Here is a 57,671-nt window from a genome sequence, read left to right as displayed (position 1 = left end):
CTATAGTAGAAATGGCAGGGGGAACCCCTCAACAATCAGCTGAAGCTTTTGCGATAACGTTAAAAAATATGCTTGGACTTGTTTGTGATCCTGTTGCTGGTCTTGTAGAAGTTCCTTGTGTGAAGCGAAATGCAGCCGGTTCTTCTTTAGCAATCGTTTCTGCTGATTTAGCTTTAGCTAATGTAACGAGTAGAATCCCTTGTGATGAGGTAATTGGCGCGATGTACCGTATTGGAAAGCAAATGCCGTCAAGCTTACGTGAAACTGGTGAAGGTGGTTTAGCTGATACACCTACAGGGCGACTATTAAAAGAAAAAATATTTGGATTGACTGTATAGAAAGAGTGATTTATATGCTAAGTGATGCAGTAATAAATATTAAAGGTATCGGAGAGAAATTTGCAGAAGATTTAAGTGAGATGGGAATCCATACCATTGAAGACCTAATCTTTCATTTTCCCTATCGATATGATGTGTTTGAAATAAAACCCCTTAGCGAATTAATTCATGAAGATAAAGTAACCATTGAGGGAAGGGTATTAAATGCACCTTCTCTCTCCTTTTATGGAAAGAAAAAGTCAAGGTTGATGTTTAATGTGGAAGTAGAGAATGTCGTTGTAAGGGCTGTTATGTTTAATCGAGCTTTTGCAAAAAAACAAATACAAATGGGTGACACGGTTACTATGACAGGAAAATGGGATGCGCATCGTTTACAAATTACCGTTAGCAACTATAAAAAGGGTTCTGCAGAAAATCAGAGTAATATTCAACCCATTTATTCCGTAAAGGGTGACGTTACGAACTATAAATTAAAAAAATCAATTCAAGCGGCAATCAAAGATTTTGGAGAACAAATAACCGAGCTACTTCCTTCGAATTATTTAACTTCCTACAAACTGCCAAATCGTAAAAATGCGATTAAGACAATGCATTTTCCTAAAGATCGTCAAGCATTAAAACATGCGCGGAGAAGGTTTACGTATGAAGAATTTTTACTTTTTCAATTAAAGGTTCAATTATTGAGGAAATTAAATAGAGAAGCTTCAAAAGGAAATACACAGCACTATGATAAAAAGCAAGTAGAGGATTTTATCAGTGATTTTCCATTTAAGTTAACTGGAGCACAAGAGAGCTCTTTAAGTCAAATCCTACAGGATATGAAATCATCATATCGGATGAACCGTTTATTGCAGGGAGATGTTGGTTCAGGAAAAACTGCTGTAGCCGCAATTGCGCTGTATGCTGCGATAACGGCCAACAAACAAGGTGCATTAATGGTACCGACTGAAATTTTAGCAGAGCAACATTTTCAATCGTTAACAGAATTATTTGGGGATCGAGCAAATATCGTATTATTAACTGGTTCTGTAAAAGGAAAGAAACGGAAAGAAATTTTATCCTCGATACATAATCATGATGTACATATTGTTGTTGGTACCCATGCGTTAATTCAAGATGATGTATTTTTTGATGATCTTGGTTTGGTTATTGTTGATGAACAACATCGATTTGGGGTAGAGCAAAGACGAACGCTTAGGGACAAGGGGTTACATCCCGATGTACTATTTATGACGGCTACACCGATCCCTCGAACCTTAGCGATTACTGCATTTGGGGATATGGATGTTTCGGTGATTGATGAAATGCCAGCAGGGAGAAAAGAGATTGAGACCTACTGGACAAAAGCAAATACATTTGATCGTATTCTTCAGTTTATTGAAAAAAGAGTAGAAGCAGGGGAGCAAGCTTACGTTATATGTCCACTTATTGAAGAATCGGATAAGTTGGACATCCAGGATGCAGTGGACCTTTACCATCAATTACAAGATTATTATCAATCTACCGTACAAGTTGGTCTTATGCATGGAAGATTAAGTTCTGAGGAAAAGGATCAGGTCATGCAGCAATTTGCAGGAAATCAAGTCCAAGTATTAGTATCTACCACTGTTGTTGAAGTAGGAGTAAATGTACCGAATGCTACGATTATGGTTATTTATGATGCGGAGCGTTTTGGCCTTTCGCAATTACATCAGCTAAGAGGTAGAGTCGGACGAGGGGATAAGCAAAGTTACTGTATACTAATTGCCGATCCAAAAGGTGAAGTTGGAAAAGAGAGAATGCGTATTATGACAGAAACGAATAATGGTTTTGAGTTAGCTGAACAGGATTTAAAACTACGTGGTCCTGGTGATTTTTTTGGAAAGAAACAAAGTGGTGTTCCTGACTTTAAAGTAGCCGATATGATCCATGACTATCGAGCACTAGAAACGGCTCGACAGGATGCACAAGAAATAATAAGTAATAATTTACTGGAAGAGGATCCATCATATCTACCATTACGATTGTATATCGAAAGTGATGGTGTATATTCACAAAAGTTAGACTAAAATCCACACTTGCATAAATAATCGTGGTATTATATATTACTATTAGGACCTAGTCATAAAACTGATGTACAACATAGCACAAATGAATATTTTAATAATTAAGTGGATGGTGTTTGATGTGAAATTACCAAAGGTAAAACGTCAAGAACTATTAAAAGAAACAATCGAACAAACACCTTTTATTACAGATGAAGAGTTGGCAAAAAAGTTTTCTGTAAGTATTCAAACCGTTCGACTTGATCGAATGGAGTTATCAATTCCCGAATTAAGGGAACGAATAAAAACAGTTGCTACTAGCCAATGGAATGAAACGGTTCGGGCGTTACCGTTAGAAGATGTAATAGGGGAAATAATTGATCTAGAATTGGATCAACGAGCAATATCTATTTTAGACATTGGTCAAGAGCATCTTTTTACAAGAAAGAACATAGCAAGAGGGCACCATTTATTTGCCCAAGCAAATTCTTTAGCAGTTGCAGTTATTAATGACGAGCTGGCATTAACTGCTAAATCGGAAATAAAATTCATGAGACAAGTTAAACTGGGAGAACGAGTGGTTGCAAAGGCAGAAGTAGAAGGAACTAATGAAAAAGGATTAACGATCGTTCACGTTACTAGTACTGTTGAGACTGAAAAAGTTTTCACTGGAATATTTCATATGTATCGTTCAACAGATAACAAAGGAGATCAATAAATGAGATTAGCAATCGATGCAATGGGTGGTGACCATGCACCTGAAGAGATTGTTAAAGGTGCAATGGAAGCTATCGAAGCTATTGAAAATGTACATATTACGTTAGTTGGCGATGAAGATAAGATCAAACCATTTTTAACTAACTCAAAAAATATCGATATTATACATACAACAGATATGATTACGGCTGAGGATGAACCAGTTCGAGCAGTACGTCGCAAGAAAAACGCTTCCTTAGTTTTAATGGCAAAAGAGGTAAAGGAAGGGCGAGCAGAAGCATGTATTTCTGCTGGTAATACTGGTGCTTTAATGAGCGCTGGCCTATTTGTAGTAGGAAGAATACCGGGAATCGATCGACCAGCATTGAGTCCAACGCTTCCAACAATCGATGGGAAGGGATTTTTAATGCTGGATGTTGGAGCGAATGTTGATGCAAAACCAAATCATCTCCTGCAATACGCCATTATGGGTTCCATATATACGGAAAAAGTGAGAGGAATTCACAATCCAACTGTCGGTTTACTAAATGTAGGGACAGAGGATGGTAAGGGTAATGAATTGACTAAAAAAGCTTTTGATCAACTAACAGAAGCACCAATTAACTTTATCGGAAATGTAGAGGCTCGAGACTTATTAGAAGGTGTTGCTGATGTAGTCGTTGCCGATGGATTTACTGGGAATGTCGCTTTAAAAACGATTGAAGGCACTGCTTACGCGATGTTCACCATGATCAAAGAGACCTTTTTGAGTTCGCTTAAAACAAAAATAGCAGCAGCTATGGTTAAATCGGATCTTAAAGGTTTAAAAAATAAATTAGATTACTCGGAGTATGGTGGAGCTGGGTTATTTGGATTAGCAGCACCAGTGATCAAAGCGCATGGATCTTCTAATAGTAGGGCGATCTATAACGCCATAAAACAAGCTTGTCATATGGTAGATTATCAAGTGACAGATAAAATTAAGGAAACAGTAGAAGAGATAAATAAGGAGGGGAATGAATGAAACGAGTAGTTTTTATGTTTCCCGGCCAAGGCTCACAAGCAGTCGGAATGGGAAAAGAGATTTATGAGCAATTTTCAACAGTAAAAGAATTATATAATAAAGCAAACAATGCCCTTGGTATTGACTTAAAAAAACTTATGTTTGAAGGGCCGAAAGAAACACTAACACAAACAGAGAATGCACAACCTGCCCTTTTATTATCAAGTATTGCCATTCATTCTTTACTAGATGCAGAAAACATTCAACCGGTTATGACGATTGGACATAGCTTAGGTGAATATAGTGCACTCGTGGCAGCAGGTGCACTATCTCTTGAAGAGGCACTACCACTAGTTCGAACCCGTGGTCGCTTAATGGAGGATGCTTTTCCTAAGGGGCAAGGGACAATGGCTGCTGTATTAGGAATGTCCGAAGAAGATATCCAAAATGTTTTGGATCAGGTACAAGATGAAATTGTTGATATAGCTAATTTAAATTGTCCTGGACAAATTGTTATATCCGGCTCCCGAAAGGGAATTGAACAGGCAACAGAAATTTTAAAGGAACACGGTGCAAAACGTGTGCTACCATTAAATGTAAGTGGTCCATTCCATTCTAGATTAATGGAACCAGCCAATAATCAATTTGCTAAGTACCTAGACGAAGTAACCATTCATGATGCTAGTATACCAGTAGTTGCGAATGTAACTGCCGAACCAGTGAAAAACAGTAATGAAATAAAAGAACTTTTATTAAAACAGTTATATTCACCAGTAAGATTTGATCAGTCGATCCGAAACATGATGGATGAAAATATTGATGCATTTGTCGAAATAGGGACTGGTAAAGTGTTAAGTGGACTAGTGAAAAAAATAAATCGTAAAGCACAAATCTTTACCGTACAGGATGTAGCATCTTTAGATGAATTTGTGTCTTGGTTTAAGGAGGATGCATAATGTTAAAGGGTAAAAGTGCACTTGTTACTGGTGCATCACGTGGAATTGGTCGTGCCATAGCTTTAGAACTAGCTAGACAAGGAGCAAATGTAGCTGTAAACTATGCTGGAAGCGAAGCGAAAGCACAGGCTGTTGTAGAAGAGATTGAACAGCTTGGAGTAAATGCTTTTAAAATCCAAGCAGATGTGTCCGATGAATCTAGTGTGAAAGCTATGGTTAAGGAAGTTATTGGCCAATTTGGTAGTTTAGATATTTTAGTGAATAATGCTGGCATTACGAGAGATAATTTATTAATGCGCATGAAAGAAGAAGAGTTTGACCAAGTTATAAACACAAATCTTAAAGGCGTTTTTGTATGTACGAAAGCTGTAACGAGACAAATGATGAAACAAAAATCTGGTCGGATCATAAATGTTGCATCTATTGTCGGAGTTAGTGGTAATCCTGGTCAAGCAAATTATGTTGCTGCAAAAGCTGGGGTAATCGGATTAACAAAAACTACAGCTAAAGAATTAGCATCTCGCAATATTCTTGTAAATGCAATTGCACCTGGATTTATTTCTACCGATATGACAGATGAGTTAACTGATGAGCAACGTGAAGGAATGCTAGCTATGATTCCTTTAGCTAAATTAGGTACTCCAGAAGATGTGGCAAGAGTTGTTCGTTTTCTAGCTTCAGAAGATGCTAACTATATTACCGGACAAACTATCCATATTGATGGTGGAATGGTGATGTAAAAATCCAACAACGGCATTTGAAAGGGGGTGAAAGATATGGCAGACGTGTTTGATCGTGTTAAAGACATCATCGTTGATAAGCTTGATGTTGAAGAATCAAAAGTAACAATGGAGGCTTCTTTTAAAGATGATCTAGAAGCAGATTCATTAGATGTTGTTGAACTAGTAATGGAATTAGAGGATGAGTTCGACATGGAAATTGCTGATGAAGAAGCAGAAAAAATAAATACTGTTGGTGATGCTGTTAATTACATAAACAGTTTACAGTCATAATTTAATAGCTAACTCGAGTTTATGCTCGTACAGATAGCCAAATTAACTTTTAGAAAGTCTCGTTTTTACGAGACTTTCAGTATATTTTTTATGTATAGAGGAGCATTGTACATGAATGTTGCACAATTAGAAGAACAACTTCATTTAACATTCAATAACCATACATTACTTAGGCAGGCATTTACGCATTCATCCTATGTGAATGAGCATCGGGATCAAACCTTTTCGGATAACGAGCGTTTGGAATTTTTAGGTGATGCTGTATTAGAGTTGGGAGTATCGCAATACTTATACCGAAAAAATCCTAATATGCCAGAAGGAGAAATGACGAAACTAAGGGCTTCTATTGTTTGTGAACCATCCCTTTATAATTTTGCTAAAGAATTAAAATTTGGTGATCATGTTTTACTTGGTAAAGGAGAGGAACAAACTGGTGGGCGCGATCGTCCAGCTTTATTAGCCGATGTTTTTGAAGCCTTTTTAGGGGCTTTATATTTGGATCAAGGTTTTGATATAGCTTTAGCATTTCTCGAAGAGCATGTTTTTCCAAAAATTGATACAGGTGCTTTTTCGCATGCGATGGATTATAAAAGTCAATTACAGGAATTAGTACAACAAGATAAAAATCAGAAGATTGTTTATCAAATTATTGAGGAAAAAGGTCCTTCACATAATAAAGAATTTGTTGCTGAAGTAGTGATTAAGGAAGGGGTATCTGGTACAGGAGTAGGTAGAACGAAAAAAGAAGCGGAGCAGCGGGCTGCTAAAAAGGTATTAGATACGTTTGCTAAATGATTTTCAAAAGGAGACTGTACGCACAAATGTGGAATACAGTCTCTTTTTTCTATAATATCTATTTTTTTCTTACAGAACGCAACTCTTCGATAAATGCTTGAGTTTCAGAAGCACTTAACTGACCTTTTTGTTTTATGATATCATACATGAACTTTAAATCATCATATTTTTCTAGATCATAATCTTCTGCATCCATAATGGAACGATTAACAACGTCCAATAATTCCGCTAATTCATCTAATATAAATTTCAAGTTTTCTTGTGTTGCATTTTCTAAATTCATTACTACACCTCTTAAGATTAGATTTAGGGGGTAACAAAACCGGTGAATACGTCGAGACGCTTCTTTTGTTACTAAGTTTATGATAAAATAAATGAGTTAAAAAGCCAACTTCTATTTATTGCAGATTAGAAAGTCTATGCCTTCTAATCCTGCATAAGTGCAACTAAGGCTATTGCCATAAAGACTTGGTAAAAGCTAAGTTTTCTAATTTATTTTGGGGGAATCATTGGTACATAAATACAAAAGCCAGTGTTTGATTAGGAGAATGATTATGTTTTTAAAAAGATTAGAAAGTGTTGGGTTTAAATCTTTTGCAGAGCGCATTAATGTTGATTTTGTTCCAGGAGTTACTGCAGTAGTTGGACCTAATGGTAGTGGGAAAAGTAATATTACAGATGCGATCAGGTGGGTGCTGGGTGAGCAATCTGCTAAATCATTACGTGGCTCGAAAATGGAGGATATTATTTTCCAAGGTAGTGATACAAGAAAAGCATTGAATGTGGCAGAGGTTTCATTGGTACTTGATAATTCGGATCAGGCACTTCCATTAGATTATGAAGAAGTAAGTGTGACAAGACGGGTTTATCGCTCTGGTGAAAGTGAATTCTATATTAATAAACAATCCTGTAGATTAAAAGATATTGTGGATTTGTTTATGGACTCAGGACTTGGCCGAGAAGCATTTTCGATTATTAGTCAAGGGAAAGTAGAAGAAATTTTAAGCTCTAAGGCCGAGGAACGTCGAACTATTTTTGAAGAAGCAGCAGGTGTACTAAAATATAAGCAGCGCAAAAAGAAAGCGGAGTACAAACTTGCGGAAACTCAAGAAAATTTGAACCGTGTGGAAGATATTATTCATGAAATAGAACAGCAAATTGATCCTTTAGAGGAGCAAGCGGAAACTGCTAAAGAGTACGTAAAACAGAAGGATTTATTAAAAGAACAGGAAATTTCCCTTCTAATTACTGAAATTGAAAAATTACATGGTGAATGGCAAGAATTATTACAGGATATTGATCAAGAAAAAATGAAAGAAATTGAAGTGAAAACTGCTATTCAACAAAAAGAAGCAAAACTAGAAAATGAACGTCAAGAAATAGAGAAGATAGATGATGCAATAGAGGAATTACAATCAAAATTACTTTCAACCACTCAGCTACTTGAGCAGTATGAAGGGAAAAAGCAAGTTTTTCATGAACGTTCTAAGCATTTTGAAGAGAATAAAGAAAAACTTGAAGCCCAAAAGCATGACACGACTGTACGAATTGAGAAGTTGGAAGAAGAATTAGCAGCAGAGCGGGATAAGCTTAAGGAATTACAAACAGAACGACAACAAACAAAAGAACTTGTACAACAATTAGAAGCAAAATTAACTACTGAACAAGAAAATATAGCGGAACAAATTGAAGAATTGAAGTCAGAGTATATTGAGTTCTTAAATGATCAAGCTGCACTTCGAAATGAACGTCAGTCGATCCAACAACAGCTACAGCAAATTACAACCAAGAAGGATAAGCAAGCTGAAAAGTTCCAGGACCTTATTACGTTACGGGATGAGTATACACAACTTAAGGAAGATAAAGGGAAACAGCTCAAGGAAGTTGAAAAGACTTACCAAGATAAGTCAATGGAACAACAACAATTAAAAAAGGATTTAGAACAAGGGCGTGCTTCCTTCCAAGAGTCCCAGACGAAACTGTATCAAGGCTATCAATATATCGAGAAATTAAAGTCGAAAAAAGAAACACTTGAGGAAATGAAAGAAGATTTCCAAGGTTTTTTCCAAGGTGTAAAAGCCGTATTAAAGGCGCGTGAGGAGAGAGTTTTAGAGGATATCCACGGGGCTGTTATTGAGTTAGTAGATGTTCCGAAAGATTATATTACAGCAATAGAGACCGTACTAGGTGGACAGGCACAACATATCATCGTAGAAAATGACCAGAGTGCTCGGAGTGCTATCAGTTGGTTGAAACAAACCAATAATGGACGTGCTACCTTTTTACCTCTTGCTTCCATTCAACCTAGATTTATTATTCACGATAGTCTAATGAAAATAAAATCTCATCCTGGTTTTATTGGTGTTGCTTCTGAGCTAGTATCTACAACGGACAAATATAAAAGAGCTATTGATCATTTAATGGGACATGTGGTTATCACTAAAACATTAAAAGATGCGAATGAAATTGCTAAGCTTGTTAATAGAAAATATCGTATTGTTACATTGGACGGGGATGTTGTAAACCCTGGAGGATCTATGTCTGGTGGTGCACAAAAGAAAACGAACCAGTCTTTGTTTACAAGAGAAAAAGACTTACAAGAACTAACCAATAAACTAGAGGATTTTCAACAGAAAGCTATTAATTTTGAACAACAAGTTAACGAACAAAAACGGCAAAATGTTGATAAAGAAAATAAATTGGCTACACTTGAACAGGATTTAAACGATAAGCAGATCACCCTTCAACAAGTAAGAACGGCATATAATGAAGTTGAAATGAAATTAAATTCTCTTGATGAGAATCTTTCTATGTATGATCAAGATAAGCAGCAATTTAATCAAGAGCGTGATCAATTAGAAAACAGGGATAGAGATATAACAGAAAAACTAAGTCATATTGAAGCAAAACTATCTACTATTCAAGAAGAGATTAATGTTCTTACTAAGCAGGAAACAGAATTTAAAGAAAATCAAGAGCAACTTCAAAATGAATTGCATCAAAAACAAGTTTCGTTAGCTGAGCAAGAGGAACGAACGAGAAACCAACGTGATAAAACGAATACTCTTCAAGCTCAATTACAAGAACTGGATGAACAGTTAACCATCTATACGAAGGATCTAGATGAATTATTAGCTATGAAACATTCGGATGAAACGGAAGAAGAGATTAACGCAAGCATTCAAGGGACTAAAGCAGAAAAGGAATCCATTACCACTTCTATACAAGATTTAAGGTCTGAGCGAACAAAGCGTACGCAACTCATGCAAGATCAAGAAAGAGAATTAAAGCAAGAATCAAAGCATCATCAAACATTAAGTCAAGCCATCCAGCAAAAAGAAGTGAAAGCAAATCGTCTAGACGTAGAGTTAGAAAACCGTTTATCACTCTTACAAACGGAATATACAATTACGTATGAGAAAGCAAAACAGGTATATAAGCAAGTAGAAGATATCGATGAAGCAAAATCTAAGGTCAAGGAAATTAAATGGTCAATTGAACAATTAGGAACGGTTAACTTAGGTGCAATTGATGAATTTGAACGAATTTCAGAACGCTATTCCTTCTTAACAGAACAAAAAAACGATTTAGTAGATGCGAAAGAAACACTATATTCGGTAATTGCTGAGATGGATGCAGAAATGGAAAAATTATTTGACGAGACGTTCACCCAAATCAAAGAAGAATTTGCCATTGTGTTTAAAGAATTATTTGGTGGCGGACGTGCAGAATTAAAGCTAACAGACCCAAAAAGCTTATTGGATACAGGTGTTGATATAATAGCTCAGCCTCCTGGTAAGAAATTACAAAATCTAGGATTGCTTTCGGGTGGAGAGAGAGCTTTAACTGCAATTGCATTATTGTTTGCTATATTACGAGTTCGGCCAGTACCATTTTGTGTGCTAGACGAGGTAGAAGCAGCACTTGATGAAGCTAATGTTGTTCGTTTTGCTAAATATGTGAAGATGTATAGTGAAAATACACAGTTTATCGTTATCACGCACCGTAAAGGTACAATGGAAGAAGCAGACGTGCTTTATGGAGTAACGATGCAAGAATCAGGTGTTTCGCGACTTGTTTCTGTTCGCTTAGAGGAAACAAAAGAACTAATTGAATCGTAAGGAGTTGTTCGATCATGGGTTTCATGGAGAAATTTAAAAATACATTCAAGCAAAATGATAGGGAAGACGTATCAGCTAAATATAAAGAAGGCATGAAAAAGACGAGAAATTCTTTTTCAGGGAAGATCAATGATTTAATTGCTCGTTATCGAAAGGTTGATGAGGACTTTTTTGAGGAATTAGAGGAAGTACTTATATCGGCTGATGTTGGTGTTATGACAGTAATGGATCTTATTGATGAACTAAAGATGGAAGTAAAACGCCGTAATATTAAAGATTCTTCAGAGGTAAAAGATGTTATATCCGAGCAGCTTGTCGAAATCTACTATGGAGAAGATAATGAAGAGATAGAAGAAATCAATCTACAAGAAAATGATTTATCCATAATCCTAGTAGTTGGTGTAAATGGAGTAGGGAAAACAACCTCTATCGGAAAACTTGCACATCAATTAAAGCAACAGGGTAAAAATGTAGTACTAGCTGCAGGAGATACATTCCGTGCTGGTGCGATTGAACAATTAGAAGTCTGGGGAGAGCGTGCAGGTGTAGATGTCATTAAACAAAATGCAGGGAGTGATCCTGCTGCGGTTATATTTGATGGTATTAAAGCTGCGAAATCCCGTAATGCGGATGTTTTAATTTGTGATACTGCAGGAAGATTGCAAAACAAAGTAAATTTAATGAATGAGCTTGCCAAAGTAAAGCGAGTAATCGAAAGAGAAGTACCTGGTGCACCACATGAGGTTTTACTTGTCTTAGATGCAACAACAGGACAGAATGCCCTGAGTCAAGCAAAGACTTTTTCAGAAGCAACAGATGTTTCTGGTATAGTTTTAACGAAGCTTGACGGAACTGCCAAAGGGGGAATCGTGTTAGCTATTCGCCATGAATTAAATATACCTGTAAAATATGTTGGACTTGGGGAGCAGATTGAGGATTTACAAAAATTTGATGCAAATGCTTTTGTTTACGGCTTATTTGCTGATATGTTAGAAGAGCAAGCAGAATAATGGATAAAGATGAACTTGACAACAAATAAATTCATTCGTTATTATGAAATGTAAAGGTAATTCACTTAACAAGGGGTGTTAATATGCTCGAGAAAACAACTAGAATTAATTATTTATTGGATTTTTACCAAGCATTACTGACACCCAAGCAGCGTAACTATATGGAGATGTACTACTTGGAGGACTATTCCTTAGGTGAAATATCCGAATTGTTTCAAGTATCCAGACAAGCTGTTTATGATAATATCAAACGTACTGAAGCAATGCTAGAATCGTATGAAGAGAAATTATTATTATATGAAAAATTCCAGCGTCGTGCTGAATTAATGGAACAGCTTGAAGCTGAAGCAAAAAACGCTGGAACTGACCAATTGATTACGTTGATAGACCAATTAAAAGAATTAGATTAGGGGGAAGCTTCCATGGCATTTGAAGGATTGGCCGACCGTTTACAGGATACAATTAAGAAGATTACTGGTAAAGGGAAAGTTTCCGAACAAGATGTAAAAGAAATGACACGTGAAGTCCGTCTAGCATTACTAGAAGCGGATGTTAATTTCAAGGTGGTTAAAGATTTAATTAAACGGATTAAAGAGCGTGCTGTTGGACAGGAAGTAATGGAAAGCTTAACACCAGGACAACAGGTCATTAAAGTAGTTAAAGAAGAATTAACCGAATTAATGGGTGGAGTGCAAAGTAAAATTGCCGTTGCAGATCGTTCACCGACAGTAATTATGATGGTTGGTTTACAGGGTGCGGGTAAAACGACCACAACCGGTAAGCTTGCTAATCACTTGCGTAAAAAACACAATCGTTCACCACTTTTAGTTGCGTGTGATGTCTATCGTCCAGCTGCTATAAAGCAATTAGAAACACTTGGGGAGCAACTAAGTATGCCTGTTTTTTCTATGGGGACAGAGGCAAACCCAGTTGATATTGCTCAAAAAGCGATGGAGCAAGCAAAGGAAGAACATAATGACTATGTCATTATTGACACTGCTGGACGTTTGCACGTAGATTCTGATTTGATGGAAGAACTCGAACAAATTAAGGCAACTGTTAAACCCGATGAAATTTTCCTTGTGGTTGATGCAATGACTGGTCAAGATGCAGTAAATGTTGCAGAAAGCTTCAATGAGCAACTTGATATTTCAGGGGTTGTGTTAACGAAACTTGACGGTGATACACGTGGTGGTGCTGCATTATCAATTAAAGCAGTTACAGATAAACCAATTAAATTTGCTGGGATGGGTGAAAAGCTTGACCAATTAGAACCCTTTCATCCAGAACGTATGGCTTCCCGTATATTGGGGATGGGTGATGTTTTATCCTTAATTGAAAAAGCTCAAACGAATGTGGATGAAAAGCAAGCCAAGGAATTAGAAGAGAAAATGCGGACTATGTCCTTTACATTTGATGACTTTTTAGAACAGATGGGTCAAGTAAAGAATATGGGACCATTAGAAGATTTAATGGCCATGATCCCTGGTGCGAATAAAATGAAGGGATTAAAAAATGCGCAAATCGATGAAAAGCAGCTTTCTCATGTTGAGGCTATTATTCAATCGATGACAAAACAAGAGCGCAAGGATCCTAGTTTGATGAATGCAAGCCGTAAAAAACGTATTGCTAAGGGGTCTGGTACCTCAGTTTCACAGGTTAACCGCTTATTAAAACAGTTTGATGAAATGAAAAAAATGATGAAACAAATGACGAATATGCAAAAAGGTAAAAAAGGAAAAGGTATGAAATTTCCTTTTATGTAAGCAATAATAGACGAAAAGAGTAAGGAAAAATCAAGTTTTTTATGTTGTAATGTAAAAACACTTTACAGACGAACAAGTTTCTGATAGAATCTAAACTTGTGATGAACATTTTATGATAAATATAATTTTTGGAGGTGCAATAAACATGGCAGTAAAAATTCGTTTAAAACGTATGGGATCTAAAAGAAATCCTTTTTATCGTATCGTTGTAGCTGATTCACGTTCTCCTCGTGATGGACGTTCTATTGAGCAAATTGGAACATATAACCCTGTAGTTAATCCAGTTGAAGTTAAAATAGATGAAGAAAAAGCGCTAGATTGGATGACTAAAGGTGCAAAACCAAGTGATACAGTACGCAATCTTTTCTCACAAGAAGGCATCATGAAAAAATTCCACGAACAGAAAAATCAATAGTAAAGTAGTGTGATAATCATGAAAGCCCTAATTGAATCTATCGTTACACCACTTGTTGATCACCCAGAAGATGTCGTAGTGACAGAAACAGAAGAAGAAACGAAAATCGTTTACCATCTTACTGTGAATCAAGAAGATGTAGGGAAAGTTATTGGAAAAAATGGGCGTATTGCAAAAGCTATCCGTACGGTTGTTTATGCAGCGAAGTCGGATGCTAACAAAAAAATCTATTTGGATATTATGTAAAGGGAAAGGGGATACCTTTCCCTTTTTACACATCTCTGGATAAACTAAACTGATTATGTTTAGTGAGGGTGAGGGAATAGTGAAGATAATTAAAAAGGTCCTAATCAAGCAAATTATTACAGAGAAAAGTAAAGATAAATTAAAAGCAAAATTTATGGAGACGAAAATGCGACTTGAGCAAGAGTGTCAACAGTTACTTTTCGAGCAGCGAAAGCTACAGAACAAGCCTGGGGTATCTAAACAGGATATTTCCGCGCGCTTTCAACAAGAGATTAAAAATCGCAAAGAAAAAGTAAAACTAATCGATTTTAAAATGGACCAATTGGATATGCTAGCTATTGGTAGTGAAATTGTAGAAAAAGAAGTTGAAGCTCTTGTTGAAGTGAGTGTTGGTTCACATTGGAATGAAATAATGGAACAAACAGCAATCGTCATTAAAGATGATGTTGTTGTAAGGATCGATAATAGCAGGTGATAAGTATGACAAGTAAAATGTACAATGTCGGAAAAATTGTAAATACACATGGTATCCGTGGAGATGTGAAGGTATTACGAATTAGTGATTTTGATGAACGTTTTCATATTGGAGAAACATTATATATTGAATTAGGAACCAATGATATGCATTCTTTGATCATTGATGGACATCGCATACATAAAGGCTTTGATCTATTACATTTCAAAGGCTATGACAATATAAATGATGTGGAGCATTTCAAAGGCTCCTTTTTAAAAATTTCGGAAGACCAACAAGATGAATTAGAAGAGAATGAGTATTACTACCATGAAATTATCGGTTGTCAGGTACAAACGACAGACCAAAGAGAACTTGGTGTTATTAAAGAGATCTTATCACCTGGCGCTAATGATGTGTGGGTAGTTAAACAGAAAAAAGGAAAAGATATCTTAATTCCTTACATTGAAGAGGTTGTAAAAGAGATTGATGTGGAAGCGAAGCATGTCGTGATAGAACCAATGGAAGGACTGCTAGACTAATGCATATCGATATTTTAACATTGTTTCCAGAAATGATTGAAGGAGTTTTTAACACATCTATCTTAAAGAAGGCACGTGAAAAAGAAAAATTTAGTTATAATCTAGTTAACTTCCGTGATTATACAGAAAACAAGCATAAAAAAGTAGATGATTACCCATATGGTGGTGGAGCGGGTATGGTATTAACACCGCAACCTGTATTTGACGCGGTAGAAGCAGTAACTAACGAAACAAAAACAAAACCAAGAGTTATTTTAATGTGTCCACAAGGGGAAAAATACACCCAAAAAAAAGCAGAAGAATTTGCACAAGAAGAACATCTAGTTTTTATTTGTGGTCATTACGAAGGCTATGATGAGCGAATTCGTGAGCATTTAGTTACAGATGAGATTTCTATAGGTGATTATGTGTTAACTGGGGGAGAATTAGGTGCTATGGTTGTCGTAGATAGTGTAGTTCGATTATTACCGGATGTTTTAGGTAATGAAGAATCAGCACCACAGGATTCATTCTCAACAGGTTTACTGGAACACCCTCACTATACAAGACCAGCAGAATTTAGAGGAATGAAAGTACCAGATACATTACTATCAGGTGATCATGCTAAAATTGAAGAATGGCGTAAACGGGAATCATTAAAGCGAACCTATGAACGCCGAAAGGAACTATTGGAAAGCCATTCATTATCTGATGAGGAAATAAAAATACTAGAAGAACTGAGAAAAAGGAAAGATAAAAATCTGTAAAAAACTTTTATTGATAGTTGAACTAACCTCTCTGTTATGATATATTTATTATTGTGCTTAAGTTCGATTAAGTGCGTATAAACGATGTTCCGCTGTCACCTAGTGAGATAAGAGCATTGGTTTGGAAGGAGTGAAGCAGGATGCAAAAATTGATCGAAGACATTACAAAAGATCAACTTCGTACTGATCATCCTGATTTCCGCCCGGGTGACACTGTAAAAGTTCACGTTAAAGTTGTAGAAGGAACTCGTGAGCGTATTCAGGTATTCGAAGGTGTTGTAATTAAACGCCAAAACGGTGGAATCAGCGAGACATTTACAGTAAGAAAAATTTCTTACGGTGTAGGTGTTGAACGTACTTTCCCAGTACATTCACCTCGCATTGATAAAATCGAAGTTACACGTCGTGGTATTGTTCGCCGTGCGAAACTATACTATCTTCGTAACCTACGTGGAAAAGCAGCACGTATTAAAGAACGTCGATAATTACAATGAATGGTTCGAAAAGGAGCTTTGCTACAGTGCACAGGCTCCTTTTTACATATTAAATATTAGCTATTTTGCATAGCAAAAGTTACCTAGATTCATAATAAAACATACATATGTGTAGGGTCGGAGGTTTGTGCATGGCTAAACGGAATAGTGAATGGTTTGATTGGGTGAAAGCATTATTGATAGCCTTTGCGTTAGCTTTCATTGTTCGAACATTCTTTTTTACTCCAATTATAGTAGATGGTCCATCTATGCTACCAACACTACATGATCGTGACCAAATGATTGTCAATAAATTTAAGTATCAAATTAATGATCCAGAACGTTTTGACATTGTAGTTTTTCATGCTTCCGATCAAAAAGACTTTATTAAACGGGTTATAGGATTACCTGGTGAACATGTTGCATATGAAGATAATGTACTCTATATAAATGGAGAAGCGGTGGAGGAGCCTTTTTATACGGAAGAACAAGATGATGTTCTTCCATATCCAGGACCGACTAATGATTTTACTCTTGAAGATCTTCCTGGGAATTATGAGGTGATTCCTGAGGGACATGTTCTAGTACTTGGTGATAATCGTAATAATTCAACAGATAGTAGGGTGTTGGGAGTCATTTCAATGGAGCAAATTGTCGGCACTACGAGTTTAATTTATTGGCCATTTGATCGTATGCAAATGGTAGGAAAGTAGGGTTAACATGACGATACAATGGTTTCCTGGCCATATGGCTAAGGCAAGAAGAGAAGTTGAGGAAAAGCTAAAGTTGGTGGATTTCGTGATCGAGTTAGTTGACGCACGAGCACCTTTATCCTCACAAAACCCAATGCTACATCAAGTTTTACAAAACAAGTCAAAAATGATTGTTTTAATGAAAAAAGATTTAGCTGACATGAAGGAAACTGATAAATGGATTGCTTATTTTAAGGAGCGTAATATTACAGCAATTGCAGTAAATGTAAATGATAAAGCAGACATAAAACGAGTTATTCAATTAGCAAAAGAACTTGGACAGGAAAAAATGGAAAAACTGAAAAAGAAGGGGATCCAGCCAAGAGCATCGAGAGCAATGATTGTTGGAATTCCTAATGTCGGTAAGTCAACTTTAATTAATCGACTTGCAAACAAAAAAATAGCAAAAACTGGTGATCGTCCCGGTGTTACAAAACATCAACTGTGGATAAAAGTGAAGAAAGACTTTGAATTATTGGATACTCCAGGAATACTCTGGCCAAAATTTGAAGACGAATTGGTAGGATATCGATTAGCGGCAATTGGAACGATAAAGGATCAATTGCTTTCTTTACAGGATATCGTTGCGTTCGTCATTAAATATATGCAGGAGCATTATCCAAGGCTTATTGAGGAACGGTATCATATTGATCAGGATATGCAGGATATGTGGGATATCTTTGTTAAGATTGGAAAACAACATGGTGCCTTAGAAAGCGGAGGTAATGTTAATTTTGATAAAGTATCCGATATAGTAATCCGTGATCTACGGACAGGACGATTAGGTAATATCACGCTAGAAACTCCAGATGAAAACTAATTTGAGGCTGGCAAAAATAAAGCTCCATTCTAAAGACGCAACGCTAACTTAAAATATCCCAAAAGAAATCCGAACTAATTAGTTCGGATTTTCCATTGATTAATACAACTTTTCCTCAGCTTCATCCTTTTTTAGCTGATAGGTTTTGAATCTGATTTACCAGTCGTATTACTAGCTAATATAATTTAAAATGTATCCGATATATAGATAAAGAGATAGGGGTATTAGTATGATGAGAAAATCAATTGCAACGTTAAAAACACTTTTTCATGAAGGTAACATAGATGATCATTTATTAAATGAATTAAAAAAAGATGAACGAAAAGGTGTGCAACAATTAATTAAAAACTATGAAAAGCAAAAACTTAAGAAATTAGCATTGGAAAAAACGTATGAAGAAATGCGTACATTTGAAAAGAAAAATTATGCTAGAGGTTGCAAAAATATTGCAGGGATTGATGAAGCAGGGCGAGGTCCATTAGCAGGTCCGGTTGTAGCAGCAGCGGTGATCTTACCGCCAAACTTTAAACTATTGGGTTTAAATGATTCCAAGTTATTAAATGAAACCGAGCGGAATGAATTCTTTGACATTATAAAGAAGGAAGCGGTAAGTTATGCTATTTCTATCATAAGCAATGAAGAGATTGATAAAATTAATATTCTTGAAGCTACGAAATTAGCAATGCGAAATGCTATTTCTGAAATGTCTCCACAACCAGATCATGTATTAATTGATGCTGTCGAACTTAATGGGATATCTTGCACCACTGAAGCAATTATTAAAGGGGATGCTAAAAGTATTTCCATTGCAGCTGCGAGTATTTTAGCTAAGGTAACTCGAGATCGATTGATGAAGGATATACATAATGAGTACCCAATGTATGAATTTCGGACTAACATGGGTTATGGTACGAAGCATCATATGGAAAACTTAAAAAAGCATGGTATATCTCCATATCATCGTAAATCATTTGCACCTGTACGTAGTGTCATTAACGAATAAAAAGGTGGTGTCCTAATTGGGTATTCAACAAATCATTGGAAATAAACAACCGGGAATAATAGAGTCAGTACAAACCTTACGAACTGGCCAGGTTGTTCAAGGAAAAATACTGAAGCTTTTCCCAAATAATAAGGCACAAATTCAACTTGGCTCCCAACAGCTTATTGCGCAGTTAGAGGCATCTTTGACGATCGGTGCTAACTATCATTTTCAAGTAAAAGCATCGAATTCACTTCTGCATTTACAAGTAATAGGGCATCAATTACAAAGCAAGGATCGTTTAAATACAATGAATCTATTGGAACAATTAGGATTAAAAGCCACAAAAATGAACATTACCTTTGTACAGATGCTTCTTAGTGAGAAGATTCCATTTGATCAAGAACAACTAGGAGGTGCATTACAGCTTTTAAGTAAAACGGGCGATAAAGTTGAAATGCAGCAAATTGTAAAAGAAATGATTAGGAATAAATTACCGATGACGGATTCTATATTTCAAGCCTTACTCACAAGGCAGGCGACTAGTTTCACTGATGGAGTAAATGCACTACTACAACAATTAATGAATAGCACAAATAAAACAGAGCTTCAACAACATTTAATGAATCGTCTTAGCCAAATAGTAGACCAACCTATAAATGGAAGAACTCCTTTTATCAATCAAGTAATAACAGAATCATCCATGAACAACCCATCTCTGTTAAATTTATTACAAGCAGTTGGAGTGATGGATCGAAATGTGAATTTACTTCAATGGACAAATAACTGGGAAGATTTTATGAAACAGAATACCTCCCATTCATTTCAACCTGAAAATTTGCCGTTTCAACTAAATGAATCGAGTGTCATGAAACGATTCGAAATGATAGTCGAAAACCGAACGATGTTTAAAATGATTGCGAGTGAAATGTTACATAAATGGGGAAGTACGATCGAACAAGCCCTAGCAAAAAACGCACCATTACCAAACAATCTTTTTCACCAATTGAGCAATGAAATAATACAAAAACTATTACCCATGTTATCAAAAGAACAGAATGTTGCATTTCAAAATAATGTACAATCAATTAGTCAAATTCTGTCACAATTGCAACTTTTGTCGAGTGAACAGACATTTTTAAAATTAGAACAATTACTTACTTTGGAAAATAATCCAAAGCAGCAGTTTTTATCACAGTTAAACCAGATGTTGTCAACTACAGGTTTGAACTATGAACACAGCATAAGTAATGAAATATCTGAAAAGCAGCTTAATACGATCAAGTCGATGTTAATCCAATTAGTCCAGCAGCCAGATGTTGGATCACAAGAAGCTTCTAACAAATTATTGCACTTTATTAATGGTATGCAGTTACAATCGGTTCATGAATCAAACAACTTTTTACAAGCAAATCTATTAATTCCAGCTGAGAAGCTAGGACTAGGAAATGATATGCAACTAGAATTCGAAGGAAAGAAAACGGAGTCAGGGGAAATTAATCCTGACTATTGTCGAATTTTATTTTATTTAGAGCTAGCAAACCTAAAAGATACAGTAATTGATATGAACATACAAAATCGTACGGTATCAATTACTGTAGTAAATGATCATGAAGACATAAGTAAGCAAGCTAACGCATTAAAGCCACTCTTGAAAAAGGGGCTAGAGGAATTAGAATATAAGCTTTCAACCATTACATTTAAATCATTTCAGCATATGAAAGATGAACCAAAAAGACTAGCTAATACCCAATCACAGTTATCATCTTATCAAGGAGTTGATTTTCGAATATGATCGAAAAAAGACAAAAAGCAGCAGCACTTCAATATGATCAGGACAGAAATGATGCTCCTAAGGTAACGGCCAATGGAAAAGGTTTAATTGCTGAAAATATTATTGAAAAAGCAAAAGCCAATGACGTACCGATTATCGAAGATGCGTCTTTGGTAGAATTATTAGCAGAGTTAAATATTAATGAAAAAATTCCAGATGAACTGTATCAAGCAGTTGCTGAAGTATTTGCATTTATCTATCGAACAGATCAACATGTAAATCAAAAAGAAAAAAACTAACAATTTTACGACAATATTTGCACTACAATTCTTGTGATATTTTGGTTTTTTTAATACAATGGATATGCAGTGAATTTTGATGGGAGGACAAAGCATGAACATTCATGAATATCAAGGCAAAGAAATTTTGCGTAACTATGGTGTAAAGGTTCCGAATGGAAATGTAGCATATACTGTGGATGAAGCTGTAGAAGCCGCAAAAAAATTGGGTTCAACAGTATCCGTAGTTAAAGCACAGATCCATGCAGGTGGCCGTGGTAAAGCAGGTGGGGTAAAAGTTGCAAAAAATCTAGATGAAGTTCGTACATATGCAGATGAGATTCTAGGTAAAACCCTTATTACACATCAAACGGGACCTGAGGGGAAAGAAGTTAAACGCTTACTTATTGAAGAAGGTTGCGACATTCAGAAGGAATATTATGTCGGATTAGTTTTAGATCGAGCAACTTCACGTGTTGTAATGATGGCATCTGAAGAAGGCGGTACTGAAATTGAAGAAGTGGCAGAAAAAACCCCTGAAAAAATCTTTAAAGAAGTTATAGATCCAGTTGTAGGATTATCTGGATATCAAGCTCGTAGACTAGCATTTAATATAAATATCCCTGATGAGTTAATCGGGAAAGCTGTTAAATTTATGACTGGTCTTTACCAAGCTTTTGTAGAAAAGGATTGCTCTATTGCAGAAATTAATCCACTTGTAACTACAGGTGATGGTGAAGTGCTAGCTTTAGATGCTAAATTAAACTTTGATGATAACGCTTTATACCGTCATAAAGATGTACTTGAATTACGTGATTTAGATGAAGAAGATGAAAAAGAAATTGAAGCATCAAAATATGACCTTAGCTATATTTCACTAGATGGAAATATTGGTTGTATGGTTAATGGTGCGGGGCTTGCGATGTCTACGATGGACATTATTAAGCATTATGGTGGCGACCCAGCGAACTTCCTTGATGTTGGGGGCGGTGCAACAGCAGAAAAAGTAACAGAAGCATTTAAAATCATTTTGTCCGATTCCAATGTAAAAGGGATATTTGTTAACATTTTCGGTGGAATCATGAAATGTGATGTCATCGCTGAAGGTGTTGTAGAAGCAACCAAACAAGTAGGTCTAGATATTCCGCTTGTTGTACGTTTAGAAGGAACAAATGTCGATTTAGGTAAGAAGATTCTTGATGAATCAGGCCTAAATATTACTTCAGCAGGTTCTATGGCTGATGGTGCAGAAAAAATTGTTTCTCTAGTAAAATAAGTAAAAAACGGAAATAGATTGCATTGAAAGGACGGACGAAAATGAGTGTATTTATTAATAAAGATACAAAAGTAATTGTTCAAGGAATTACTGGTGGTACAGCTAAATTCCATACGAAACAAATGCTTGAATATGGTACAAAAATCGTTGGTGGTGTAACACCTAAAAAAGGTGGAACAGAAGTAGAAGGTGTTCCAGTATTTAATACTGTACAAGATGCAGTTGACGCAACTGGTGCAAACGCATCTGTTATTTATGTTCCTGCACCATTTGCTGCTGATGCTATATTGGAAGCAGTAGATGCTGAATTAGATCTTGTTATCTGTATTACGGAACATATTCCAGTTATGGACATGGTAAAAGTAAAACGATATATGGAAGGCAAGAAGACTCGCTTAGTAGGTCCAAACTGTCCAGGAGTTATTACTCCAGAAGAATGTAAAATTGGAATTATGCCAGGATATATTCATAAAAAAGGACATATCGGTGTTGTTTCACGTTCTGGAACATTAACATATGAAGCTGTGCATCAATTATCTGAAGCTGGCTTTGGTCAGTCTACTGCTGTAGGTATTGGTGGAGACCCAGTTAATGGCACAGATTTCATTGACGTACTGAAAGCATTTAATGAAGACCCTGAAACAGAAGCTGTTATCATGATTGGTGAGATCGGTGGTACTGCTGAAGAAGAGGCTGCAGAATGGGTGAAAGCTAATATGAAAAAACCTGTTGTAGGTTTCATTGGCGGAGCAACTGCACCTCCAGGAAAACGTATGGGTCATGCAGGAGCAATCATCTCCGGTGGTAAAGGTACTGCTGATGAAAAAATCCGTGTGATGAATGAATGTGGAATCCAAGTTGCTGAAACACCAGCAGTTATGGGTGAAACAATGATTAAAGTGTTAGAAGAAAATGGTTTAGTTGAAAAATGTAAAACACATTAATTGTTACATGCATGGAACCTAAAGGTTTTGACCTTTAGGTTCCAAAAATTTAATGAAGGAAGTGATAGTATTGAAAGACTTACGTACAAGGCTTATACATATTCACAGGTGTCGAGGTATAACTCGTCGTTCAATTCGAAGATTGCTCCAGGTTGACCCCACGTTAAAAAGCATCTATTATTATTCTCCAACTCAGTTTAGTAAACTTCTAAATATTCCTCAGAAAAACGCTACTATTTTTTATCAAGATCTCCACAATGATAGAATTTTTAATCAATTATTACTTGATCAAAACCATTATTCTATTATTTCATTAGTTGACGAAAACTACCCTTTTATGTTAAAAACAATTAAAGATGCACCGATCGTGTTATATGCGTTAGGTAATGTCTCTATTTTAGATAAAACACCTTCATTAAGTGTCATAGGGACTAGAAAACCATCCAAGGAGGCAATGGCTAAAATAGAATATATTGTAGCTCCTCTTATAAAGGATGATTGGATCGTAATAAGTGGGATGGCAAGAGGAATAGACAGTTTTGCCCATCGATTAACACTTAACTATCATGGGGAAACAATCGCAGTATTAGGTGGGGGATTTCAACACATATACCCAAAAGAAAATGTCGGACTATTCCAACAAATAACTCAAAAAGGTTTAGTCTTATCCGAATATCCTCCAGATACTTCACCCAAGCCTTATTATTTTCCTGAAAGAAACCGAGTAATTAGTGGGTTAAGTTTTGGAACACTTGTAATTGAAGCAACTGAAAAAAGTGGTACATTAATTACAGTCGATCAAGCACTTGATCAAGGGAAAGAGGTATATGCAGTTCCTGGTTCACCATTAATCCCACAAACAAGAGGCTGTCACCAAATGATTCGTGATGGTGCTAAACTAGTTGCAACTTCACAGGATATAATAGAAGATTGGGAAAATATTGGTGAAAACTGGAAGAAAATTAAAACATAAGTAACCGAAATAAAGAAGAACAGGAAAAAATTTGCAACAGTATGTTTGACAAAAGCTTTGTAAATATTTAATATTAGTGAAGATTTCTATATTAGAATACAAGAAGTATTTATGATACATGAAAGTGTATAAATCTACATAAAGTTATTATTACAATAATTAGAAGATAGTAGGAAGAATTTGAGGAAGTAAACATCAACAAATGCAACCTCAGGTTGGAGGAGAATATATGGCAGATTATTTAGTGATTGTTGAATCACCTGCAAAGGCAAAAACAATTGAACGATATTTAGGAAAAAAATATAAAGTAAAAGCATCCATGGGACATGTTATAGATTTACCTAAAAGTCAAATGGGTGTTGATGTAGACGAGGGCTACAAGTTGAAGTATATCACGATTCGTGGTAAAGGCGATGTACTTAAAGAGTTAAGGAAAGAAGCAAAAAAAGCCAAGAAAGTATATTTAGCAGCCGACCCGGATCGTGAAGGGGAAGCAATTGCTTGGCATTTAGCTCATGCCTTGAAGGTTGACGAAGATTCTAAATGCCGGGTTGTGTTTAATGAAATAACAAAAGATGCGATTAAGGATTCCTTTAAAAATCCTCGTACCATCGATTTAGATCTGGTAGATGCACAACAGGCTAGAAGAGTTCTTGACCGTCTAGTTGGTTATAACATTAGTCCATTATTATGGAAAAAAGTGAAAAAAGGCTTAAGTGCTGGTCGGGTACAATCTGTTGCTCTTAAAATGATCATAGATCGTGAAAAAGAAATAGAAAACTTTAAACCTGAAGAATATTGGACGATTGAAGCTAATTTCCAAAAAGATAAGGAAGCATTTCAAGGTTCTTTCTATGGGATCGAGGGAAAGAAACAGGAGTTGAAATCAGAGGAAGAAGTAAATTCTATCTTAAAGAAATTAGAGGATAAGAAATTTACTGCGGAAAAGGTAAATAAGCGAGAACGTAAGCGGAATCCAGCGAAGCCTTTTACTACTTCTTCCTTACAACAAGAAGCAGCTCGAAAATTAAATTTTCGAGCTAAGAAGACAATGATGGTTGCCCAACAATTATATGAAGGAATTGATTTAGGAAAAAAAGCTGGTGGTATTACCGGTTTAATCACTTATATGCGAACAGATTCAACTCGTATTTCTAATACCGCTAAAGAAGAGGCAAAAGGTTATATAGAAGAGCAATTCGGAAAAGAGTATTTAGGCGCCGGAAAAAATGACAAGCAAAAAGAAGGTGCACAAGATGCACACGAAGCAATCCGTCCGACATCGGTTATGCGTGATCCTAAATCGCTCAAAGATATTTTGTCTCGAGATCAATTGAGATTATATAAATTAATTTGGGAAAGATTTTTGGCGAGCCAAATGGCACCAGCTGTACTTGATACGATGACCGTACATTTAATCAATAATCATGTTGAATTTCGTGCTACTGGATCAAAAATCAAATTCAAAGGGTTTATGAAGGTTTATGTAGAAGGTAATGATGATAATAAAAAAGATGAAGATAAAATTCTTCCAGACATTGAAGAGGGTATGACTGTACAAGCGGAAGATATTATTCCAAACCAACATTTCACGCAACCACCACCACGTTATACGGAAGCTAGACTAGTTCGAACAATGGAAGAACAAGGCATTGGTCGTCCATCAACATATGCTCCAACGTTAGATACGATCCAACGAAGAGGATATGTAACGATTGATCATAAGCGATTTGTTCCAACCGAGCTAGGAATTATTGTGGTTGACATGTTAAAAGAATTCTTTCCGGAAATCATTGATGTCGATTTTACTGTGAAAATGGAAAGCGACTTAGATGCCATTGAAGAAGGTAAGGTTGAATGGATTAAACTGATTGATAATTTTTATAAGGATTTTGATATACGGTTAAAAAAAGCTGAAAAAGAAATGGAAAAAATAGAAATTAAAGACGAACCGGCGGGAATTGATTGTGAAAACTGTGGACATGAAATGGTATATAAAATGGGTAGGTATGGAAAGTTTTTAGCTTGTTCAAACTTTCCAGAGTGTAGAAATACAAAGCCGATTTTAAAGGAAATTGGAGTGAAGTGCCCAAATTGTAAAGAAGGAAACGTAGTGGAACGAAAGTCTAAGAAACGAAGAGTTTTTTATGGCTGTGATCAATTTCCAGAATGTGATTTTGTGTCATGGGATAAACCAATATCTAGACCATGTCCCAAGTGCGAATCCCTGTTGGTTGAAAAGAGAAGTAAAAAAGAAGTTCAAATACAATGTACAAACTGTGATTATAAAGAAAAGGTACAATAATTCTAAAACTCGTCTGGGTGACAGGCGGGTTTTATTATGTTTAGCGTGTTTTACTTATAGCTTAATAGGGAAGAAACTAAATTAGGAATAAAAATTTCGATAAAAATGTATATCTAAATATTTTAAAGGGTATACAATATTTTATAATGAATATATTTTGCTAATTGTTGACTATTCATTTATAAACAGATATAATTACGTCTTGGTAAGATGAATTACTTGACAGTATTCCTCTATGAATACCACTTACACAATATTATATTTTGATCCATTTCAAAAGTCTTGAATCCAATTCAGAATTTTGTTACAATTTTGTTAAGTTCATTGCGTTTGTATATAATTAATGTTATGCTAATATTCGCTGTTCAATGAGGTGGGAACTTGGCTAGTTTTTCTGATTACAGTAAGGACTTTATGGAATACTTACAAATAGAAAAGAACGCTTCACCATATACGATAAAATACTATCGAGAAGATATAGAAACGTTTTTTTTATTTTTACAGCAAGAAGGTATTCATGATCTTAGCAATATTGATCAACGAATTGTCCGTGTGTACTTAACCAGTTTATATAATCAACAATTATCAAGAAGAAGTGTTTCAAGAAAAATATCAAGCTTACGCAGTTTTTATCGGTTTATGGAAAGAGATTCTATCGTTACAACCAATCCGTTTATCAATGTAAGTTTGCCAAAGACAACGAAGCCAATACCTGGTTTTTTATATAAGGAAGAGATTGAAAAGTTATTTGATGTTAGCGATGAAACGGATCCACTAGGACAAAGAGATCAAGCTTTACTTGAAACGCTCTATGCAACAGGAATAAGGGTGAGTGAATGTCAGCAATTAACCTTAATCAATATTGATTTTTCCATTGGGACAATTCTTGTTTCTGGAAAGGGAAGAAAAGAAAGATATATACCATTTGGAAGCTTTGCAGAAAAGGCATTACAAACGTACATACAAGATGGCAGACAAAAGCTCTTAAACAAAGCAAAAGCAAATTCCGATTATATTTTTCTTAATTCGCGTGGCAACCCATTAACAGATCGAGGAATTCGTTTAATATTGAAAAAAATGGTAGAAAAAGCGGCACTAACTGTACATGTGCATCCACACAAATTAAGGCATACTTTCGCTACACATATGTTAAACGAAGGTGCAGATTTGCGAACCGTTCAAGAACTATTAGGACATGAAAATCTGTCATCAACACAAGTTTATACACACGTAACTAAGGATCATCTGCGAAACATTTATTTGAACAGCCACCCGAGAGCTAGAGAATAATAAGAAGGCAATGAGGTGATTAGATTGACGCATGAGATGCATGCTACTACTATTTTTGCAGTTATGCATAAAGGTCAATGTGCAATGAGTGGGGACGGTCAAGTAACCCTAGGAAATGCAGTGGTAATGAAGCATAAAGCGAAAAAAGTTCGCAGGTTGTATAATGGGAAGGTGTTAGCGGGGTTTGCTGGCTCTGTAGCAGATGCCTTCACTTTATTTGAAAAATTTGAAGGTAAGCTTGAAGCTTATAATGGAAATTTAACAAGAGCTGCAGTTGAACTAGCTAAGGAATGGCGTAGTGATAAAGTGCTACGTAAATTAGAGGCAATGTTAATAGTTATGAACAAGGATAGTATGCTACTCGTATCAGGTACTGGTGAAGTAATTGAGCCTGATGATGGAATACTAGCCATTGGCTCTGGCGGTAATTATGCATTAAGTGCTGGAAGAGCACTTGTTAACTACTCAGAACAATTATCTGCAAAGGAAATCGCAGAAGCTGCAATGAAAATTGCGGGCGAAATTTGTGTGTATACAAACAATCACATCACTTTGGAAGTACTTGACTAATGAGGAGGCCATGTAATCATGGGGATTAATTTTACTCCAAGGCAAATTGTGAACCAATTGGACCAATATATTATTGGGCAGCAGAACGCTAAAAAATCAGTAGCTGTAGCACTTAGAAACAGATATCGACGTACTCAATTAGAAGAAAAGATAAAGGATGAGATCGTTCCTAAAAACATATTAATGATTGGTCCGACGGGTGTTGGGAAAACGGAAATTGCAAGAAGGCTAGCTAGACTAGTCGGTGCTCCGTTTGTAAAAGTGGAGGCAACGAAGTTTACTGAGGTTGGTTATGTAGGGCGAGATGTTGAATCGATGGTTCGTGACTTAGTAGAAATGTCCATGCGGATGGTTAAAGAAGAAAAAATGAGCCAGGTAAAGGAAAAGGCAAGAGTTGAAGCAAATAAACAGCTTGTTAAACTTTTAGTACCACAGGCTAAAAAACAGTCAACTATGACCAATCCTTTTGAAATGCTTTTTTCTGGTCAAGGAAATGCAAATGATGATGAACATGAGACAGAAAAAAATGATGAAGTCAGAAATAAACGTCAACGAATTGAGCATCAATTAGCTCTAGGTGAATTAGAGGACCATACAGTGACCGTTGAAATAGAGGAAATGCCACCATCTATGTTTGATATGTTACAGGGGTCAGGTATGGAGCAAATGGGAATGAATATGCAGGATGCATTCGGACAGTTTATGCCGAAGAAGAAAAAGAAGCGTAAGCTCCCAGTGTCAGAGGCACGAGAAGTATTGACTCAGCAAGAGGCTCAAAAAATGGTTGATATGGAAGAAGTGGCACAAGAGGCAATCGATCGAGCCGAGCAATCTGGTATCATATTTATTGACGAAATTGATAAGGTTGCTGGCAAACAAGACAATTCACCGAATGTATCAAGAGAAGGTGTTCAGCGGGATATTTTACCGATTGTAGAAGGTTCTACTGTTGTTACCAAGCATGGACCAGTTAAAACAGACCATATGTTATTTATTGCGGCTGGTGCTTTTCACATGGCTAAACCTTCCGATCTTATTCCAGAATTACAAGGAAGATTTCCTATTCGAGTTGAGTTAGAAAAACTGTCTGTGGAAGATTTTAAACGTATTTTAAATGAACCTTCCAATGCATTATTAAAACAATACCAAGCTTTATTAAAAACAGAAGGTATAAATGTTGTATTTACAGACAAAGCTGTTAATAGATTAGCGGAAATCGCTTATCAAGTTAATCAAGATACCGATAATATTGGAGCTAGAAGATTACATACGATCCTAGAAAAACTATTAGAAGATTTATCTTTTGAAGCACCCGATATTAATATGGAGAAAATTGAAATTACTCCTGATTATGTTGATGAAAAATTAAGTTCAATTGTTAAAAACAAAGACTTAAGTCAGTTTATTCTATAAAAAACAAAAACCAATAATTTAGTTTAAATGGAGGATTATTATGGAACTTTTAAATCGAGCAAGAAGAATTAATGCAATGTTGCAAAAGGCGACAGGAAAATCAGTAAACTTTAATGACATGGCTGCATCATTAACAGATGTGATTAAAGGGAATGTATTCATTTTAAGCAGAAGAGGGAAATTGTTAGGTTTCGCTATTAATCAAGAAATTGAGAACGAGCGTATGAAAGGTATGCTTGAAGAACGTCAATTCCCTGAAGAGTATACAGAAGGGTTATTTCACATTCACGAAACAACCGCTAACCTAGATATTGACAGTCCTTATACTGTATTCCCAGTTGAGAACCGTGACCTATTTAAAAATGGTTTAACAACGATTGTCCCTATTATTGGAGGAGGGGAAAGATTAGGAACTCTAATTATAGGAAGATTAACAGAAAGCTTCAATGATGATGACCTTTTACTTGCAGAGTATGGTGCAACAGTAGTTGGTATGGAAATTCTGCATGAAAAAACGGAAGAAATTGAGTTGGAAGCTAGAAGTAAAGCTGTTGTACAAATGGCTATTAGCTCTCTATCGTATAGTGAGCTGGAAGCAATCGATCATATTTTTGAAGAATTAAATGGTCATGAAGGACTATTAGTAGCAAGTAAAATAGCGGATCGTGTGGGAATTACTCGTTCTGTAATTGTAAATGCACTTAGAAAATTAGAAAGTGCGGGTGTAATTGAATCTCGTTCACTTGGTATGAAAGGGACATATATTAAAGTTCTTAATGATAAATTCTTGGTAGAACTAGAAAAATTACGTTCAAGATAATATACGTGATAAAAAATAAGTAAAAAGTAGTTAGCAGATTAATTCTGCTAACTTCTTTTTTGGTAGAGCATGAACTTTCCTATCTGCATAAGTGTAACTCAGGCATTTACCATAAAGGCAAGGCATTTGGTTTATGGACTTGGTAAATGTCATGGTTCTAATCATATCATTTGGGATGGAAGGTTATAGGATCGAATAAGGAGCGTATTTACTATCTACTACTAATAGTAGTGATCTAAAAGCATGTTAGTTAGTTCATCCTAGTAAATTATAACTATTTTACCCCCATGCAGAAGAAATATGTCGAAATTTGATAGACTTTAACCGGTAAATAAATTACAATATTCGTAGGGAATTAACAGTTTGTGTCGGTTCTTGTAAAAATATTTTCAAAAACTTTTACAGATGATCTTTTTGTAAACGGAAGGGTGAGAAAATGAATATTTTTGGTGGTACGATCCAATCATTAGAAAAATCACTTGATTATGCATCTGCGAAAAACCAAACAATTTCTACTAATTTAGCGAATGTTGATACGCCTAATTACAAAACTCAAGATGTTGTTTTTAAAAATGTATTAAATGATGCTTTATCCTCTAATATATCAGCTAAACAGACAAACGAAAAACATATGCCGTTTGGTGATAATCCGCATTCTTCATTTAAAGTTGTGACAAATAATAATACGAATTATAACCATAATGGAAACAATGTCGATGTTGATAAAGAGATGTCTGAGTTAGCAAAAAACCAAATCTATTATCAAGCTTTAGTAGATCGCATTAATGGCAAATTTGGTAGCTTGCAAACCGTAATTAGAGGAGGAAGATAATTATGTCGATTTTTAATTCCATGAATTCCAGTTCTAGTGCATTAACAGCGCAAAGACTTCGCATGGATGTTATCTCTTCTAATATTTCTAATGCTACCACTACGAGAGCAACGGTAAATGAAAATGGGGAGTATGAGCCATATCGGAGAAAAATGGTAAACTTAGCACCTTCTGATAATACGTTTAAATCGTTTCTATCGAAGGCTGCAAATAACTCCTCCAACGCTGGAAATGGTGTTAAGGTTACAGGAATAGTTGAGGATGAGGAGCCGTTTAAGATGGAATATAACCCATCCCATCCAGATGCGGATGAAGCAGGGTATGTTCAACTGCCAAATGTTGATCCGTTAAAGGAAATGGTAGATTTAATGAGTGCAACTAGATCGTATGAGGCGAATGTTACAGCGTTGAATGCTAGTAAAGGTATGTTAATGAAAGCATTAGAAATAGGAAAATAATAGAGGGGATTTGTGAACATGAGTCTTTCGGTAAATAATTTGCAAAAACCATTAGCTATAGAACCTAACCTAGCTTCACCATCTGTTAAACCTGGTGAAGCACAAAAAAACTTTGCTAATGTATTAAAAAGTGCGATTGAAGAGGTTAATGATGCACAAGTGATTTCTGATAAAAAGACAGAGGCACTTGCGCGAGGAGAAATTGATGATTTACATGATGTAATGATTACTGCACAAAAAGCAAGTATTACGCTAGAAACCACTGTGCAAGTACAGCGGAAGGTTATTGATGCATATAACGAAATCATGCGTATGCAAGTATAATTTTTTCTCTTTTATTTTTATATCGGCAACATTTTGAAATGTTTAAACAAAAAATATAATTTTTTATTTGTTTGATATTTGGCGGGGGAATATATGAAGGAAAAAATAATGAAAACCAGAGAATCAGTAAATGCCTTTTGGTCTAAACGATCAAAAAGTCAAAAAGGAATCTTTATAGGATCAATCGTAATTATAATTGCCCTTATTGCAGCTATTTCATTATTTGCGACTAATTCTAATTATGTTCCTTTATACAATAATTTATCCTTGCAGGAAGTCGGTCAGATAAAAAATGAGTTGGATGCTAGAGGTGTTCCTTATGAAATACAAAGTGGAGGGACAACCGTTTTAGTACCTGAAGAACAGGTTAATTCGTTACTAGTTGACTTAGCAGGTCAAGGTATACCGAACAGCGGAAACATTGACTACTCATTTTTTAGCGAGAATAGCTCCTGGGGTGTTACGGATAACGAATTCGATATGATGAAGCTCGATGCTATGCAAACGGAGTTAAGTAACTTAATCAAAGGAATAGATGGAATTCAAGATGCGCAAGTCATGATTAATATGCCTAAGGATCCAGTATTTGCAAGTGAGTCTCTTCAACCAGCTTCTGCATCTATTGTGTTGAGTACTCAACCGGGTTATCAATTCCAAGGAAATCAAATAAATTCACTCTATCATTTAGTTTCTAGAGCTGTACCTAATCTAACACCAGAGAACATCGTGATCATGAATCAATATTTTGAGTACTTTGATCAAAATACACAGGATGGATCTGGCACACAAGATACGTACACTTACCAACAGACAGTGAAGAAGGACATTGAAAGAGATATTCAGAGAAGAGTTCAACAGATGCTTGGGACTATGGTTGGCATGGATAATGTAATCGTTTCTGTTACAGCAGATGTGGACTTTACACAGGAAAATAGAGTGGAAGAATTAGTTGAACCGATTGATCCAGAAAACATGGAAGGTCTTCCGGTAAGTATTGAATCCATTCATGAGACATACTCAGGCCTGGATGGTGTAGGAGGACTTGCTGGTTTAGGTGATGATGATACGATAGATAATTATGCTGAATTAGATGGTGAAGGTGGAGAGTATGAGCTTGTAAAAGAAACGATTAACAATGAGTTTAACCGAATTCGTAGAGACATTGTAGAAAGTCCGTTTAAAGTTCGTGATTTAGGAATCCAAGTCGCAGTTGATAATGTAAGGCAACGAGATGGCGATGAAATTGAATATTTAACACAACAAGATATGAATGTGGTTGAGCAGGGGATTGGAGATATTTTGAATTCAATTATTACCACATCTATTGATAAGGAATATGGAAACATTACTACAGATGAAAAGATCTCTATTGTTTTCCAGGAATTTAGCGAAACTACCTCTGTACCTAGTGGTACAACACCAGCTATTCCTGTTTGGATGTATGTTGTTGGTGGTTTATTGTTAGTAGTTATAATCATTTTACTAGTGATGTTACTCCGAAACAGAAACAGTACCGAAGAAGAAATAGTCGAAACGGAAGTATCTGCTGGAACACAAGCTGAAGTTCCTGAAATTAACGAAGATGAATCTGAATCAGTCATCCGTAAAAAACAACTAGAGAAGATGGCAAAAGACAAACCAGAAGACTTTGCAAAGTTATTAAGAAGTTGGATTGGGGAAGAGTAGGAGGATTAATAAATGGCAAGACAACAATTAACCGGAAAACAAAAAGCTGCGATTCTATTAATCTCCCTTGGTCCAGATGTATCAGCTGAAGTATATAAACATTTAACAGAAGAAGAGATCGAAAAATTGAGTTTGGAGATCTCTTCTGTTAAAAAGGTTGAAAGTCAATTGAAGGAAGATGTGTTAGAGCAATTTCATCAAATTGCTCTAGCTCAAGACTATATCTCTCAGGGTGGAATCGGTTACGCTAAAACGGTATTGGAAAAAGCTTTTGGTCAGAACGAAGCATCTAATATTATCAGTAGGTTAACATCGTCTTTACAGGTTCGACCGTTTGACTTTGCTCGAAAAGCGGATGCTCAACAGGTTTTAAACTTTATACAAAGTGAACATCCACAAACCATCGCTCTTGTGTTATCGTATTTGGATTCTGACCAAGCTGGACAAATCTTATCTGAATTACCACAAGAAATGCAGGCGGATGTAGCAAAGCGAATTGCGACGATGGATTCGACTTCCCCAGAAATTATCAGTCAAGTGGAGGAAGTGTTAGAGCGTAAAATATCATCATCGTTATCAGAGGACTATACGCAAACTGGTGGAATCCAAGCTGTTGTAGAGGTGTTAAATGGTGTTGACCGAAGTACGGAACGAACGATTTTAGATGCTCTTGAAATTCAAGATCCAGAGCTAGCAGATGAAATCAAAAAACGGATGTTTGTATTCGAGGATATTGTTATTCTGGATAATCGTGCAATTCAGCGTGTTATTCGCGAAGTTGAAAATGACGATTTACGACTAGCGCTTAAAGTATCAAGTGATGAAGTGAAAGATATTGTATTTAAGAATATGTCTCAACGGATGGCTGAAACCTTTAAAGAAGAGATGGAATACATGGGACCTGTACGCTTGAGGGATGTTGAAGAAGCACAAACTCGAATCGTTGCGATAATAAGAAGATTAGAAGATATTGGTGAGATTGTTATTGCGCGTGGTGGAGGAGACGATATCATTGTCTGATTCACAGAAAAGGCTAATTCAAATAAGACAGATTCAGGTAAAGAAGGAGCAACAAGAACAGTTAGAGGCTACAGTAGAAAATACAGTCGTTGAAGAGGAGAAAACATTACAAGCAATTCGTAATGAAGTAGAGGAACTTCTGATTCAAAAAGATACCATTATCCAAGAAACTAAAGAAGAAGTTGAACAAGAAAAGATTAACTGGGAGCAAGAAAAACAGCAGTATATCGAACTTGCTAAACAAGAAGGCTATCAAGCAGGTTTTAATCTAGGTAAAGACGAAGGACTAGCAGAGTACCAAGGGTTAATTGCACAAGCTAACTCTATTATTCAATCAGCTACTAATGACTATCATACAACAATTGAAAAAAGCGAAGATTCTATTGTTGAAATGGCTGTATTTGTAGCAGAAAAAATCCTTAAACAACAAATAACTGAGAAACCAGAGACATTTTTACACATTGTAAGAGAGGCAATTGATTCATTAAAGGATAAATCTTCTATTTCGATTTATTTACATCCTAATAACTATGAAGCTGTCTTACAGCAAAAAAATGAATTGAAACAGATCGTAACTAATAAAGCTGAACTTTCCCTTTATGTAGATGAAAAGGCTACGGAAGGAAGTTGTGTTATCGAACATCCATTTGGAAAAATCGATGCGAGTATAGACACACAGCTATTACAAATTCGCGACGTATTACATGTAGTCGTTATGGAGAATAAACAATGAATGTAACTCATTACTTTTCTGCAATTGAACAAGCCGACACGTATAAACGTTATGGGAAGGTACAACAGGTGGTTGGAATTATGATCGAATCACAGGGGCCTGATGCCAATATCGGTGAAGTATGTTATATCCATCCTGCTTCTTCTAGTAAACGTAAAATTCTATCTGAAGTAGTTGGGTTTAATAATGAAAAAATTATTCTCATGCCGTATTCGGAGTTAACGGATATCGGTCCTGGTTGTTTAGTAGAATCGACTGGTAAATCTCTAGCGATTAAAGTAGGTAGGGGGTTGATCGGTAAGGTCATTAACTCTTTAGGAGAAAGCTTAGATGACACTGCTTTACCAAAAGGGTTAGCATCCTTTCCAACCGATCAATCCCCACCTAACCCGATGGCAAGAGCACCTATTTCTGAACCTATCCAGGTTGGAGTTAAAGCAATTGATTCAATGCTAACTGTAGGGAAAGGTCAACGTATCGGTATATTTGCGGGAAGTGGTGTTGGAAAAAGTACACTGCTAGGTATGATTGCTAGGAATAGTGAAGCTGACATCAATGTAATTGCCTTAATTGGTGAACGTGGTCGTGAAGTGCGAGAGTTTATTGAGAAAGACCTTGGTGAAGAAGGGTTGAAAAAATCAATAGTTGTCGTAGCGACATCTGATCAGCCTGCTTTAATGAGAATTAAAGGTGCATATACGGCAACAGCAATTAGTGAATTTTTTCGCGATCTAGGTTATAAGGTAAACCTTATGATGGATTCTGTTACAAGGATAGCGATGGCACAAAGAGAGATTGGATTAGCCACTGGTGAACCACCAACAACGAAAGGTTATACACCATCCGTTTTCGCAACACTACCTAAACTTCTTGAACGGACTGGCACAAATGAATTTGGCGCAATTACTGCTTTCTACACTGTCTTAGTTGATGGTGATGATATGAATGAGCCGATAGCAGATACAGTTCGTGGTATTTTAGACGGTCATTTTGTTATGGATCGTAAGTTAGCAGAACAAGGTCAATTTCCTGCAATAAACATCCTTAAGTCTGTTAGTAGAGTAATGAATCAAATTGCTTCAGATGAACATAAAAGCACCGCTCAGCAGGTCCGTTCACTATTGTCAACTTATGAGCAAAATAGTGAATTAATTCAGATCGGAGCCTACAAGCGTGGTACCGATCAGATGATAGATAAAGCCATTACCTATTATCCTAAAATCCAGACATTCTTGAAGCAAGACATATTTGAACATAAGACGCTTGAGGAATCAATTGACATGATGAAACAGTTGATTAATGGAGGAATGTAACGTGGTTAATACGCTAGCAATCGATAAAATACTGAACGTCCGTGAAAAGGAAAAGAAAGATGCACAACAAGCATATCAACAATCGGTTGATTATTTTGAACGCATAGCTACTGCGATGTACACATTACTTCAAAAAAAAGAGAGGGCAGAATTGGCCTATGAAGAGTCTATTCAAGAACCAACTCAAATTGAATCAATAATTGAACAACTAAACTATATTGAAACATTATCTAAACAAATTGAAAATCTTCAGCGAGATGTACAGCTTGCAAGATCCGAGATGGAGACAAAACAATCCGAGTTAACCAATGCTCACGTTGAAGTGAAGAAATTTGAGAAAATCATAGAATTTCGAAAAAGAGATTATGAAAAAGAAGAAAAAAGATTAGAAAATACAATGATGGATGAAGTATCAATCCAACAATTTCTAAGCTGCAAAAATAGGTGAATAGCATGTCAAACGAACTAAAAAAAGAAGAAAAAAAGAAAATGAATCCGATTCTATGGTTTTTATTTGCCATTGTAATACCAGTCATCATTGCCATTTCGATTACGGTTATAGCATTTGCAATTGCTGGGGTAAATGTACTTGATTGGGCGAAAGAAAAGGGAAACAATCTACCTGTTGTAAATACCTTTATTACTACCGAAGAAGAGGCTGAAGCGGAACAAAACGAAGAAAAAGTGCAGTCAATGATTGCTGAAAAGGATAGCGAAATAGAAGGTTTAATGAGTGAAGTAGCTACCCTAGAAGGGGTTATCGACCAATTAGAGCAAGAAATACTTAAGTTGGAAAATACTTTAGAACAAAACTCTTTAGAACAAGAAGATGAACAGATGCTTGAAGAAGACTTGGATACTGTACATGAAATGGCTAATTCATTTAAGGAAATGAATAGTAAACGAGCAGCAAGGCTTGTTGAACAACTAGAGCAAAATATTGCGGTATCTATTTTTAAAGAATTAGCAAGTGAAGACAGAGGCGCTATTTTAGCTGAGATGGATCCTGAAATAGCTGCTGAAATTACGGAATTATTTATGCAGGATTCAAATTAATTCTCCATTTCTTTGAAAGGGGGTGAAAAAGTGAATACGGTTGGATTACTTTTTTCAAAACTAGTTGGGCAAACCTTATCAGGCAGCACAAAACAGCAGGATTCCAACAAATCAGGTGATCTATTTCAAGATATTATACTGAGTAAAATTAATACCTCAGATGAAAATTTGCTAAATATTGATTTAGAGTCTCTACCATTAAAAGGTAATGAATTATCTTTACCAATCGAACTAATGATGAATGTTGAACAACTAGAGGAATTTAATTGGAAGACAGGTCTATCCATAAAAACTAGTGATTCAGTAGAGTTTGAACTAACGCAAGACAATATGGAAGAGATTTTGTTAACCGGCTTGAATAGTAAAGATCTCGATCTAGAACAGCTATCTATTCTACAAGGTGCATTTAATGAAATTTTTTCTAAGTTTGTAGAATTAATTCAAGGTATGGTAACAGAACAAGACATGAAGAAAGCTGCACCAAAGATACTAGATCTACTCCAGCAGTGGACTAGTTTAGAAAAAAATCTTGGCAGTGAACAAAATAGTGCAAAGTTGTTTATCCAAGAAGGTCCAAAGGAACAAGCTGTTTGGAAGGAATTATTACAAGCGTTTCAAAAGCGAAACCAGTTTGCCACAAACTCACAATATAACTCGAATGCTAAGGTTACCACTAGTGATGTTGTTAAATGGATGAGTCATGCATTGGAGAAACATTCACAATCGGAAATGCTTACTACTCAGAATTCAAGCACTGTTACAATGTCATCTATGCCTATGTCAAAGGTTGAGCAATTTGTGATATATGTAAATCAAACACAAGAAGCACAACCAGTCGATAAGCAATTGATTGATCAATTTCAAAAGGTAATGAAGACAAGTAAGTTTTTACAAATGCCGAATGGAACGAATCAATTATCGATTACATTACGTCCAGATAATCTAGGAGAAATGATGGTTAAGTTAACACAGGTAAATGGTGAAATGACGGTTAAAATCTTAGTATCTTCTCAAGCAGCAAAAGAAATGCTTGAATCCAATATCAATCAACTTAAAACTATGTTTTCGCCACATCAGGTCCAAATAGAGAGACAGGATGTTAATGCACAGCAACAAGGACAAAATATGCAAAAAGATCAGGATGGACAAGCATATAAAGAACAGAACGAGAATCAGTCTAAACAGTCATCTTCTGATCAAAATAATCAACAAGGTAACGAATCAGATTTCGAAGCAACATTTCAAGAGTTAATGTTAAATGAAAAAGTGTAGGTGAAAAAAATGACAGTGATTGATCCATCTTTATACTTAAAGAATCAACCAACAACTAGAACACCAAGTCCAGATCTAGGTAAGGATGAATTCTTAAAAATCTTAATGACCCAATTACAAAATCAGGATCCAACAAGTCCAATGGACGATCGAGAATTCATCTCACAAATGACGACATTCTCCACATTGGAACAAACGATGAATATGGCTAAGTCAATTGATAATTTAGTTCAAAGTCAAATGATTTCTCCAGTAGTTCAATATAGTCATATGATTGGGAAAGAAGTAACATACGAAGTTAAAGATAAAGAAACAGGTAAAAAACTTGAAAATAAAACTAGTGAAGTAATTGCTGTAAGTCAAAAAGATGGCTGGGCGATATTAGAACTAGCGGACGGGGAAAAAGTTTATGCGGATGCTATTTTACAGGTTAGCAGCATAACTGAAAATAGTGGAGATACAAACGAAGGAAGTGATTAGCATGGATCATCGTGTACATCAAGTGCCGCATCATGCATTACAATTTCCGAATGTAAAAAAATCTGTATCCAACCAACCGAATGTAAGTTTTAAAGATGTTCTAGCAGAACAACAAGAGTTGAAGCTTAGTAAACACGCGACAGAACGTTTATCAGAGCGCAATATACAGTTTAATGATGAACAATGGAAAATGATCTCGGAAAAAGTAATGGAAGCAAAGGAAAAGGGCGTTACCGATTCCTTAGTTGTTACTAGTGATGCTGCTTTAGTTGTTAGTGCCAAAAATAATGTAGTCGTAACTGCACTAGGACGAGAAGAAGCATCAAGCAAAATTTTTACAAATATTAACGGAACGATTTTAATAAATGATTAGGCTGGACCCTAATGGGAGGCCTACCTAGCTGTTGAATGATCGATACGGCTAATTAATATAAACCAAAAGGGGAGAAAATAATATGCTACGTTCAATGTATGCAGGTATTTCTGGAATGAAAAACTTTCAAACAAAATTAGATGTAATTGGTAACAATATTTCAAATGTAAACACATCTGGATTTAAGAAAGGTCGCGTTACCTTTCAGGATATGATGAGTCAGATGACTTCTGGTGCTCAGGGACCTACTGCTACACGTGGTGGGGTGAATGCAGCACAAGTAGGATTAGGTTCTCAATTAGGCTCCATAGATAACATTCATACGCAAGGATTCCGCCAAACAACCAATAACCCACTAGACTTTGCATTAGAGGGAGATGGAATGTTTGTCGTACAAGATGGTGATTCAGTAGCGTATACACGTGCTGGTAACTTCTATCTCGATGAAGATGGAAGTATTGTGAATCCACAAGGGTTGTATTTGATGGGATTTCAAGTTGACACCGACGGGGACTTGGTTGTTGAAGATAATGGTAACTATTATTCCCAAGATGAAAACGGTGATTGGTTTGAACTACAGGTAAATAATAATACTTTTGTAAAAGAACAACAAGCAAATAATCCACCAGCAAATACAGGAGCATTTGTTGTCGGAAATATGCAGATCCCTGATAACGCTCAAAGCTTCAGTGTTCAAACAAATGGGATTGTGAACTTTATTGATCAAGATGGAAACACACAGGTTGCTGGGCAAGTAGCAATAGCAAATTTCTCAAACCCAGCTGGACTAGAGAAAGCAGGGAGTAACTTATTCTTAAACTCAGTGAATGCTGGCTATACTGGTTTAGCAATACCTGAATCTGAAGGAACAGCTTCTATCGTGAGTGGTTCATTAGAAATGTCTAACGTTGATTTATCTGAAGAATTTACGGAAATGATTACAGCTCAACGTGGTTTCCAGGCTAATACAAGAATAATAACTACATCTGATGAAATCCTACAAGAACTTGTTAATCTAAAACGATAATAAGGAGGTAGGGAGTGCCTGATCATTAGATTAGTGCACTCCTGCCATTATATGATTCCAGTTACACGATTAAATGGTGAAGCTTTTGTATTAAATGGAGTAATGATTGAACAAGTACAAGCATTACCAGATACAACGATTACGTTACAAAATGGAAAGAAGATTGTTGTTAGAGAACCAGTCCAAGAAGTGGTTGACTTAATTACAACGTATTATCAAAAGGTTGGGATCCAGCAATCACTTAAAGAGGTGAGTGAGGCAAGTGAGTAAAATAGTAAAAGTAATGTTAACCTCATTATTAATCATTTTATTAATAGGTGGGATTACTACTGCAATCGTATTATATATGGTTAACGATAAAAATAATGATGAGGAACAAACAATAGATGATATCATTGAATATTCGTACACTACACCTGAAATCACAACGGATTTAAATGATGGAAGCTTTGTTCGAATTCAGTTTCAGATTGTGACGGATAATAAGAAAGCAAAAGAAGAAATAGAAAAACGAGATTTTCAAGTTAAAAATATCTTAATTAAAGAATTAGCAAAATTGAATGAGGAAGACTTCAAAACAGGGCTTCCAGAGCTTGAAAGCATTGTAATGAATAAATTAAATGAAGTTATGACAGAGGGAACTATTGCAGACGTTTATACCGTACAGAAAATATTACAATAGTAAACTACTCCGAAATGGAGGTGAGTATATTTGGTAGATGAAGTGCTTTCGCAAAATGAAATAGATTCACTCTTATCCGCATTAACTACTGGTGAAATGGATGCAGAGGAATTAAAAAAAGAAGAAAAAGAGAAAAAGGTACGCGTATATGATTTTAAACGAGCTTTGCGATTTTCTAAAGATCAGATTCGAGGAATTACTAGAATTCACGAAAATTATGCTCGGTTACTAACTACATTTTTCTCATCCCAATTACGATCATACGTAAACATATCGGTTGCTTCCGTTGATCAGATTCCTTATGAGGAATTCATCCGCTCGATACCGAATATCACCGTATTAAACGTATTTAGCGTTTCCCCTTTAGAGGGAAGAGTTATTATGGAAGTTAATCCCAATATCGCATATGGAATGCTAGATCGAGTGCTTGGTGGTAAAGGCGACAGCGTGAATAAAATTGAGAACTTAACTGAAATTGAGACTATCTTAATCTCGCAATTACTAGAAAAGGGATTTTCTAGTTTGAAAGAAGCATGGTCTTCCTTGCTCGATATTGACCCAGTACTAGAAGAGTTTGAAGTTAATCCTCAATTCCTGCAACTTGTATCACCTAACGAAACGGTTGTAGTCGTATCATTAAACACGACAATCGGTGAGACAAGCGGAATGATCAATATATGTATCCCACATATTGTACTTGAACCAATTATATCCAAACTTTCGGTGCAATATTGGATGCAAACTGCTACGAAGAAAAGAGATCCGGAAGCGTATGAGAAACTATCTACCAGCATACAGAAAGCAAACGTGGTAGCAAAAGCATTATTGGGGGAAACAACAATAAATATTCAACAATTTTTAGACTTAAATAAAGAGGATGTTATCGCGTTAAATCAGCAGATTGATCAACCTCTTACATTGAAAATAAATGATGAACCTAAATTCTATGTCCAGCCAGGTAAGTATAAAAACAAACTTTCCGTACAAGTGTTGGAAGAAATCAAGGAGGGGAATGAAAATGATGAATGATGGTATGCTTTCCCAAGACGAAATCGATGCATTATTAAATGTTGGGGGAAATGATGAGGAGGATAATGAATCAAACCAAACAGCGGAAAAAGAAACTCTCTCTAGCATAGAAGAAGATACTTTAGGAGAGATTGGGAATATTTCATTCGGAAGTTCAGCTACAACTCTTTCAACACTCCTCAACCAAAAAGTTGAAATTACAACTCCAATGGTTTCTGTGATTAGCCGTCAAGAGTTAAACAATGAGTTTCAATATCCACATGTGGGCATTGAAGTAAATTACGTTGAAGGATTTACAGGAGTAAATGTATTTGTAATTAAAACAGAGGATGCAGCGGTTATTTCCGATATCATGCTAGGCGGTGATGGCACTGGTGCAAGTGAGGAGTTAAATGATATTCACTTGAGTGCCGTACAGGAAGCTATGAATCAAATGATGGGTGCAGCTGCAACTAGTATGTCAACGGTATTCGAAAAGAAAGTGGACATTTCTCCACCTTCGATTTCGGTTAATCAAGTGGAAGAATCATTAAGTGCAGATAGTGATGAAGAATTATTTGTTAAAGTATCTTTTCAACTTAAAGTTGGAACATTAATAGATTCCAATATCATGCAAGTGATTCCTATTGACTTCGCCAAGCATTTAGTTGAAAGCTTAAGCAAAGAATCAGAAGAGGAAGTAGCTGCGGCGGTGGAACAATTAGACAAGCCACTAGATGTGAAGGTAGACCAGGAACAGAAAGTATCTGTGAAACAGGATCAAAAAGAAGAAGAGAGTAACCCACAATTTATCGGTAATTCAGTAGCAAATGATCCAACAAATATACAGCAAGCAGATTTTTCAAACTTTAATCAGGTGGAATTAAACCAAAACGAGCAACGTAATTTAGATATGCTACTTGATATTCCTTTGAAAGTAACGGTTGAGCTAGGTAGAACCAATCGTTCGATTCGTGACATATTAGATCTTTCAGCAGGATCAATAATAGAGCTGGATAAACTAGCAGGTGAACCAGTTGATATTTTGGTTAATGAAAAACTAATTGCCAAAGGTGAAGTTGTTGTTATAGATGAAAACTTTGGTGTACGTGTAACAGATATTATTAGTCAATCTGATAGATTATTGAAGTTGAAATAGGGGGAAGTAACATGAATAAGCGTATTTTAATAGTAGATGATGCAGCATTTATGCGAATGATGATTAAAGATATTCTAAGTAAAAATGGATTCGAGGTTGTTGGAGAGGCACAGGACGGTGCGCAAGCAGTTGAAATGTATAACGAATTAAAGCCTGACCTAGTAACAATGGATATAACGATGCCAGAAATGGATGGTATTACAGCATTAAAGGAAATTAAATCTGCTAGTCCTGAAGCTAAGATTATTATGTGTTCAGCAATGGGACAGCAAGCGATGGTAATTGATGCAATCCAAGCTGGAGCGAAAGATTTTATTGTTAAACCTTTCCAAGCTGACAGGGTAATCGAAGCGATTCAGAAAGCGCTAGCCTAGAAACGAGTGACTAAAGTGATAAATAAAGTTGGTTTTAGTTTTGTGTTTATACTAGTCTTACTCATGACTAATTTTTCATTACAGGCTGTAGCCGAAGAAGATCATGATAATGGAACAGTTGAAGAGATGTTTGGTGAAAATGAAGAAAATGAAAGTAATGCAAATGAATCGGACAGTGAAGACGGTGAGGTAGATTCTATACCTGGTGATTCAGGAAGTAATTCAATTAATAATGATGAATCAACTTCAACTAGTTCACTAGTATTTGATGTAATAAAAATGTTCTTTGCATTACTTTTAGTACTAGCACTTATTTACTTTTTACTCAAATTTTTAAATAAGCGCAATAAGTTGTTTAGTCGTGTAAAGGCGTTAGAAAACGTAGGTGGAATAAATTTAGGACCTAGTAAATCGATCCAAATCATTCGGGTTGGAAGTAAGCTTTATTTAGTAGGTGTTGGTGATAATGTAGAGCTGCTTCAAGAGATTACAGATCCAGAAATGATAAATGAAATAATATCTAGTCATGAAGAACAATCTAGTTTTTCTGCTAACAACTTATGGTCTACTGTTCTTCAGAAAACTAACCATACAAACCGTGCAACGAACGATAAAGATAAGAAGGAATTTAAGAATATGTTTTCTACTGAACTAGATAAGCTAAAACAAAATCGCAATACACTTAGAAATATGAATGAACAGAAGGATGAGCGACATGAATGAATTTATAGATATGTTTTCTAGTTCAGATCCTTCTAATGTTGCGACATCTGTAAAGTTAATTCTTTTATTAACTGTTTTATCATTGGCACCAGGTATCTTAATCTTGATGACTAGTTTTACAAGAATAATTATCGTACTATCCTTCGTTCGTACGTCATTGGCGACACAACAGATGCCACCTAATCAGGTGTTGATAGGACTTGCTCTATTTCTCACATTTTTCATTATGGCACCAACATTTAGTGAGGTATATGATGATGCATTACAACCATTATTTGATGAAGAAATAACGCTAGATGAAGCATATGACCGTGCAAGTACTCCAATAAAAAACTTTATGGCCAAGCATACGAGACAAAAAGACCTTGAGCTATTTATTAGTTATACAGATATGGAGAAGCCAGAAAGCATTCAAGATGTACCACTTACAACCCTTGTACCTGCATTTGCCATTAGCGAATTAAAAACTGCATTTCAAATGGGATTCATGATTTTTGTTCCATTCTTAATTATTGATATGGCTGTTGCAAGTGTATTGATGTCAATGGGGATGATGATGCTACCGCCGGTAATGATCTCATTACCATTTAAGATTCTGTTATTTGTGTTAGTTGATGGATGGTATTTGATTACTCATTCATTATTAAGTGGATTTTAATGAATTGCTATATTGGAAAAGGAAGGGTGGGTTTCGTTGAGTAGTGAATTTGTATTATCTTTAGCAGAAAAAGGAATATATACTATTTTATTAGTTACGGGTCCTTTATTAATCTTGGCGCTTGCAGTTGGTTTGCTTGTTAGTATCTTTCAAGCAACAACTCAAATACAAGAGCAAACTCTAGCCTTTATTCCAAAAATCGTAGCAGTTTTAGTTGGTTTGATTTTCTTTGGACCATGGATGCTGTCCAAAATGGTAGAGTTCACAGTAGATGTATTCCAAAACTTAAATAGGTTTGTAGGCTAAATTATGCTAGAACTGATAAATATTAATAGTTTTCCAGTTTTCTTACTAGTCTTAGTACGAGTAGCGGCATTTTTTGTAACCTTACCATTTTTTTCTTATCGAACGATTCCGCTACCATTTAAGATTGGCTTTAGTTTCTTTTTAGCATTTATTATGTTTTATACCATTGATGCTTCTGCAATTGTTATAGACGAAATGTATATTTTCTTAATTGTAAAAGAAATTCTTATTGGCTTATTAATTGGTTTAATTGGCTACATTATTATTTCAGCTGTGCAAATTGCGGGTGGGTTTATTGACTTTCAAATGGGTTTTGCAATCGCAAACGTTGTCGATCCCCAAACTGGTGCACAGAGTCCCTTAACAGGTCAATATTTTTATATTATTGCTTTATTATTTCTATTATCGGTTGATGGTCATCATTTATTAATAGACGGAATCGTAAATAGTTATAAATTTATTCCGGTTGATACATTTATACCATTTCAAAATGGCAATATTGCAGAATTTGTCATTCAAGCTTTCAGTAAAATGTTTTTAATCGCTTTTCAAATTGCGATACCTATTGTTGGCTGTCTATTCCTAGTTGATGTTGCGTTGGGGATCATTGCTAGGACGGTTCCACAATTAAACGTTTTTGTTGTTGGATTACCACTAAAAATATTAGTGAGCTTTGTAGCTATCTTTGTTTTCTTAAGTCTTTACATGGTACTGGTAAAAAATTTATTCGGACTTATGTTTGAAACAATGCGTGGTCTTATGCAATTATTCGGAGGTGCTTAGGTTGAAGCAATTACAACTTGACCTACAATTCTTTGCAGGTGAAAAAACAGAAAAAGCTACCCCGAAGAAAAGACAAGATGAGCGTAAAAAAGGGAAAGTTGCCAAAAGCCAAGATGTGAATACAGCCATTTTATTATTATTTTCCTTTATTATATTGTTTGTTTTTGGTGGCTTCATGAAAAATGGTATGACTACGTTATATCAACAATCCTTTACAGAATATATTCACTGGGATCTTACACCGAATACGGTACACCAAATATTTGTAGAAGGTTCTATCGAAACAGCTAAAATACTCGCACCTATTATGTTGATTGCACTAATTGCTGGATTGGCCTCGAATTTAACACAAATAGGCTTTCTATTTACAACCGAGCCATTAAAATTTGATTTAAAGAAGATAGATCCTATCCAAGGTGCAAAACGTATATTTTCTATCCGGGCACTAGTAGAATTACTAAAATCTTTCTTTAAAATCGGATTTATTGGAGCAATTACGTTTGCGATTATTTGGATCTATAAAGATGAAATGATGATGACGGCCTTTAAGGATGTAAATAGTTCATTAGCGTTTTTCGGGAATGTAACGATGATCATGGGGATCGCTGCTACAATTGCTTTACTGTTTTTATCTGTTTTTGATTATGCTTATCAGCGTTATGATTTTGAAAAAAATATGCGTATGTCAAAACAAGATGTAAAGGACGAGTATAAAAACATCGAAGGGGACCCTTTAATTAAGTCGAAAATTAAAGAAAGACAACGACAAATGGCAATGCGTCGGATGATGAGTGAAGTTCCAAATGCCGATGTTGTTATTACAAACCCAACCCACTTTGCCATCGCTATTAAATACGATGAAGATAAGGCGGGTGCGCCATATGTTGTGGCAAAAGGGGTCGACCACCTTGCATTTCGTATAAGGGAAATTGCAAAAGCACACGATGTTGTTACCGTAGAGAATAGACCACTCGCCAGGTCTTTATATGACAAGGTTGAAATTGGCGATATTATACCAGAAGAATTTTACCAAGCTGTAGCGGAAGTTTTAGCATATGTTTACCGTTTGGACAAAAAAGTTAGGTAATTAAGGAGAGAGACATTCATGAAGGCACGTGATTTTTCCGTACTTTTAGGCGTTATTTTAATAATCGTTATGTTAGTTATTCCTTTACCGGGCTGGCTATTAAGTATTCTCATTTTATTTAATATTACTCTTGCGTTAATTGTCATTCTTGTGTCTATGAATACTCAAGATGCATTACAATTTTCTATTTTTCCTTCTCTCCTATTACTATTAACCTTATTCCGATTAGGGCTAAATGTTTCGACGACGAGATCTATTTTGTCTGAGGCTGATGCTGGTGGTGTAGTTGATACGTTTGGTTCATTTGTTATTGGAGATAGTGCACTAGTCGGATTTGTAGTATTTGTTATTTTAGTTATTATCAATTTCCTCGTAATTACCAAAGGTTCCGAGCGTGTTTCCGAAGTTGCTGCTCGTTTCTCATTAGATGCTATGCCAGGGAAACAAATGAGTATCGATGCTGATTTAAATGCAGGTCTAATATCTGAACAAGAAGCCAAAGAAAGAAGAAAAACCGTTGAAGATGAAGCTGATTTTCATGGAGCAATGGATGGTGCTAGTAAGTTTGTAAAAGGAGACGCCATTGCAGGTATCATTATTGTTTTAATTAATATTTTATTTGGTTTAATTATTGGTATGGTTCAGATGGAAATGTCTTTTGGAGAAGCCATTAATACGTTTATGCGATTAACAGTTGGGGATGGATTAGTAAGTCAAATTCCTGCGCTACTCATATCTACGGCAACTGGTATTGTTGTAACTCGTACCTCGTCATCTGGAAATAATTTAGGTAGTGATGTATCTGAACAGCTACTAAGATACCCTAAGTTATTGTTTATTGCAGCTGGAACCATCTTCTTATTAGGTTTAACACCAATAAACTTTTTCCTCACAACCATGATTGCTGCATTTTTAGCTTTAGGTGGCTACTTATTGCTACAACAAACAAAGGAGCCAGAAATCAAAGATGTAGAACAGGAAGATGAAACAGAAAGTTCTGAAATGAAAACACAAGAAAACGTAGTCAACTTAATCAATATGGATCCAATTGAATTTGAATTTGGTTATTCATTAATCCCATTGGTTGATGCCAAGCAGGGTGGGGATTTATTAGATCGTGTGATTATGATTCGTAGACAGCTTGCTATTGAACTTGGGATTGTTATACCCGTCGTAAGAATACGTGATAATATTCAGCTTAATCCAAATGAGTATCGATTAAAAATAAAAGGAAATGAAGTAGCTCAAGGTGAATTACTGCTCGATCATTTCCTAGCTATGACACCTGAGATGGATGATGACATGATTGAAGGTATAGATACGCAAGAACCAGCATTTGGATTACCAGCAAAGTGGATTAGTGAAGAGCATAAGGATGAAGCGGAGCTCTCCGGCTACACGGTAGTAGATCCTCCTTCTGTTGTTTCTACGCATATTACAGAAGTAATAAAACAGCATGCACACACACTATTAGGAAGACAAGAAACAAAAGAATTAATTGATCATTTAAAAGAAAGTTATCCAATTTTAGTAGAGGAAGTTACACCAGAGCCTTTAGCAATTGGTGATATTCAAAAAGTATTAAGCAAACTACTAAGAGAAAATATTTCCATACGAAACTTACCTATTATCTTTGAAACGTTAGCTGACTTTGCAAAATTGACGAATGATCCAGAATTGTTAGGGGAGTATGTAAGACAGGCATTATCTTCACAAATAACGAAACAATATGTTAATGATGATATGTCATTAAGAGTCATTACTGTTTCTGGAAAAGTAGAAAAAATAATCGCAGAAAATATTCAACAAACAGAGCATGGAAATTATTTGGCATTAGATCCTGATTCACAACAGGCAATAATTAAAACCATTCACGAAGAGGTAGAGAAACTAACATTGCAAGAGGAGAATGCGATTGTTTTATGCTCACCGGCAATACGCATGTATTTAAAACAGTTACTTGACCGATTCTTACCGCAAGTTATTGTTTTATCCTATAATGAATTAGAACCAAATGTACAAGTTCAAAGCGTTGGAGTGGTGAATGTAGCATGAAGGTAAAAAAATTCGTAGCGCCAACGATGCCAGAGGTAATGAGCATCGTACGAAAAGAACTAGGTCCAGATGCAGTAATCTTGAATTCAAAGGAGATTCAAGACGGAGGGTTTTTGGGGTTATTTAAAAAGAAGAAAATAGAAGTTGTTGCTGCACTTGATAAACAACCGCTACCAGAAAAACCAAGAAAACAACCAGTTATACCCAAACCTCAAACAAGCATATCAAAGGAAACAGTTTCATCAGATAAACGTAATACAGATATATTGGATGAAATCAAATATTTGAAAAAGATTATGCAGCAACAGGCTGAACAGAAAAATTATCAATTTGATGTGGACTATCAAGTCGTTTATCAGTTTTTAATAGATCAAGAAATAGACCAAGACATTGCTAAAAAAATTGTTCAAGCGGTTGTTCAGCAGCATAAGGCAGCTTCAAATCCTATTAGTGCTCCATCAATTATACAGGATGTACGTTTAGAAATTGAAAATCAATTACGTTCATTATCGTTTGAAGGGATTACGTATAATAAAAAAATTGTACAATTTGTCGGTCCAACGGGTGTAGGGAAAACAACAACTTTAGCTAAAGTAGCAGCACACAGTATGCTAAAGGATAAGAAAAGGGTTGCCTTTATCACAATGGACACGTATCGTATTGCTGCAATTGAACAATTAAAAACATATGCAAAAATCTTAGACGTTCCAATCGAGGTTGCATATTCGATTGATGAATATAAAGAAAAAGTACAGCAATTCAATGATTATGATTTGATTTTGGTTGATACTGCGGGAAGAAATTTCCGTGATGAAAAGTATGTTAGGGAGCTAAGAGAGAATATCAATATTACGGAAGATGTCGAGACATTTTTAGTTCTTTCATTAACCGCAAAGCCTAAGGATTTAATTGATATCTACAATAGTTTCTATCATATACCGATAAAAGAAATAATCTTTACTAAAATTGATGAAACAAGACAGTATGGGAGTATGTTAAATATAGCAATTGAAAAACAAGTAGGAGTTGCTTATCTAGCGAATGGACAAGATGTTCCAGATGATCTTATCCAACCAACACCTAAAAAAATTAGCGACTTTATAGTAGGTGAATTTAGTGAAGCATGATCAAGCTGAAAGTCTTCGACGACAATTTGAAATTTTACAAAACCCTAAACAAGCAAAAACGATCTCGTTTGTAAGTGGAAAGGGTGGAGTTGGGAAATCTAACACTGCTTTAAACTTTTCATTAGAATTATGTAGAAATGACAAAAAAGTACTATTAATTGATTTGGATATAGGAATGGGGAATATTGAGATACTACTTGGCTTACATTCTCAATACACAATAGTAGATATGTTACAGGAACAATTACCCATTTATGACATTATTGAGACAGGTCCCAATAATTTATCTTATATTTCTGGTGGAACAGGCTTAAATGATATTTTCTCGTTGGATCAAACTGAGTTAGATTACTTCTTTGTTCAGTATCATAAGATTTCTAAAATGTATGACTTTATTGTATTTGATATGGGAGCTGGAGCAACTCCAACTAGTATGGCATTTGTACTCGCTGCTGATGAGTGTATAGTTGTTACTACACCTGAGCCAACCTCGATCACAGATGCTTATAGCATGATTAAACATATTGTGAAAGAACAGCCCGGATTATCTATGTATGTACTCATGAATCGCTCTCAGTCACAAAAAAGTGGTACAAAGGCTCTAGAAAGATTTCAGCGAGTGGTTAAACAGTTTTTAAAAAAAGACATACAGCTTTTAGGAATTCTACCAGATGATCAAGTTGTTTCAACTGCAGTAATTCGCCAAGTTCCTTATAGTATTTTTAATAAAAAGGCAGCAGTTTCAAAAGCGCTGAAATTGTTAATTAAAAACTATATTTCAGATTCCGCAACACAAACTGCGAATGAACCGGTATCATTTATACAGAAATTCAAACGACTAATTAGAGAGAGGTAACCGTTGTGAAACCTATTCGTGTTATTGTAGTGGATGATTCGGCATTTATGCGCAAAATGATAACAGACATTTTAGAAAGTGATAATCGAATAAATGTGATTGCTACAGCTCGAAATGGTGAAGAGGGCATACAGAAGATAAAGAGATGGAAGCCGGATGTTGTAACGTTAGATGTAGAAATGCCTAAAATGGATGGCATTACTGCTTTAGCAACGATCATGAAGGAAAATCCGTTACCTATCGTTATGCTTTCAAGCGTAACTGCTGAAGGAGCTTCGAAAACTGTTCAAGCAATTTCAAATGGTGCGGTTGACTTCATTACCAAGCCGTCTGGTTCTATTTCTTTAGACATAAATACGATTAAACAAGAAATAATTGATAAGGTGTTAGCAGCTTCACAAGCTCAATTAACAACACAAACAAGGCATGTGAAGCCACACCCTAAACTACAACAAGCTCAACAGCCACATAAGAAATCAATCATTGCCATTGGATCTTCTACAGGTGGACCTAGGGCATTGCAAACAGTTCTAACTAGTTTACCAGTGGAATTTGATACACCGATATTAATTGCCCAACATATGCCTCGGGGGTTTACGAAGTCACTTGCTGAACGACTGAATATTAAAACCCATATCCATGTAAAAGAAGCAACGCATGGAGAAATCATCAAGGACCGAACAGCATATATTGCACCGGGAAGCTTTCATATGAAAATTCGAAATGTTGGTACAGCGTATGCAATTGAATTATCTGAAGAAAGCCAAGGTTATTTACATAAGCCTTCGGTAGATGTTCTATTTGAATCACTTACTAATATGAAGCGAGTAAATAAAATAGCAGTTGTATTAACTGGAATGGGTAGTGATGGTTCCGTTGGGGTCAAACGGTTAAAGGATGTAGATCCTAATACGATTGTTATTGCTGAATCTGAAGAATCTTCCGTTGTCTATGGTATGCCAAAATCAGCCATCAAAACAAACGTGGTTAATTATATACTACATATTCAACAGGTTGGACAAATGATAGATTCTATAACAAAGCGTTTAGTTTAGGGGGGAATTAGGATGGATACAGCACAATATATGGATGTGTTTATTGATGAGAGTACAGAGCATTTAGAAGTTCTATATAAAAAATTGCTAGATTTAGAGAAGAACCCTAATGAAAAATCGATTATTGATGAAATTTTTAGGGCGGCACATACCTTAAAGGGGATGTCTGCTACAATGGGGTTTCAGGATATAGCAAATCTCACACATAAGTTAGAGAATATTTTTGATGGTATTCGGTATGAAAAAATAGCTGTTAACCCAAACATGATCGACACCTTATTTGAAACAGTAGACAGCTTAAATGCAATGGTAGAGAATATTTCTAATGGTAGTAATGGTGCAAGAGAGGTTGGTCCAATTTCTGCTAAATTGGAAGCGATTGAAAATGGTGATTCATTACCTCCTGCAGTAGCTACTACCGAAGTTGAAGAACAAGTAATATCAAGTAATTTACAAACCATACCATCACTTGATGAATTCGAACTTTCGATATTAAATGAGTCATCAGAACGCGGTTTCTCAAACTATGAAATAACCGTTACATTAAGAGAAGATTGTCTACTTAAAGGTGCCCGTGTTTTTATGGTTTTCGAAGTTTTAGAAAAGATAGGAGAAGTCATTCGATCGGAGCCGTCTGTAAGTGATTTAGAGGAAGAGAATTTTGACGTTTCATTTAGCTTAATTCTAGTTTCCGAGCAACCTGAAGCTGAGATCAAGGAAAAAATATTAAAAGTATCTGAAATAGAGCAAGTATCCATTAACCATTTCTCAGTAGCTAAATTTATAGAGAATAAACAGCAAAAAGAAACCGTGCCAGCTGTTGAACAATCAGAATTGAAACAGGTAGAAAAAGAAAAACAAACAGGTAAAGCTACTAATTCAACTTCTAAAACGATTAGAGTTAATATCGATCGTTTGGATGTGTTAATGAACTTATTCGAAGAGCTTGTAATTGATCGAGGAAGATTAGAACAAATTGCTGGTGAGCTACAACATCATGACTTGCAAGAGACAGTTGAACGTATGTCACGAGTTTCTGGCAATTTACAAAATATAATATTAACGATGCGTATGGTACCAATTGACCAAGTGTTTAGTAGATTCCCAAGAATGATTCGAAATTTAGCACGTGAATTACAGAAGGATATCGAACTTGAAATCATTGGAGCAGATACAGAATTAGATCGAACGGTAATTGATGAAATCGGAGACCCATTGGTACATTTACTACGTAATGCGATTGACCATGGCATTGAAACACCTCAGGTAAGAAGAGAAAAAGGAAAGCCTGAACAAGGGACAATTAAACTAGAAGCTTATCATAGCGGTAATCATGTGTTTATAGAAATATCAGATGATGGTGCTGGTATTAATAAAGAGAAAGTATTATCTAAAGCTCTAACGAATGGAATTATAACCGAGTCTGAGATTGATACCTTAACCGACCAACAGATTTATGAACTTATAATGTCAAGTGGTTTTTCTACTGCGGAGAAAATTTCGGATATATCTGGCCGAGGTGTAGGATTGGATGTTGTAAAAAATACGATTGAATCATTGGGTGGAAGCATTTCTATTGATTCAAGTCTTAATGAAGGATCGATATTTTCTATTCAACTTCCTTTAACCTTATCGATTATTTCTGTCTTATTAGTAGAATTAGATAATGAAAAATATGCGATTCCATTATCATCAATTATCGAAACTGCCATTATGCATAAAGATCAAATTCTTTCAGCACACAACAAACATGTTATAGATTTCAGAGGGGAAGTGGTACCTTTAGCATACTTGAAAGACATTTTCTCTGTTTTAGACTCCAGTCAGAATAATAGTGATTATGTATCCGTCGTTATTGTTAAAAAAGGGGATAAAATGGCAGGTTTGGTTGTAGATTCCTTTATAGGTCAACAGGAAGTCGTATTAAAGTCGCTAGGAAACTACTTAACAAATGCTTTTGCAATTTCAGGTGCGACAATTTTAGGAGATGGGGAAGTAGCATTAATTATTGACAGTAATGCACTTATTAAATAGGGGGTAATAATTATGGAAAATGAGACAATGTTGGAACAAAAGGTTATTGTATTTCAATTAAAAGATGAAGAGTTCGCGGTACCAGTGAAACAAGTTGGATCCATCGAGAGATTAATGAAAATTACAAGGGTTCCACAAACTGCTGATTTTGTAAAAGGTGTTGTTAATTTACGTGGTGTTGTAACTCCAATTATTGATTTAAGAGTACGTTTCGGTATTGAAGCTACAGATTATAATGAATCAACACGTATTATTATTGTATCTCTTGATGATATGGAGGTAGGGTTAATTGTTGATGCAGCAAATGATGTTATCGATATCCCTGTAAACGTAATTGAACCTGCACCGGAGGTAGTTGGAGCAGTTGACGTTGATTATATCGAAGGTGTTGCTAAATTAGAAAACCGTTTATTAATATTACTTGATTTGCAAAAAGTATTAACAACCGAAGAAATGAAAGAGTTAAAAACAGTAGAAGGTTAAGCTAATGAACTATAATCACTTATCCACTATTCAATTAGACGCTTTACGAGAAATTGGCAATATTGGTGCTGGTAATGCAGCTACTTCCATGTCAAAATTAATCAATGAAAAAATTGATATGCAAGTACCAAATGTTAGCATCATTGAATTTGATGAAGTAATGGATATGATTGGTGGAGCAGAATCCTTAGTAGTAGCTATATTATTTCAAATACAGGGAGAAGCACCTGGGATGGTTTACCTTTTATTTACGGTAGATGAAGCAGAATCTTTAGTGAAACATATCACATCAAATTCAAAGCAAAGGCTATTTCATGAAGATGGCACTTGTAACGACTTTGCTATCTCTGCTTTGAAGGAAACAGGGAATATATTAGCAGGATCTTATTTATCAGCGCTTTCTGACTTTACAAACCTTAATATGAATACCTCGATACCACACTTCAGTGTTGATATGGCAGGTGCTATTCTTTCTGTAGGATTATTAGAAATATCTCACGCGACCGACTATGCCATTATTATTGATACAAAAATAAATGATGCAAATTTGAAAAATGGTATTAATGGTCAATTTTTATTTCTTCCAGGACCAGAATCCTTCGAAAAAATTTTTCGTGCGCTAGGAATTAATGAAAATGAATGAGATAAAATCAATCGTAAAAGTAGGAATAGCTGATGTTAATATTGTTACGGCACCTAATACCATTCGAACAACCGGATTAGGTTCCTGTGTTGGAATTGTTATTTATGATTTACCTAAAAAAACAGCTGGACTAGCTCATATTATGTTACCAGATTCAAATTTAGCTAAACAGACAAATTTTAATGCATTTAAATATGCGGATACGGCAATAGATAATATGATGGAGAAATTGTTAGAAAACGGTGTAAGGAAATTTGCTTTAAAGGCTAAAATCGCTGGTGGAGCACAAATGTTTCAATTTTCTTCCAATGATACGATCCGAATTGGAAGGCGGAATGTAGAAGCGGTTTTAAAAAGGCTCAGTAAATATCATATTCCAGTTGTAGCATCTGATGTTGGCGGCAATTGTGGTCGCACAATAGATTTTGATCCAGATACTGGTGAATTGAAGATACGAACTGTTTCTAAAGGTGAAGCGATTATTTAATTATCATTTATGGTAATACGAAAAACGCAAAAAACTAGGGAGGAGTAGATGAAAATTGAAAAAAACTAGATCTCCTCTAGAGCAAGGATTATGGAATAAATGGTTAGAAGAGAAAGATAATGAAGCAGCAAATGAACTAATAAAAAATTACATGTATTTAGTAAACTTTCACGTCGACAGAACGGCTAGTCATCTACCAAGTAGTGTTCAAAAAGATGACTTAAAAAGCCTCGGTTTAATGGGTTTATATGATGCATTAAAAAAATTCGAGATTGATCGGGATTTGAAATTTGAGACGTACGCCTCGTTTCGAATTCGTGGTGCCATTATGGATGGATTGCGTAAGGAAGATTGGCTACCTAGGTCTATTAGAGACAAAGCAAAGAAGGTTGATCAAATCTCTCAACAATTAGAGCAATCCAACCAAAGAGAACCAACTTTACAAGAAATTGCTACGGCTGCAGAACTCCCGGTTAAAGAAGTAGAAACATTGATCCGTGATTCCTTATTTGCAAACGTTCTTTCTATTGAAGAAAAACCCAAGGATGGTTCATTTGATCATAAAGAAGGTATAGGGTATTCCATACCAGATAGATCTGCATCCTCTCCAGATGAAAATATAGTAAAATCTGAGTTAAATAAGGATCTTGCTATGGGGATCAAATCATTAAATGAAAACGAACAAATGATCATTAGTTTATTTTATAATGAAGAATTAACGTTTACAGAAATAGGACACGTATTAGGATTAACAACATCTAGAATTTCTCAAATTCATAAGA

The 57,671-nt window shown here is 35.7% G+C and carries 64 protein-coding genes (2 of these 64 cut by a window edge); 63 read left to right on the top strand and 1 reads right to left on the bottom strand.

Annotated features, from left to right (window positions below):
• The 8 genes from sdaAA to rnc form a co-directional block, all read left to right on the top strand.
• Positions 1-338, top strand: the end of a protein-coding gene (gene sdaAA, locus GMD78_RS16505) for an L-serine ammonia-lyase, iron-sulfur-dependent, subunit alpha (RefSeq protein WP_155670274.1). 538 nt of this gene lie to the left of the window's left edge; the window shows 338 of its 876 coding nt (coding positions 539-876); the start codon falls outside the window, past its left edge; the stop codon is at positions 336-338.
• A gap of 14 nt (positions 339-352) precedes the next feature.
• Positions 353-2,386 (top strand): ATP-dependent DNA helicase RecG, encoded by a 2,034-nt coding sequence (recG, locus tag GMD78_RS16500; protein WP_155670272.1) that lies wholly within the window; start codon positions 353-355, stop codon positions 2,384-2,386.
• Positions 2,387-2,504: 118 nt separating this feature from the next.
• A complete protein-coding gene (gene fapR / locus GMD78_RS16495; protein ID WP_343042398.1) occupies positions 2,505-3,080 on the top strand; it encodes a transcription factor FapR in 576 nt (191 codons plus the stop codon).
• Positions 3,081-4,082 (top strand): phosphate acyltransferase PlsX, encoded by a 1,002-nt coding sequence (gene plsX / locus GMD78_RS16490; protein WP_155670269.1) that lies wholly within the window; start codon positions 3,081-3,083, stop codon positions 4,080-4,082.
• The gene (gene fabD / locus GMD78_RS16485; RefSeq protein ID WP_155670267.1) at positions 4,079-5,017 is read left to right on the top strand and encodes an ACP S-malonyltransferase; all 939 of its coding nucleotides are present in this window, start codon (positions 4,079-4,081) and stop codon (positions 5,015-5,017) included. The genes plsX and fabD overlap by 4 nt, the downstream gene beginning before the upstream one ends.
• Positions 5,017-5,757, top strand: a complete 741-nt coding sequence (gene fabG / locus GMD78_RS16480; protein WP_155670264.1) for a 3-oxoacyl-[acyl-carrier-protein] reductase — start codon at positions 5,017-5,019, stop codon at positions 5,755-5,757. Before fabD ends, fabG begins: the two co-directional genes overlap by 1 nt.
• Before the next feature lie 36 nt (positions 5,758-5,793).
• On the top strand, positions 5,794-6,030 hold the full coding sequence (acpP, locus tag GMD78_RS16475; RefSeq protein WP_155670262.1) for an acyl carrier protein: 237 nt from the start codon (positions 5,794-5,796) through the stop codon (positions 6,028-6,030).
• 111 nt (positions 6,031-6,141) lie between these two features.
• Complete coding sequence (gene rnc, locus GMD78_RS16470; protein WP_155670260.1) at positions 6,142-6,825, top strand: ribonuclease III; 684 nt, start codon at positions 6,142-6,144, stop codon at positions 6,823-6,825.
• A gap of 58 nt (positions 6,826-6,883) precedes the next feature.
• On the opposite strand, the gene GMD78_RS16465 is transcribed toward rnc, so the two are convergent.
• Positions 6,884-7,108: a DUF1128 domain-containing protein gene (locus tag GMD78_RS16465; protein WP_155670258.1), complete on the bottom strand. Its 225-nt coding sequence runs from the start codon at positions 7,106-7,108 to the stop codon at positions 6,884-6,886.
• A 271-nt stretch (positions 7,109-7,379) separates the two neighbouring features.
• Between GMD78_RS16465 and smc the strand changes: the two genes are divergently transcribed.
• From smc to GMD78_RS16190, 55 genes are all read left to right on the top strand, one after another.
• Positions 7,380-10,946 carry a chromosome segregation protein SMC gene (gene smc / locus GMD78_RS16460; RefSeq protein ID WP_155670256.1) on the top strand — a complete coding sequence of 1,189 codons (3,567 nt, stop codon included), beginning with the start codon at positions 7,380-7,382 and terminating at the stop codon, positions 10,944-10,946.
• Between the two features lie 14 nt (positions 10,947-10,960).
• Complete coding sequence (gene ftsY, locus GMD78_RS16455; protein ID WP_155670254.1) at positions 10,961-11,956, top strand: signal recognition particle-docking protein FtsY; 996 nt, start codon at positions 10,961-10,963, stop codon at positions 11,954-11,956.
• A gap of 83 nt (positions 11,957-12,039) precedes the next feature.
• Entirely contained in the window at positions 12,040-12,366 is a 327-nt protein-coding gene (locus tag GMD78_RS16450; RefSeq protein WP_155670252.1) for a putative DNA-binding protein, read from the top strand.
• 12 nt (positions 12,367-12,378) lie between these two features.
• Positions 12,379-13,722: a signal recognition particle protein gene (gene ffh / locus GMD78_RS16445; protein ID WP_155670250.1), complete on the top strand. Its 1,344-nt coding sequence runs from the start codon at positions 12,379-12,381 to the stop codon at positions 13,720-13,722.
• Between the two features lie 145 nt (positions 13,723-13,867).
• Positions 13,868-14,137, top strand: a complete 270-nt coding sequence (rpsP, locus tag GMD78_RS16440) for a 30S ribosomal protein S16 (RefSeq protein WP_155670247.1) — start codon at positions 13,868-13,870, stop codon at positions 14,135-14,137.
• Positions 14,138-14,155: 18 nt separating this feature from the next.
• A complete protein-coding gene (locus tag GMD78_RS16435; RefSeq protein ID WP_155670245.1) occupies positions 14,156-14,383 on the top strand; it encodes a KH domain-containing protein in 228 nt (75 codons plus the stop codon).
• 79 nt (positions 14,384-14,462) lie between these two features.
• The gene (locus GMD78_RS16430) at positions 14,463-14,858 is read left to right on the top strand and encodes a YlqD family protein (protein WP_343042396.1); all 396 of its coding nucleotides are present in this window, start codon (positions 14,463-14,465) and stop codon (positions 14,856-14,858) included.
• A gap of 5 nt (positions 14,859-14,863) precedes the next feature.
• On the top strand, positions 14,864-15,379 hold the full coding sequence (rimM, locus tag GMD78_RS16425; protein ID WP_155670241.1) for a ribosome maturation factor RimM: 516 nt from the start codon (positions 14,864-14,866) through the stop codon (positions 15,377-15,379).
• Complete coding sequence (gene trmD, locus GMD78_RS16420) at positions 15,379-16,125, top strand: tRNA (guanosine(37)-N1)-methyltransferase TrmD (protein WP_155670239.1); 747 nt, start codon at positions 15,379-15,381, stop codon at positions 16,123-16,125. Before rimM ends, trmD begins: the two co-directional genes overlap by 1 nt.
• Positions 16,126-16,265: 140 nt before the next feature.
• Complete coding sequence (gene rplS, locus GMD78_RS16415) at positions 16,266-16,610, top strand: 50S ribosomal protein L19 (protein ID WP_155670237.1); 345 nt, start codon at positions 16,266-16,268, stop codon at positions 16,608-16,610.
• Between the two features lie 140 nt (positions 16,611-16,750).
• Positions 16,751-17,311, top strand: coding sequence for a signal peptidase I (gene lepB, locus GMD78_RS16410; RefSeq protein WP_155670235.1), 561 nt, complete (start codon positions 16,751-16,753; stop codon positions 17,309-17,311).
• A gap of 7 nt (positions 17,312-17,318) precedes the next feature.
• Positions 17,319-18,170: a ribosome biogenesis GTPase YlqF gene (ylqF, locus tag GMD78_RS16405; protein WP_155670233.1), complete on the top strand. Its 852-nt coding sequence runs from the start codon at positions 17,319-17,321 to the stop codon at positions 18,168-18,170.
• A gap of 229 nt (positions 18,171-18,399) precedes the next feature.
• Positions 18,400-19,173: a ribonuclease HII gene (locus GMD78_RS16400; protein ID WP_196493849.1), complete on the top strand. Its 774-nt coding sequence runs from the start codon at positions 18,400-18,402 to the stop codon at positions 19,171-19,173.
• Between the two features lie 16 nt (positions 19,174-19,189).
• A complete protein-coding gene (locus GMD78_RS16395) occupies positions 19,190-20,947 on the top strand; it encodes a hypothetical protein (protein WP_155670229.1) in 1,758 nt (585 codons plus the stop codon).
• On the top strand, positions 20,944-21,225 hold the full coding sequence (locus GMD78_RS16390; protein WP_155670226.1) for an EscU/YscU/HrcU family type III secretion system export apparatus switch protein: 282 nt from the start codon (positions 20,944-20,946) through the stop codon (positions 21,223-21,225). Before GMD78_RS16395 ends, GMD78_RS16390 begins: the two co-directional genes overlap by 4 nt.
• 94 nt (positions 21,226-21,319) lie before the next feature.
• Positions 21,320-22,480 carry an ADP-forming succinate--CoA ligase subunit beta gene (gene sucC / locus GMD78_RS16385; RefSeq protein WP_155670224.1) on the top strand — a complete coding sequence of 387 codons (1,161 nt, stop codon included), beginning with the start codon at positions 21,320-21,322 and terminating at the stop codon, positions 22,478-22,480.
• A gap of 41 nt (positions 22,481-22,521) precedes the next feature.
• Positions 22,522-23,424 (top strand): succinate--CoA ligase subunit alpha, encoded by a 903-nt coding sequence (sucD, locus tag GMD78_RS16380; protein WP_155670222.1) that lies wholly within the window; start codon positions 22,522-22,524, stop codon positions 23,422-23,424.
• A gap of 70 nt (positions 23,425-23,494) precedes the next feature.
• Entirely contained in the window at positions 23,495-24,397 is a 903-nt protein-coding gene (gene dprA / locus GMD78_RS16375) for a DNA-processing protein DprA (RefSeq protein WP_155670219.1), read from the top strand.
• Between the two features lie 229 nt (positions 24,398-24,626).
• On the top strand, positions 24,627-26,702 hold the full coding sequence (topA, locus tag GMD78_RS16370) for a type I DNA topoisomerase (RefSeq protein WP_155670217.1): 2,076 nt from the start codon (positions 24,627-24,629) through the stop codon (positions 26,700-26,702).
• A gap of 414 nt (positions 26,703-27,116) precedes the next feature.
• Positions 27,117-27,992, top strand: a complete 876-nt coding sequence (gene xerC / locus GMD78_RS16365; RefSeq protein WP_155670298.1) for a tyrosine recombinase XerC — start codon at positions 27,117-27,119, stop codon at positions 27,990-27,992.
• Between the two features lie 24 nt (positions 27,993-28,016).
• Positions 28,017-28,562, top strand: a complete 546-nt coding sequence (gene hslV, locus GMD78_RS16360; RefSeq protein WP_281349717.1) for an ATP-dependent protease subunit HslV — start codon at positions 28,017-28,019, stop codon at positions 28,560-28,562.
• Between the two features lie 18 nt (positions 28,563-28,580).
• Complete coding sequence (gene hslU / locus GMD78_RS16355; protein ID WP_155670215.1) at positions 28,581-29,975, top strand: ATP-dependent protease ATPase subunit HslU; 1,395 nt, start codon at positions 28,581-28,583, stop codon at positions 29,973-29,975.
• 40 nt (positions 29,976-30,015) lie between these two features.
• Positions 30,016-30,795 carry a GTP-sensing pleiotropic transcriptional regulator CodY gene (codY, locus tag GMD78_RS16350; protein WP_155670213.1) on the top strand — a complete coding sequence of 260 codons (780 nt, stop codon included), beginning with the start codon at positions 30,016-30,018 and terminating at the stop codon, positions 30,793-30,795.
• Between the two features lie 436 nt (positions 30,796-31,231).
• Positions 31,232-31,627: a flagellar basal body rod protein FlgB gene (gene flgB / locus GMD78_RS16345; protein WP_155670210.1), complete on the top strand. Its 396-nt coding sequence runs from the start codon at positions 31,232-31,234 to the stop codon at positions 31,625-31,627.
• Between the two features lie 2 nt (positions 31,628-31,629).
• Positions 31,630-32,085: a flagellar basal body rod protein FlgC gene (gene flgC / locus GMD78_RS16340; protein WP_155670208.1), complete on the top strand. Its 456-nt coding sequence runs from the start codon at positions 31,630-31,632 to the stop codon at positions 32,083-32,085.
• Between the two features lie 18 nt (positions 32,086-32,103).
• Positions 32,104-32,409, top strand: coding sequence for a flagellar hook-basal body complex protein FliE (fliE, locus tag GMD78_RS16335; protein ID WP_155670206.1), 306 nt, complete (start codon positions 32,104-32,106; stop codon positions 32,407-32,409).
• A 93-nt stretch (positions 32,410-32,502) separates the two neighbouring features.
• The gene (gene fliF / locus GMD78_RS16330; RefSeq protein ID WP_155670204.1) at positions 32,503-34,095 is read left to right on the top strand and encodes a flagellar basal-body MS-ring/collar protein FliF; all 1,593 of its coding nucleotides are present in this window, start codon (positions 32,503-32,505) and stop codon (positions 34,093-34,095) included.
• 12 nt (positions 34,096-34,107) lie between these two features.
• Positions 34,108-35,115 (top strand): flagellar motor switch protein FliG, encoded by a 1,008-nt coding sequence (gene fliG / locus GMD78_RS16325; RefSeq protein WP_155670202.1) that lies wholly within the window; start codon positions 34,108-34,110, stop codon positions 35,113-35,115.
• Complete coding sequence (fliH, locus tag GMD78_RS16320) at positions 35,108-35,848, top strand: flagellar assembly protein FliH (protein ID WP_196493848.1); 741 nt, start codon at positions 35,108-35,110, stop codon at positions 35,846-35,848. Before fliG ends, fliH begins: the two co-directional genes overlap by 8 nt.
• Positions 35,845-37,161 (top strand): flagellar protein export ATPase FliI, encoded by a 1,317-nt coding sequence (fliI, locus tag GMD78_RS16315; RefSeq protein WP_155670198.1) that lies wholly within the window; start codon positions 35,845-35,847, stop codon positions 37,159-37,161. Before fliH ends, fliI begins: the two co-directional genes overlap by 4 nt.
• Before the next feature lies 1 nt (position 37,162).
• Positions 37,163-37,609, top strand: a complete 447-nt coding sequence (gene fliJ, locus GMD78_RS16310; protein WP_343042393.1) for a flagellar export protein FliJ — start codon at positions 37,163-37,165, stop codon at positions 37,607-37,609.
• Positions 37,610-37,614: 5 nt separating this feature from the next.
• Positions 37,615-38,217, top strand: a complete 603-nt coding sequence (locus GMD78_RS16305; RefSeq protein ID WP_155670194.1) for a MotE family protein — start codon at positions 37,615-37,617, stop codon at positions 38,215-38,217.
• A 30-nt stretch (positions 38,218-38,247) separates the two neighbouring features.
• Positions 38,248-39,489, top strand: coding sequence for a flagellar hook-length control protein FliK (locus GMD78_RS21895; protein ID WP_155670192.1), 1,242 nt, complete (start codon positions 38,248-38,250; stop codon positions 39,487-39,489).
• A 9-nt stretch (positions 39,490-39,498) separates the two neighbouring features.
• Positions 39,499-39,969 (top strand): flagellar hook assembly protein FlgD, encoded by a 471-nt coding sequence (flgD, locus tag GMD78_RS16295; protein WP_155670190.1) that lies wholly within the window; start codon positions 39,499-39,501, stop codon positions 39,967-39,969.
• A gap of 1 nt (position 39,970) precedes the next feature.
• Positions 39,971-40,342: a TIGR02530 family flagellar biosynthesis protein gene (locus tag GMD78_RS16290; RefSeq protein WP_155670188.1), complete on the top strand. Its 372-nt coding sequence runs from the start codon at positions 39,971-39,973 to the stop codon at positions 40,340-40,342.
• Between the two features lie 82 nt (positions 40,343-40,424).
• Entirely contained in the window at positions 40,425-41,369 is a 945-nt protein-coding gene (locus tag GMD78_RS16285) for a flagellar hook-basal body complex protein (RefSeq protein WP_155670186.1), read from the top strand.
• 51 nt (positions 41,370-41,420) lie between these two features.
• Positions 41,421-41,639, top strand: a complete 219-nt coding sequence (locus GMD78_RS16280) for a flagellar FlbD family protein (protein ID WP_155670184.1) — start codon at positions 41,421-41,423, stop codon at positions 41,637-41,639.
• The gene (gene fliL / locus GMD78_RS16275) at positions 41,632-42,051 is read left to right on the top strand and encodes a flagellar basal body-associated protein FliL (protein ID WP_343042392.1); all 420 of its coding nucleotides are present in this window, start codon (positions 41,632-41,634) and stop codon (positions 42,049-42,051) included. The genes GMD78_RS16280 and fliL overlap by 8 nt, the downstream gene beginning before the upstream one ends.
• A 30-nt stretch (positions 42,052-42,081) precedes the next feature.
• Positions 42,082-43,080, top strand: a complete 999-nt coding sequence (gene fliM, locus GMD78_RS16270) for a flagellar motor switch protein FliM (protein ID WP_155670182.1) — start codon at positions 42,082-42,084, stop codon at positions 43,078-43,080.
• Positions 43,070-44,218, top strand: coding sequence for a flagellar motor switch phosphatase FliY (gene fliY / locus GMD78_RS16265; protein ID WP_155670180.1), 1,149 nt, complete (start codon positions 43,070-43,072; stop codon positions 44,216-44,218). The genes fliM and fliY overlap by 11 nt, the downstream gene beginning before the upstream one ends.
• 11 nt (positions 44,219-44,229) lie before the next feature.
• A complete protein-coding gene (locus GMD78_RS16260; RefSeq protein WP_155670178.1) occupies positions 44,230-44,592 on the top strand; it encodes a response regulator in 363 nt (120 codons plus the stop codon).
• Positions 44,593-44,607: 15 nt separating this feature from the next.
• Positions 44,608-45,315: a flagellar biosynthetic protein FliO gene (locus tag GMD78_RS21890; RefSeq protein WP_196493847.1), complete on the top strand. Its 708-nt coding sequence runs from the start codon at positions 44,608-44,610 to the stop codon at positions 45,313-45,315.
• Positions 45,308-45,973: a flagellar type III secretion system pore protein FliP gene (gene fliP, locus GMD78_RS16250; RefSeq protein WP_155670173.1), complete on the top strand. Its 666-nt coding sequence runs from the start codon at positions 45,308-45,310 to the stop codon at positions 45,971-45,973. Before GMD78_RS21890 ends, fliP begins: the two co-directional genes overlap by 8 nt.
• A gap of 36 nt (positions 45,974-46,009) precedes the next feature.
• Entirely contained in the window at positions 46,010-46,279 is a 270-nt protein-coding gene (gene fliQ / locus GMD78_RS16245) for a flagellar biosynthesis protein FliQ (protein ID WP_155670171.1), read from the top strand.
• Between the two features lie 3 nt (positions 46,280-46,282).
• Entirely contained in the window at positions 46,283-47,062 is a 780-nt protein-coding gene (fliR, locus tag GMD78_RS16240) for a flagellar biosynthetic protein FliR (RefSeq protein WP_155670169.1), read from the top strand.
• A gap of 1 nt (position 47,063) precedes the next feature.
• Positions 47,064-48,149: a flagellar biosynthesis protein FlhB gene (gene flhB / locus GMD78_RS16235; protein ID WP_155670167.1), complete on the top strand. Its 1,086-nt coding sequence runs from the start codon at positions 47,064-47,066 to the stop codon at positions 48,147-48,149.
• Between the two features lie 18 nt (positions 48,150-48,167).
• Positions 48,168-50,204: a flagellar biosynthesis protein FlhA gene (gene flhA, locus GMD78_RS16230; RefSeq protein WP_155670164.1), complete on the top strand. Its 2,037-nt coding sequence runs from the start codon at positions 48,168-48,170 to the stop codon at positions 50,202-50,204.
• Positions 50,201-51,331, top strand: a complete 1,131-nt coding sequence (gene flhF / locus GMD78_RS16225) for a flagellar biosynthesis GTPase FlhF (protein ID WP_155670162.1) — start codon at positions 50,201-50,203, stop codon at positions 51,329-51,331. Before flhA ends, flhF begins: the two co-directional genes overlap by 4 nt.
• Positions 51,321-52,187: a MinD/ParA family protein gene (locus tag GMD78_RS16220; RefSeq protein ID WP_343042391.1), complete on the top strand. Its 867-nt coding sequence runs from the start codon at positions 51,321-51,323 to the stop codon at positions 52,185-52,187. Before flhF ends, GMD78_RS16220 begins: the two co-directional genes overlap by 11 nt.
• A 5-nt stretch (positions 52,188-52,192) precedes the next feature.
• Positions 52,193-53,242 (top strand): protein-glutamate methylesterase/protein-glutamine glutaminase, encoded by a 1,050-nt coding sequence (locus GMD78_RS16215; RefSeq protein WP_343042390.1) that lies wholly within the window; start codon positions 52,193-52,195, stop codon positions 53,240-53,242.
• Between the two features lie 12 nt (positions 53,243-53,254).
• Positions 53,255-55,276: a chemotaxis protein CheA gene (locus GMD78_RS16210; RefSeq protein WP_155670160.1), complete on the top strand. Its 2,022-nt coding sequence runs from the start codon at positions 53,255-53,257 to the stop codon at positions 55,274-55,276.
• Between the two features lie 12 nt (positions 55,277-55,288).
• On the top strand, positions 55,289-55,759 hold the full coding sequence (locus GMD78_RS16205; RefSeq protein WP_155670158.1) for a chemotaxis protein CheW: 471 nt from the start codon (positions 55,289-55,291) through the stop codon (positions 55,757-55,759).
• Between the two features lie 4 nt (positions 55,760-55,763).
• Positions 55,764-56,402 (top strand): chemotaxis protein CheC, encoded by a 639-nt coding sequence (locus tag GMD78_RS16200; protein WP_155670157.1) that lies wholly within the window; start codon positions 55,764-55,766, stop codon positions 56,400-56,402.
• On the top strand, positions 56,395-56,889 hold the full coding sequence (locus GMD78_RS16195) for a chemotaxis protein CheD (protein ID WP_155670155.1): 495 nt from the start codon (positions 56,395-56,397) through the stop codon (positions 56,887-56,889). The genes GMD78_RS16200 and GMD78_RS16195 overlap by 8 nt, the downstream gene beginning before the upstream one ends.
• Before the next feature lie 55 nt (positions 56,890-56,944).
• Positions 56,945-57,671, top strand: the 5' portion of a protein-coding gene (locus GMD78_RS16190) for a FliA/WhiG family RNA polymerase sigma factor (protein WP_155670153.1). 41 nt of this gene lie beyond the right edge of the window; the window shows 727 of its 768 coding nt (coding positions 1-727); it begins with the start codon at positions 56,945-56,947; the stop codon falls past the right edge of the window.

This window comes from Ornithinibacillus caprae, from assembly GCF_009728145.1.
Classification (GTDB): domain Bacteria; phylum Bacillota; class Bacilli; order Bacillales; family Amphibacillaceae; genus Ornithinibacillus; species Ornithinibacillus caprae.
The sequence above is the reverse complement of the archived record's forward strand: the minus strand, read 5'-3'. Positions and strand labels throughout refer to the sequence as shown.

Bases quoted from the DNA above. Each gene is read 5' to 3' on its own strand.
- recG (WP_155670272.1), top strand. From the start codon at position 353: ATGCTAAGTGATGCAGTAATAAATATTAAAGGTATCGGAGAGAAATTT.
- plsX (WP_155670269.1), top strand. From the start codon at position 3,081: ATGAGATTAGCAATCGATGCAATGGGTGGTGACCATGCACCTGAAGAG.
- fabD (WP_155670267.1), top strand. From the start codon at position 4,079: ATGAAACGAGTAGTTTTTATGTTTCCCGGCCAAGGCTCACAAGCAGTC.
- fabG (WP_155670264.1), top strand. From the start codon at position 5,017: ATGTTAAAGGGTAAAAGTGCACTTGTTACTGGTGCATCACGTGGAATT.
- acpP (WP_155670262.1), top strand. From the start codon at position 5,794: ATGGCAGACGTGTTTGATCGTGTTAAAGACATCATCGTTGATAAGCTT.
- rnc (WP_155670260.1), top strand. From the start codon at position 6,142: ATGAATGTTGCACAATTAGAAGAACAACTTCATTTAACATTCAATAAC.
- GMD78_RS16465 (WP_155670258.1), bottom strand. From the start codon at position 7,108: ATGAATTTAGAAAATGCAACACAAGAAAACTTGAAATTTATATTAGAT.
- smc (WP_155670256.1), top strand. From the start codon at position 7,380: ATGTTTTTAAAAAGATTAGAAAGTGTTGGGTTTAAATCTTTTGCAGAG.
- ftsY (WP_155670254.1), top strand. From the start codon at position 10,961: ATGGGTTTCATGGAGAAATTTAAAAATACATTCAAGCAAAATGATAGG.
- GMD78_RS16450 (WP_155670252.1), top strand. From the start codon at position 12,040: ATGCTCGAGAAAACAACTAGAATTAATTATTTATTGGATTTTTACCAA.
- ffh (WP_155670250.1), top strand. From the start codon at position 12,379: ATGGCATTTGAAGGATTGGCCGACCGTTTACAGGATACAATTAAGAAG.
- rpsP (WP_155670247.1), top strand. From the start codon at position 13,868: ATGGCAGTAAAAATTCGTTTAAAACGTATGGGATCTAAAAGAAATCCT.
- GMD78_RS16435 (WP_155670245.1), top strand. From the start codon at position 14,156: ATGAAAGCCCTAATTGAATCTATCGTTACACCACTTGTTGATCACCCA.
- rimM (WP_155670241.1), top strand. From the start codon at position 14,864: ATGACAAGTAAAATGTACAATGTCGGAAAAATTGTAAATACACATGGT.
- trmD (WP_155670239.1), top strand. From the start codon at position 15,379: ATGCATATCGATATTTTAACATTGTTTCCAGAAATGATTGAAGGAGTT.
- rplS (WP_155670237.1), top strand. From the start codon at position 16,266: ATGCAAAAATTGATCGAAGACATTACAAAAGATCAACTTCGTACTGAT.
- lepB (WP_155670235.1), top strand. From the start codon at position 16,751: ATGGCTAAACGGAATAGTGAATGGTTTGATTGGGTGAAAGCATTATTG.
- ylqF (WP_155670233.1), top strand. From the start codon at position 17,319: ATGACGATACAATGGTTTCCTGGCCATATGGCTAAGGCAAGAAGAGAA.
- GMD78_RS16400 (WP_196493849.1), top strand. From the start codon at position 18,400: ATGATGAGAAAATCAATTGCAACGTTAAAAACACTTTTTCATGAAGGT.
- GMD78_RS16390 (WP_155670226.1), top strand. From the start codon at position 20,944: ATGATCGAAAAAAGACAAAAAGCAGCAGCACTTCAATATGATCAGGAC.
- sucC (WP_155670224.1), top strand. From the start codon at position 21,320: ATGAACATTCATGAATATCAAGGCAAAGAAATTTTGCGTAACTATGGT.
- sucD (WP_155670222.1), top strand. From the start codon at position 22,522: ATGAGTGTATTTATTAATAAAGATACAAAAGTAATTGTTCAAGGAATT.
- topA (WP_155670217.1), top strand. From the start codon at position 24,627: ATGGCAGATTATTTAGTGATTGTTGAATCACCTGCAAAGGCAAAAACA.
- xerC (WP_155670298.1), top strand. From the start codon at position 27,117: ATGGAATACTTACAAATAGAAAAGAACGCTTCACCATATACGATAAAA.
- hslU (WP_155670215.1), top strand. From the start codon at position 28,581: ATGGGGATTAATTTTACTCCAAGGCAAATTGTGAACCAATTGGACCAA.
- codY (WP_155670213.1), top strand. From the start codon at position 30,016: ATGGAACTTTTAAATCGAGCAAGAAGAATTAATGCAATGTTGCAAAAG.
- flgB (WP_155670210.1), top strand. From the start codon at position 31,232: ATGAATATTTTTGGTGGTACGATCCAATCATTAGAAAAATCACTTGAT.
- flgC (WP_155670208.1), top strand. From the start codon at position 31,630: ATGTCGATTTTTAATTCCATGAATTCCAGTTCTAGTGCATTAACAGCG.
- fliE (WP_155670206.1), top strand. From the start codon at position 32,104: ATGAGTCTTTCGGTAAATAATTTGCAAAAACCATTAGCTATAGAACCT.
- fliF (WP_155670204.1), top strand. From the start codon at position 32,503: ATGAAGGAAAAAATAATGAAAACCAGAGAATCAGTAAATGCCTTTTGG.
- fliG (WP_155670202.1), top strand. From the start codon at position 34,108: ATGGCAAGACAACAATTAACCGGAAAACAAAAAGCTGCGATTCTATTA.
- fliI (WP_155670198.1), top strand. From the start codon at position 35,845: ATGAATGTAACTCATTACTTTTCTGCAATTGAACAAGCCGACACGTAT.
- GMD78_RS16305 (WP_155670194.1), top strand. From the start codon at position 37,615: ATGTCAAACGAACTAAAAAAAGAAGAAAAAAAGAAAATGAATCCGATT.
- flgD (WP_155670190.1), top strand. From the start codon at position 39,499: ATGACAGTGATTGATCCATCTTTATACTTAAAGAATCAACCAACAACT.
- GMD78_RS16290 (WP_155670188.1), top strand. From the start codon at position 39,971: ATGGATCATCGTGTACATCAAGTGCCGCATCATGCATTACAATTTCCG.
- GMD78_RS16285 (WP_155670186.1), top strand. From the start codon at position 40,425: ATGCTACGTTCAATGTATGCAGGTATTTCTGGAATGAAAAACTTTCAA.
- GMD78_RS16280 (WP_155670184.1), top strand. From the start codon at position 41,421: ATGATTCCAGTTACACGATTAAATGGTGAAGCTTTTGTATTAAATGGA.
- fliY (WP_155670180.1), top strand. From the start codon at position 43,070: ATGATGAATGATGGTATGCTTTCCCAAGACGAAATCGATGCATTATTA.
- GMD78_RS16260 (WP_155670178.1), top strand. From the start codon at position 44,230: ATGAATAAGCGTATTTTAATAGTAGATGATGCAGCATTTATGCGAATG.
- fliP (WP_155670173.1), top strand. From the start codon at position 45,308: ATGAATGAATTTATAGATATGTTTTCTAGTTCAGATCCTTCTAATGTT.
- fliR (WP_155670169.1), top strand. From the start codon at position 46,283: ATGCTAGAACTGATAAATATTAATAGTTTTCCAGTTTTCTTACTAGTC.
- flhA (WP_155670164.1), top strand. From the start codon at position 48,168: ATGAAGGCACGTGATTTTTCCGTACTTTTAGGCGTTATTTTAATAATC.
- flhF (WP_155670162.1), top strand. From the start codon at position 50,201: ATGAAGGTAAAAAAATTCGTAGCGCCAACGATGCCAGAGGTAATGAGC.
- GMD78_RS16210 (WP_155670160.1), top strand. From the start codon at position 53,255: ATGGATACAGCACAATATATGGATGTGTTTATTGATGAGAGTACAGAG.
- GMD78_RS16205 (WP_155670158.1), top strand. From the start codon at position 55,289: ATGGAAAATGAGACAATGTTGGAACAAAAGGTTATTGTATTTCAATTA.
- GMD78_RS16200 (WP_155670157.1), top strand. From the start codon at position 55,764: ATGAACTATAATCACTTATCCACTATTCAATTAGACGCTTTACGAGAA.
- GMD78_RS16195 (WP_155670155.1), top strand. From the start codon at position 56,395: ATGAATGAGATAAAATCAATCGTAAAAGTAGGAATAGCTGATGTTAAT.